61 protein-coding genes (2 of these 61 cut by a window edge) are annotated in these 56,225 nt (G+C 60.1%); 47 read left to right on the forward strand and 14 right to left on the reverse strand.

The window, feature by feature from the left end:
• Positions 1-9, reverse strand: partial view of an outer membrane protein gene (locus tag AAIH70_RS02620; protein WP_132273101.1) — the 5' end (the start) only. 639 nt of this gene lie to the left of the window's left edge; only the first 9 of its 648 coding nucleotides appear in the window; its start codon is at positions 7-9; its stop codon lies beyond the left edge, outside the window.
• A gap of 372 nt (positions 10-381) precedes the next feature.
• Here AAIH70_RS02620 and AAIH70_RS02625 point away from each other — a divergent pair, with 372 nt between their 5' ends.
• The 5 genes from AAIH70_RS02625 (at position 382) to AAIH70_RS02645 (ending at position 4,749) form a co-directional block, all read left to right on the forward strand.
• Positions 382-1,143: an SDR family oxidoreductase gene (locus AAIH70_RS02625; protein ID WP_245519105.1), complete on the forward strand. Its 762-nt coding sequence runs from the start codon at positions 382-384 to the stop codon at positions 1,141-1,143.
• Positions 1,140-3,218: an excinuclease ABC subunit UvrC gene (uvrC, locus tag AAIH70_RS02630; protein ID WP_132273099.1), complete on the forward strand. Its 2,079-nt coding sequence runs from the start codon at positions 1,140-1,142 to the stop codon at positions 3,216-3,218. The genes AAIH70_RS02625 and uvrC overlap by 4 nt, the downstream gene beginning before the upstream one ends.
• Positions 3,219-3,307: 89 nt before the next feature.
• Positions 3,308-3,892, forward strand: a complete 585-nt coding sequence (gene pgsA / locus AAIH70_RS02635; protein WP_132273098.1) for a CDP-diacylglycerol--glycerol-3-phosphate 3-phosphatidyltransferase — start codon at positions 3,308-3,310, stop codon at positions 3,890-3,892.
• The gene (moaD, locus tag AAIH70_RS02640) at positions 3,892-4,146 is read left to right on the forward strand and encodes a molybdopterin converting factor subunit 1 (protein ID WP_132273097.1); all 255 of its coding nucleotides are present in this window, start codon (positions 3,892-3,894) and stop codon (positions 4,144-4,146) included. The genes pgsA and moaD overlap by 1 nt, the downstream gene beginning before the upstream one ends.
• A gap of 138 nt (positions 4,147-4,284) precedes the next feature.
• A complete protein-coding gene (locus AAIH70_RS02645; RefSeq protein ID WP_132273096.1) occupies positions 4,285-4,749 on the forward strand; it encodes a molybdenum cofactor biosynthesis protein MoaE in 465 nt (154 codons plus the stop codon).
• Between the two features lie 6 nt (positions 4,750-4,755).
• Here AAIH70_RS02645 and AAIH70_RS02650 read toward each other — a convergent pair whose 3' ends face one another.
• The 3 genes from AAIH70_RS02650 to AAIH70_RS02660 all read right to left on the reverse strand — a co-directional run bounded on the left by AAIH70_RS02650 (position 4,756) and on the right by AAIH70_RS02660 (position 6,803).
• Entirely contained in the window at positions 4,756-5,373 is a 618-nt protein-coding gene (locus AAIH70_RS02650; protein ID WP_165931977.1) for a YceI family protein, read from the reverse strand.
• A gap of 216 nt (positions 5,374-5,589) precedes the next feature.
• Positions 5,590-6,012 (reverse strand): nucleoside-diphosphate kinase, encoded by a 423-nt coding sequence (ndk, locus tag AAIH70_RS02655; RefSeq protein WP_112728489.1) that lies wholly within the window; start codon positions 6,010-6,012, stop codon positions 5,590-5,592.
• A gap of 101 nt (positions 6,013-6,113) precedes the next feature.
• Positions 6,114-6,803 carry a glutathione S-transferase family protein gene (locus AAIH70_RS02660; protein ID WP_132273094.1) on the reverse strand — a complete coding sequence of 230 codons (690 nt, stop codon included), beginning with the start codon at positions 6,801-6,803 and terminating at the stop codon, positions 6,114-6,116.
• A 230-nt stretch (positions 6,804-7,033) separates the two neighbouring features.
• On the opposite strand from AAIH70_RS02660, the gene AAIH70_RS02665 reads away from it, so the two are divergent.
• The 6 genes from AAIH70_RS02665 to AAIH70_RS02690 all read left to right on the forward strand — a co-directional run bounded on the left by AAIH70_RS02665 (position 7,034) and on the right by AAIH70_RS02690 (position 13,887).
• Complete coding sequence (locus AAIH70_RS02665) at positions 7,034-8,089, forward strand: GGDEF domain-containing protein (RefSeq protein ID WP_132273093.1); 1,056 nt, start codon at positions 7,034-7,036, stop codon at positions 8,087-8,089.
• A 70-nt stretch (positions 8,090-8,159) separates the two neighbouring features.
• Positions 8,160-10,043 (forward strand): ribosomal protection-like ABC-F family protein, encoded by a 1,884-nt coding sequence (abc-f, locus tag AAIH70_RS02670; protein WP_132273092.1) that lies wholly within the window; start codon positions 8,160-8,162, stop codon positions 10,041-10,043.
• A gap of 87 nt (positions 10,044-10,130) precedes the next feature.
• Positions 10,131-12,173, forward strand: coding sequence for a prolyl oligopeptidase family serine peptidase (locus AAIH70_RS02675; protein WP_132273091.1), 2,043 nt, complete (start codon positions 10,131-10,133; stop codon positions 12,171-12,173).
• Between the two features lie 67 nt (positions 12,174-12,240).
• Complete coding sequence (locus AAIH70_RS02680; RefSeq protein WP_132273090.1) at positions 12,241-12,513, forward strand: type II toxin-antitoxin system VapB family antitoxin; 273 nt, start codon at positions 12,241-12,243, stop codon at positions 12,511-12,513.
• Complete coding sequence (locus tag AAIH70_RS02685) at positions 12,513-12,911, forward strand: type II toxin-antitoxin system VapC family toxin (RefSeq protein ID WP_132273089.1); 399 nt, start codon at positions 12,513-12,515, stop codon at positions 12,909-12,911. The genes AAIH70_RS02680 and AAIH70_RS02685 overlap by 1 nt, the downstream gene beginning before the upstream one ends.
• A gap of 100 nt (positions 12,912-13,011) precedes the next feature.
• Positions 13,012-13,887: a polysaccharide deacetylase family protein gene (locus AAIH70_RS02690; RefSeq protein ID WP_132273088.1), complete on the forward strand. Its 876-nt coding sequence runs from the start codon at positions 13,012-13,014 to the stop codon at positions 13,885-13,887.
• Between the two features lie 12 nt (positions 13,888-13,899).
• Here AAIH70_RS02690 and AAIH70_RS02695 read toward each other — a convergent pair whose 3' ends face one another.
• A complete protein-coding gene (locus AAIH70_RS02695; RefSeq protein ID WP_132273087.1) occupies positions 13,900-14,346 on the reverse strand; it encodes a DNA polymerase III subunit chi in 447 nt (148 codons plus the stop codon).
• Positions 14,347-14,350: 4 nt separating this feature from the next.
• Complete coding sequence (locus tag AAIH70_RS02700) at positions 14,351-15,844, reverse strand: leucyl aminopeptidase (RefSeq protein ID WP_132273086.1); 1,494 nt, start codon at positions 15,842-15,844, stop codon at positions 14,351-14,353.
• Between the two features lie 283 nt (positions 15,845-16,127).
• On the opposite strand from AAIH70_RS02700, the gene AAIH70_RS02705 reads away from it, so the two are divergent.
• The 9 genes from AAIH70_RS02705 to AAIH70_RS02745 all read left to right on the forward strand — a co-directional run bounded on the left by AAIH70_RS02705 (position 16,128) and on the right by AAIH70_RS02745 (position 25,963).
• The gene (locus AAIH70_RS02705; RefSeq protein WP_165931976.1) at positions 16,128-16,865 is read left to right on the forward strand and encodes a phosphatase PAP2 family protein; all 738 of its coding nucleotides are present in this window, start codon (positions 16,128-16,130) and stop codon (positions 16,863-16,865) included.
• An 82-nt stretch (positions 16,866-16,947) separates the two neighbouring features.
• Complete coding sequence (locus tag AAIH70_RS02710) at positions 16,948-18,120, forward strand: LptF/LptG family permease (protein ID WP_132273084.1); 1,173 nt, start codon at positions 16,948-16,950, stop codon at positions 18,118-18,120.
• Entirely contained in the window at positions 18,120-19,208 is a 1,089-nt protein-coding gene (gene lptG, locus AAIH70_RS02715; protein WP_132273713.1) for an LPS export ABC transporter permease LptG, read from the forward strand. Before AAIH70_RS02710 ends, lptG begins: the two co-directional genes overlap by 1 nt.
• Positions 19,208-21,559: an LPS-assembly protein LptD gene (locus AAIH70_RS02720; protein WP_132273083.1), complete on the forward strand. Its 2,352-nt coding sequence runs from the start codon at positions 19,208-19,210 to the stop codon at positions 21,557-21,559. The genes lptG and AAIH70_RS02720 overlap by 1 nt, the downstream gene beginning before the upstream one ends.
• A gap of 126 nt (positions 21,560-21,685) precedes the next feature.
• Complete coding sequence (locus tag AAIH70_RS02725) at positions 21,686-22,636, forward strand: peptidylprolyl isomerase (protein ID WP_132273082.1); 951 nt, start codon at positions 21,686-21,688, stop codon at positions 22,634-22,636.
• A gap of 17 nt (positions 22,637-22,653) precedes the next feature.
• A complete protein-coding gene (pdxA, locus tag AAIH70_RS02730) occupies positions 22,654-23,676 on the forward strand; it encodes a 4-hydroxythreonine-4-phosphate dehydrogenase PdxA (RefSeq protein ID WP_132273081.1) in 1,023 nt (340 codons plus the stop codon).
• Entirely contained in the window at positions 23,676-24,515 is an 840-nt protein-coding gene (gene rsmA, locus AAIH70_RS02735; RefSeq protein ID WP_132273080.1) for a 16S rRNA (adenine(1518)-N(6)/adenine(1519)-N(6))-dimethyltransferase RsmA, read from the forward strand. The genes pdxA and rsmA overlap by 1 nt, the downstream gene beginning before the upstream one ends.
• Positions 24,516-24,638: 123 nt before the next feature.
• Positions 24,639-25,091: a carboxymuconolactone decarboxylase family protein gene (locus tag AAIH70_RS02740; RefSeq protein ID WP_132273079.1), complete on the forward strand. Its 453-nt coding sequence runs from the start codon at positions 24,639-24,641 to the stop codon at positions 25,089-25,091.
• Positions 25,091-25,963: a sigma-70 family RNA polymerase sigma factor gene (locus tag AAIH70_RS02745; protein WP_132273078.1), complete on the forward strand. Its 873-nt coding sequence runs from the start codon at positions 25,091-25,093 to the stop codon at positions 25,961-25,963. The genes AAIH70_RS02740 and AAIH70_RS02745 overlap by 1 nt, the downstream gene beginning before the upstream one ends.
• 69 nt (positions 25,964-26,032) lie before the next feature.
• Here the strand turns inward: AAIH70_RS02745 and gmk are convergent, their stop codons facing one another.
• The 8 genes from gmk to AAIH70_RS02785 all read right to left on the reverse strand — a co-directional run bounded on the left by gmk (position 26,033) and on the right by AAIH70_RS02785 (position 34,063).
• Positions 26,033-26,710, reverse strand: a complete 678-nt coding sequence (gene gmk, locus AAIH70_RS02750; RefSeq protein WP_132273077.1) for a guanylate kinase — start codon at positions 26,708-26,710, stop codon at positions 26,033-26,035.
• 3 nt (positions 26,711-26,713) lie between these two features.
• The gene (locus tag AAIH70_RS02755; RefSeq protein WP_132273076.1) at positions 26,714-27,601 is read right to left on the reverse strand and encodes a YicC/YloC family endoribonuclease; all 888 of its coding nucleotides are present in this window, start codon (positions 27,599-27,601) and stop codon (positions 26,714-26,716) included.
• Positions 27,602-27,640: 39 nt separating this feature from the next.
• Positions 27,641-28,858, reverse strand: a complete 1,218-nt coding sequence (gene mltG / locus AAIH70_RS02760) for an endolytic transglycosylase MltG (RefSeq protein WP_165931975.1) — start codon at positions 28,856-28,858, stop codon at positions 27,641-27,643.
• A 112-nt stretch (positions 28,859-28,970) separates the two neighbouring features.
• Positions 28,971-30,233, reverse strand: coding sequence for a beta-ketoacyl-ACP synthase II (gene fabF / locus AAIH70_RS02765; RefSeq protein ID WP_132273075.1), 1,263 nt, complete (start codon positions 30,231-30,233; stop codon positions 28,971-28,973).
• Between the two features lie 115 nt (positions 30,234-30,348).
• Complete coding sequence (locus AAIH70_RS02770; RefSeq protein WP_003502080.1) at positions 30,349-30,585, reverse strand: acyl carrier protein; 237 nt, start codon at positions 30,583-30,585, stop codon at positions 30,349-30,351.
• 288 nt (positions 30,586-30,873) lie between these two features.
• A complete protein-coding gene (gene fabG, locus AAIH70_RS02775; RefSeq protein WP_132273074.1) occupies positions 30,874-31,611 on the reverse strand; it encodes a 3-oxoacyl-[acyl-carrier-protein] reductase in 738 nt (245 codons plus the stop codon).
• Between the two features lie 111 nt (positions 31,612-31,722).
• Positions 31,723-32,679 (reverse strand): ACP S-malonyltransferase, encoded by a 957-nt coding sequence (fabD, locus tag AAIH70_RS02780; RefSeq protein ID WP_132273073.1) that lies wholly within the window; start codon positions 32,677-32,679, stop codon positions 31,723-31,725.
• A gap of 94 nt (positions 32,680-32,773) precedes the next feature.
• Positions 32,774-34,063 carry an Nramp family divalent metal transporter gene (locus tag AAIH70_RS02785; protein ID WP_132273072.1) on the reverse strand — a complete coding sequence of 430 codons (1,290 nt, stop codon included), beginning with the start codon at positions 34,061-34,063 and terminating at the stop codon, positions 32,774-32,776.
• 205 nt (positions 34,064-34,268) lie between these two features.
• Here AAIH70_RS02785 and AAIH70_RS02790 point away from each other — a divergent pair, with 205 nt between their 5' ends.
• The 27 genes from AAIH70_RS02790 to cimA form a co-directional block, all read left to right on the forward strand.
• The gene (locus AAIH70_RS02790) at positions 34,269-35,312 is read left to right on the forward strand and encodes an aldo/keto reductase (protein WP_132273071.1); all 1,044 of its coding nucleotides are present in this window, start codon (positions 34,269-34,271) and stop codon (positions 35,310-35,312) included.
• 627 nt (positions 35,313-35,939) lie between these two features.
• Positions 35,940-36,320 carry a hypothetical protein gene (locus tag AAIH70_RS02795; RefSeq protein ID WP_132273070.1) on the forward strand — a complete coding sequence of 127 codons (381 nt, stop codon included), beginning with the start codon at positions 35,940-35,942 and terminating at the stop codon, positions 36,318-36,320.
• Between the two features lie 176 nt (positions 36,321-36,496).
• Positions 36,497-37,387 (forward strand): RTX toxin, encoded by an 891-nt coding sequence (locus AAIH70_RS02800; protein WP_132273069.1) that lies wholly within the window; start codon positions 36,497-36,499, stop codon positions 37,385-37,387.
• A gap of 324 nt (positions 37,388-37,711) precedes the next feature.
• The gene (rpsF, locus tag AAIH70_RS02805; RefSeq protein WP_112728512.1) at positions 37,712-38,155 is read left to right on the forward strand and encodes a 30S ribosomal protein S6; all 444 of its coding nucleotides are present in this window, start codon (positions 37,712-37,714) and stop codon (positions 38,153-38,155) included.
• A 23-nt stretch (positions 38,156-38,178) separates the two neighbouring features.
• Entirely contained in the window at positions 38,179-38,421 is a 243-nt protein-coding gene (rpsR, locus tag AAIH70_RS02810; RefSeq protein ID WP_132273068.1) for a 30S ribosomal protein S18, read from the forward strand.
• A 161-nt stretch (positions 38,422-38,582) separates the two neighbouring features.
• Entirely contained in the window at positions 38,583-39,593 is a 1,011-nt protein-coding gene (locus AAIH70_RS02815) for a DUF2232 domain-containing protein (RefSeq protein ID WP_430033039.1), read from the forward strand.
• 20 nt (positions 39,594-39,613) lie between these two features.
• The gene (rplI, locus tag AAIH70_RS02820) at positions 39,614-40,189 is read left to right on the forward strand and encodes a 50S ribosomal protein L9 (protein ID WP_132273066.1); all 576 of its coding nucleotides are present in this window, start codon (positions 39,614-39,616) and stop codon (positions 40,187-40,189) included.
• A gap of 279 nt (positions 40,190-40,468) precedes the next feature.
• Positions 40,469-41,965: a replicative DNA helicase gene (locus tag AAIH70_RS02825; protein ID WP_132273065.1), complete on the forward strand. Its 1,497-nt coding sequence runs from the start codon at positions 40,469-40,471 to the stop codon at positions 41,963-41,965.
• Positions 41,966-41,989: 24 nt separating this feature from the next.
• On the forward strand, positions 41,990-42,175 hold the full coding sequence (locus AAIH70_RS02830) for a hypothetical protein (protein WP_348639715.1): 186 nt from the start codon (positions 41,990-41,992) through the stop codon (positions 42,173-42,175).
• The gene (locus tag AAIH70_RS02835; RefSeq protein WP_348639714.1) at positions 42,172-42,315 is read left to right on the forward strand and encodes a toxin-antitoxin system TumE family protein; all 144 of its coding nucleotides are present in this window, start codon (positions 42,172-42,174) and stop codon (positions 42,313-42,315) included. The genes AAIH70_RS02830 and AAIH70_RS02835 overlap by 4 nt, the downstream gene beginning before the upstream one ends.
• Positions 42,312-42,674, forward strand: coding sequence for a transcriptional regulator (locus AAIH70_RS02840; RefSeq protein ID WP_132273064.1), 363 nt, complete (start codon positions 42,312-42,314; stop codon positions 42,672-42,674). Before AAIH70_RS02835 ends, AAIH70_RS02840 begins: the two co-directional genes overlap by 4 nt.
• 107 nt (positions 42,675-42,781) lie before the next feature.
• Positions 42,782-43,969 (forward strand): alanine racemase, encoded by a 1,188-nt coding sequence (alr, locus tag AAIH70_RS02845; protein WP_132273063.1) that lies wholly within the window; start codon positions 42,782-42,784, stop codon positions 43,967-43,969.
• Positions 43,970-44,032: 63 nt separating this feature from the next.
• A complete protein-coding gene (locus AAIH70_RS02850; RefSeq protein WP_132273062.1) occupies positions 44,033-44,299 on the forward strand; it encodes a type II toxin-antitoxin system ParD family antitoxin in 267 nt (88 codons plus the stop codon).
• On the forward strand, positions 44,295-44,606 hold the full coding sequence (locus AAIH70_RS02855) for a type II toxin-antitoxin system RelE/ParE family toxin (RefSeq protein ID WP_132273061.1): 312 nt from the start codon (positions 44,295-44,297) through the stop codon (positions 44,604-44,606). The genes AAIH70_RS02850 and AAIH70_RS02855 overlap by 5 nt, the downstream gene beginning before the upstream one ends.
• 9 nt (positions 44,607-44,615) lie before the next feature.
• Positions 44,616-46,019 (forward strand): DNA repair protein RadA, encoded by a 1,404-nt coding sequence (gene radA, locus AAIH70_RS02860; protein ID WP_132273060.1) that lies wholly within the window; start codon positions 44,616-44,618, stop codon positions 46,017-46,019.
• A 138-nt stretch (positions 46,020-46,157) separates the two neighbouring features.
• Positions 46,158-46,736, forward strand: coding sequence for a CvpA family protein (locus AAIH70_RS02865; protein ID WP_132273059.1), 579 nt, complete (start codon positions 46,158-46,160; stop codon positions 46,734-46,736).
• A gap of 141 nt (positions 46,737-46,877) precedes the next feature.
• The gene (gene purF, locus AAIH70_RS02870) at positions 46,878-48,368 is read left to right on the forward strand and encodes an amidophosphoribosyltransferase (RefSeq protein ID WP_132273058.1); all 1,491 of its coding nucleotides are present in this window, start codon (positions 46,878-46,880) and stop codon (positions 48,366-48,368) included.
• Between the two features lie 432 nt (positions 48,369-48,800).
• Positions 48,801-49,541 carry an SDR family NAD(P)-dependent oxidoreductase gene (locus AAIH70_RS02875; protein WP_132273057.1) on the forward strand — a complete coding sequence of 247 codons (741 nt, stop codon included), beginning with the start codon at positions 48,801-48,803 and terminating at the stop codon, positions 49,539-49,541.
• A gap of 5 nt (positions 49,542-49,546) precedes the next feature.
• Complete coding sequence (locus AAIH70_RS02880) at positions 49,547-49,960, forward strand: hypothetical protein (protein WP_132273056.1); 414 nt, start codon at positions 49,547-49,549, stop codon at positions 49,958-49,960.
• Positions 49,961-50,184: 224 nt separating this feature from the next.
• A complete protein-coding gene (gene cysS / locus AAIH70_RS02885; protein WP_132273055.1) occupies positions 50,185-51,570 on the forward strand; it encodes a cysteine--tRNA ligase in 1,386 nt (461 codons plus the stop codon).
• A 58-nt stretch (positions 51,571-51,628) separates the two neighbouring features.
• Positions 51,629-51,874: an antitoxin gene (locus AAIH70_RS02890; protein WP_132273054.1), complete on the forward strand. Its 246-nt coding sequence runs from the start codon at positions 51,629-51,631 to the stop codon at positions 51,872-51,874.
• Entirely contained in the window at positions 51,871-52,290 is a 420-nt protein-coding gene (locus AAIH70_RS02895; RefSeq protein WP_132273053.1) for a type II toxin-antitoxin system VapC family toxin, read from the forward strand. Before AAIH70_RS02890 ends, AAIH70_RS02895 begins: the two co-directional genes overlap by 4 nt.
• Complete coding sequence (locus tag AAIH70_RS02900; protein ID WP_132273052.1) at positions 52,287-52,769, forward strand: GFA family protein; 483 nt, start codon at positions 52,287-52,289, stop codon at positions 52,767-52,769. The genes AAIH70_RS02895 and AAIH70_RS02900 overlap by 4 nt, the downstream gene beginning before the upstream one ends.
• Entirely contained in the window at positions 52,766-53,290 is a 525-nt protein-coding gene (locus AAIH70_RS02905; protein WP_132273051.1) for a GFA family protein, read from the forward strand. Before AAIH70_RS02900 ends, AAIH70_RS02905 begins: the two co-directional genes overlap by 4 nt.
• On the forward strand, positions 53,287-53,778 hold the full coding sequence (locus AAIH70_RS02910) for a GFA family protein (RefSeq protein WP_132273050.1): 492 nt from the start codon (positions 53,287-53,289) through the stop codon (positions 53,776-53,778). The genes AAIH70_RS02905 and AAIH70_RS02910 overlap by 4 nt, the downstream gene beginning before the upstream one ends.
• Complete coding sequence (gene pip / locus AAIH70_RS02915; RefSeq protein ID WP_132273049.1) at positions 53,775-54,734, forward strand: prolyl aminopeptidase; 960 nt, start codon at positions 53,775-53,777, stop codon at positions 54,732-54,734. Before AAIH70_RS02910 ends, pip begins: the two co-directional genes overlap by 4 nt.
• A gap of 209 nt (positions 54,735-54,943) precedes the next feature.
• On the forward strand, positions 54,944-56,225 hold the 5' portion of the coding sequence (gene cimA / locus AAIH70_RS02920) for a citramalate synthase (protein WP_430033050.1). The gene runs 350 nt beyond the window's last position; the window shows 1,282 of its 1,632 coding nt (coding positions 1-1,282); the start codon lies at positions 54,944-54,946; the stop codon falls past the right edge of the window.

Below are 56,225 nucleotides of genomic sequence, written 5' to 3' on the forward strand. Positions count from 1 at the left end.
GGTACGCATACTTAATCTCCTTGTACTCGGGTCAGTGAACGTTGCGGAGCCCGTGTGGTTCCAAAACATTTTTCGTTCGTCGCCCGTTGGAGATGAAATTGAAGGTCAATTGCGGAGATGAAAGAGCCGAAATGTGAATTGTTTGTGGCGGCGAGGCGGCTGAAGTTTGATGTTGCTTCATCGCAACACGCACTTTGTTAACCTTACCTAAAGGTTTAAATAAGTATATTATTTTTAATCTTCAACATTACATTGCCATCTCGCAATAGAACATTGGTGCAGCGACTGCAAGCATCATTTCGATACGTCTTCCGCTTGACCCCCTCAATGTTTATATGGAGCATAAAGGCCGGATCAGCAGCAAAAAGCGTAGATTTACCCGTGAAATTTCCCAGAACCGTACTTGTGACCGGAGCAGCCCGAAGGATTGGAGCTGCGATATGCAGCGATCTGGCGGCAAACGGATTTGCCGTTGCCATTCATGCCAATGAGGCAATTGACGAGGCTGAATCGCTGGCTGCCCGATTGCGGCAGGACGGCGCAAAGGCGATTTCAATCCAGGCCGATCTTCTCGACCCTGCAGAATCAGAAAATCTCGTGCCCCGAGTCGCGGCCGAACTCGGGCCGCTTGGCCTTCTGGTCAACAATGCCTCGATCTTTCGCGAGGACAGCGCGGAAACATTCGACGCCGAAGCCTTCGAGCAGCATTTTGCCATCCATGTGAAGGCACCTTCGATCCTCTCGGCCGCCTTCCTTGCTCAATTGCCCGACAACACATCCGGCCTGATCGTCAACATCATCGACCAGCGCGTATGGGCACTGACGCCGCGTTTCTATTCCTACACGCTGTCGAAATCGGCTCTGTGGACGGCGACGCAGACGCTCGCGCAGGCCTATGGTCCACGCGTTCGGGTCAATGCGATCGGCCCCGGCCCCAGCTTCAAAAGCCCGAGACAGACAGACGAGGACTTTCAGACCCAACTCTCCGCCCTTATATTAAAGCAGGGTCCGGCACCGGAGGAATTCGGGCGGACGATTCGCTTTCTGTTCAATACGCCTTCGATCACCGGCCAGATGGTCGCGCTCGACGGCGGCCAGCATCTGGCGTGGCAAACGCCGGATGTGGCGGAGATCAATGAATGACTTCTGCAAAACTGCCCGACGGCGGTGTGCTCTATGACGAGACCGACGAAGACGAGGACGATTCCGTGCTGGACTCCCCAGCCCCGGACGGTGATGTCGCACGCCTGACGACGGCGATCGACTGGAACGAAGCCGTCAAGCACGATACCGGCCTCAAGGGCGCCGACCTGATTGCCGAATTCGTCAAACACCTGCCGAATGCGCCGGGCGTCTACCGCATGTTCAACGAGGCCGGCGACGTGATGTATGTCGGCAAGGCGCGCAGCCTGAAGAAGCGTGTCGGCAATTATGCGCAGGGGCGGCTGCATTCCAACCGCCTGACCCGCATGGTGCGCGAAACCACCCATATGGAATTCGTCACGACGCGGACGGAAACCGAGGCGCTGCTGCTCGAAGCCAACCTGATCAAGCGCCTGCGCCCACGCTTCAACGTGCTTTTGCGCGACGACAAGTCGTTTCCCTATATTCTCATCAGCGGCGACCACCGCGCCCCTGCCCTATTGAAACATCGCGGTGCGCGGGCGCGAAAAGGCCAGTATTTCGGTCCGTTCGCATCGGCGAGCGCGGTCGGCCGCACGATCAATTCGCTGCAGCGGGCGTTTCTGCTGCGCACCTGCACCGACAGCGTTTTCGAGACACGCACGCGGCCCTGTCTGCTCTACCAAATCAAACGCTGTTCCGGCCCCTGCACGCATGAGGTCAGCGATGCGGGGTATGCCGAACTGGTGAAAGAGGCATCGGACTTCCTCTCCGGCCAGAGCCAGAACGTCAAAACCGTCATCGCCCAACAGATGGCTGAGGCTTCGGACGATCTCGACTTCGAGCGCGCTGCGATCTATCGCGACCGTCTGGCGGCGCTTTCCCACGTCCAGAGCCATCAGGGCATCAACCCGGCCGGCGTCGAGGAAGCGGATATTTTTGCCATCTACCATGAGGCAGGACTGACCTGCATTCAGGTGTTTTTCTTCCGCACCGGCCAGAACTGGGGCAACCGCGCCTATTTCCCGAAGGCCGACCCGCAGATGCCGGGCTCGGAAGTGCTCAACGCCTTCCTCGCGCAGTTCTACGACGACAAGCCGGTTCCGAAGCAGATCCTGCTTTCCGAAACGGTCGAGGAACAGGAATTGCTGGCGCTCGCGTTTTCGGAAAAGGTCGGGCACAAGGTGTCTATCAACGTGCCGCAACGTGGCGAAAAACGCGATCTCGTCGATCACGTCGCTGCCAACGCGCGCGAGGCGCATGGGCGAAAACTGGCGGAAACCTCGTCGCAGACACGTCTGCTGGCCGGTCTCGCCGAAACCTTCAAGCTGCCTTACGTGCCGAGCCGCATCGAGATCTACGACAACTCCCACATCATGGGCACCAATGCCGTCGGTGGCATGGTCGTTGCGGGACCGGAAGGTTTTGTCAAAGGCCAGTACCGAAAGTTCAACATCAAATCGACCGACATTACCCCCGGCGACGACTTTGGCATGATGAAGGAAGTGATGACGCGGCGGTTTTCGCGCCTCATCAAGGAAGAAGGCATTCCCAACCGCAGCATTTCGGCGCCGACAAATGCGGAAACACCGGCCGAAACGACCAGTGACGACATCAACGATGCCGCCTTCCCGGCATGGCCCGACGTGATCCTGATCGACGGTGGCCAGGGCCAGATGACGGCGGTGCGTGCCATTCTCGATGAACTCGGCATCCGCGACGTCGTCACCGCCATCGGCGTCGCCAAGGGCGTCGACCGCGATGCCGGCCGCGAACGGTTCTTTGCCGATGGCAAAAGCGATTTCTCGCTGCCGCCGCGTGATCCGGTTCTCTATTTCGTCCAGCGCATGCGCGACGAGGCGCACCGTTTTGCCATCGGTTCGCACCGGGCACGGCGCAAGAAGGAAATGATCAAGAACCCGCTGGACGAGATTTCCGGCATCGGCCCGGGCCGCAAGCGCAAGCTTCTGCAGCACTTTGGCACGGCCAAGGCGGTTTCACGCGCGGGATTGAATGATCTGATGGCGGTCGAGGGGATTTCGGAGGCGGTGGCCAAGCAGGTCTATAACCATTTCCATGAGAACCGGTCGAACTGACGCAATCGCCTGTAAAAAAGCCGCGAAAGCCTGTTGACGCTGGCGGTTGAAAACCTCAACTAGGGGCAAACCCCAGAGACAGGTCGAAAATGGCATCGCGCGCATACAGCATTCCCAATCTTCTGACCTATGCGCGCATTATCGCCGTGCCGCTGATCGTTCTTTGCTTCTTCGTCGAGGGCAAGCTTGAAAGTTCGGATTTCGCCCGTTGGGCCGGCTTCTGGATCTTTGTCGTTGCCTCGATCACCGATTATCTCGACGGTTATCTCGCCCGTATCTGGAACCAGACGTCCAATATCGGCCGTATGCTTGACCCGATTGCCGACAAGCTGCTGGTGGCGGCCGTGCTTCTGCTGCTTGCCGCCGACCAGACGATTGCCGGCTGGTCACTCTGGGCGGCGATCACCATCCTGTGCCGCGAAATCCTCGTTTCCGGCCTGCGGGAATATCTGGCAGCGTTGAAAGTGGCTGTACCGGTGACCCAGATCGCCAAATGGAAAACGACGATCCAGATGGTATCGATCGCCTTCCTTCTGGCCGGCCCCGCCGGCGAAGCCTATCTGCCATATACGACCGAGATCGGCATCACGCTTCTTTGGATCGCTGCGATTTTGACCTTCTACACCGGCTACGACTATTTCCGCGCCGGCCTGAAACATATCGTGGAAGAATGATGGTCAAGATCGTCTATTTCGCCTGGGTGCGCGAACGCATCGACAAGCCGGAAGAAGAGATCGAGCTTCCGGCAAGCGTGGTGACGGCCGGCGATCTGCTGGCCTACCTGAAGACACTGGGCGATGGTTACGAAGCGGCGCTGGAATACCCAGACGTCATCCGTGTTGCCGTCAATCAGGAACATGTCGAGCATGACGAACCGATTGCCGGCGCGCATGAAATCGGCATCTTTCCACCGATGACGGGTGGGTGAGAAGCGACGGCTTCAGCCGGCAAAACGCTCCAGTGGAGCGTTTTGAGCTTCGAACGCCCTGAGCCAAAGCGAAGGGCCGGGATACGGTGCGGCATATTCTGCCCCAAGCACGCCGACCCAACTCCACGGAGACGACCGATGACACGCCCTACCCCCACAATCCGCGTCCAGTCCGACGACTTCGACCTGCAATCCGAAATCGACGTGCTGACCGATGGCCGCACCGATATCGGCGCCATCGTCTCCTTCGTCGGCCTGTGCCGTGGAGAGCAGAACACGCTGTCGGCGCTTGAGCTGGAACATTATCCGGGCATGGCGGAAGCCGAGATGCAGCGTATCGCCGGACTTGCGATCGAGCGCTTCGACCTCATGGGCCTGACCGCCGTACACCGTTACGGCAAGATCGCGCCGGGGGAAAACATCGTGCTCGTCATCGCCGCCTCGCCGCATCGGCAGGCCGCCTTCGACGGCGCGAATTTCGTCATGGATTTCCTGAAAACATCGGCGCCGTTCTGGAAAAAGGAACATGGCGTCGACGGCCAGCCCCGCGACTGGGTGGCGGCAAAAGATGCCGATGACAGTGCGCGGGACAAGTGGAGCTGAGCAGGCTTATTTCTGGCCGCTATCGGCCGGCTGAAACTCGGTTTCGATGATGACGGTCACGTCTTCACCGATCGACTTGATGCTCGGGGCCAGCCCCCATTCGCTGCGCTTCAGCGTGGCGACGGCGGAAAATCCGATCTTGGGCTTTTTCGTACCCGGCTGCTCGGCCATCGAGCCGTTGAAGGTCACGTCGAGCGTCGTTTTACGGGTCTGCCCGCGAAATGTGAGATCGCCGATCACTTCGCCACGGTTATCGCCGGTGATGGTGACGGATGTCGATACGAAGCTGATTGGCTGAGCATTCAGGAACCGCTCGGTCTTGCCGATTTCCTCGTCGAAATTTTCCTTTTCCGGGAACGGATATTCGGTGCGCACCGATAGCGGATCGATGGTTGCCGTGACCTTGGAGGCACTGGGGTTTTCGGCGTTCCATTCCAGATCCGCCGTCATGCGCGTGAAACGGGCGGTATAGTTGGAAAGGCGAAGACGCTTTACCTTCCAGAAGACGCTCGAATGGGCGGGGTCGGACACGTAATGGCCAGACGGTGCAGGTGCCGGGTTTTCAGCCGCAAATGCGGGCGAGGACAGAAGAGCGGCGAGTGCGAGAAGGCGGAAATATTTCAAGACGGCAGATCCTGTAATGGGCGCGTTTGGATGGCCTCTGTTTCATGCTGCGATGCAGCAAGACCATAACCGCATGTGCCGCACGGCAGACAAGAAAACAAGCGGCCGGATGCCGGCAACCGTACGCAACGGCGTTTCCATCCCAGTCCCGAAACACAAAAAAAGCCGGCGCTTGCGCACCGGCTTTTCCATCAGTTCAAAACGTCAATCCGGCAATCAGCCGACGATTTCGGTTTCAGCGAACCAGTAGGCGATTTCCTGGGCAGCGGTTTCCGGAGCGTCCGAACCGTGAACCGAGTTTTCACCGATCGACAGGGCGAACTGCTTGCGGATCGTGCCTTCGTCAGCGTTGGCCGGGTTGGTCGCGCCCATGATTTCGCGGTTCTTCAGGATGGCGCCTTCGCCTTCCAGAACCTGAACGATGGTCGGGCCAGACGTCATGCCTTCAACCAGTTCGCCAAAGAACGGGCGTTCCTTGTGAACAGCGTAAAAGCCTTCGGCTTCGCGGGTCGACATCCATACGCGCTTGGAGGCGATGATGCGCAGGCCGTTGTCTTCGAATACCTTGGTGATGGCGCCGGTCAGGTTGCGCTTCGTTGCGTCCGGCTTGATCATCGAGAAGGTGCGTTCAATCGCCATGTCTCTATCCTTTGTTTTGCGGAAAAGTGGGCGGTGTTTACCCGCCCCAAGCGCCGGAAACAAGGGGGTTCGCGTCATTGTTCATCTGGCGGGCGCCAAATTCATGCGGCTGTCACACGCCGGCCCAGCTCTTGATGAAGGTCAAGGCAGCGCTCGAACCAGTCTCGAACAGGATCGTCGCTGTTGAAAACATCGGCTCCGGTGGTAATGCGCAGCCATTGCAGTGCGCCGAACAGGATGTAATCGGCAAACAGCGGGCCTCCGCCGCCGAGGAAAGGCTGATAGCTCAGCATCTGCCGCAACGGCTCGAGCTTTGGCGCGAAGGCGGCGATGGCGGCTTCACGGCCGGTGCGCATCTCTTCCAGCGTGCGACCGAGAAATGTTTCGCGCGTGCGCCGGAAATAGCGCTGGTCTTCGTCCTCCAGCATGTCGTGAATATCGGACACGGCAATCGCGGTGACCGCCGGATGGATGGTCGATTGCGAAAAACGTTCGACGAAGCGCGACAGTGCCTTACCGCCCTCGCCGCCGAACAGGCTGGGGCGATCGGGATACGCCTCTTCCAGATAAAGGGCGATATCGAAACTGTCTGCCACCAGCACCTCACCATCACGCAGGATCGGCACCGTTTTGGAAAAGCCGTTTTCCAATGCCGGAATGGCGGTGAAAGGTGTCGGTCTTTCTACGAAATCCAGTCCTTTGTGGGACAGCGCCATCAGCACTTTCCACGAATGTGGCGAAAACGGCCGGCCCTCGTCCTTGCCGCGCAACGTGTAGAGAATGCGGGTCATGCTGGTTCCCTCTTTTGGTCTGCGGGCATGGAAGCGCAGTCGAAGGCCAAAATCCAATCAGGATTATTCATGGCAGGCATTCGTACATGTATGCCGGTGGAATTTACCGCGGCCCGTCCATGCCCTGTTAACCCTCGATCGAACTGGCGGACGCTTTTTCAGCAGATGTTAAAACTCGTGCATTTTAATGGCGCCTACACGCAAAAGGACACAGGGACCGAGAGACAGGCATGTCGGCAGAGGCAGCAAAGACAGCACCGAAGAACAGGGTTTTGCTGGCGGTGAGCCAGCAGATGGCCCGGCTGGACGTGGCCGGCCTGCCGCGCAATTACGAACTGTTTCACGAGGCGATCACCGGTGGCGACGCCGCTCTGACACGTGAAGTGATGGCGCTCAATCCGTCTCCGACGCAGATGCTGCTTGACGAGATCGGCCTTCGCCACCGCCTGCCCTCCTTCATGGGCCTCTCCGCCAATGTGACCCGCAAACACGATATCGAGCTGATCGCCGGACTGTCGGAAAAGGTCGCGCGCGGCGTCTCGCAGAAACAGACGTTTGCACGCGCGCTGGAATCCGTGGCGCGCAGCCTGCGCAGCGATGGAACCGGCAATGTGTCCGACGTGCTGTCCGAGATCGAATACCTGACCAACTCGATCAGCGAGGCGATGACCGCCGAAACCGAACTGACTTCCGCCCTGAAGACCAGCGCCGAGAAGCTGGCGGCCAGCGAAAGGGCAACGTCCTCGGCCCGCGAAGCGAGCTTGCGTGACAGGCTGACGTCCCTGCCGAACCACATTGCCCTCTCCGAAAGGCTGGAAGGGCTTTATTCGGCAACTGCGGAAGGCCGGCGCACCGCGCTTTTCCTCGTCTCTCTCAACCGTCTGTTCGATGCCACACAGGTGCCGAACGACACGGTGGGCAATCGTGTCCTCAAAAAATCAGCCTCGATCTTCCGCAACACCATCAAGAAGAACGATTTTGTCGCCCGCATCGGCCCGCGCGAATTCGCCTTCCTGTTCGACAATGTAGGCCAGGAAAATGTCGGCGCAATTGCCGACCGTCTGAACAATTCGATCATCAACGGGCTGCAGCTCATTCCAGAGGAAAACCGTCCGGCGACACTGCCGATGGAACTGTCGATCGGCGTTGCGCTGACCGACGACGCCCATTCGCCGCAGGAATTGCGCAGCCGCGCCGCCGTTGCATTGGACAGCGCGCTGTCAAATCCGCGCCAGCCGGTGGTGATCGGTGGCGGCAAGGCCGTGGCACGCACGGCACGGGCTTAAAATCACTTTGTCCTGAAGGCTTGGACATGACGTCTTGTCAGGGCCGACGGTTTGCGCCAAAACCGCCGCCATGATCACGATTACCGACCTTTCCGCCCGCATTGCCGGCCGCCTTCTCCTCGACCATGCCAGCGTCACGCTTCCGGCAGGCTCCAAGGCGGGCCTTGTCGGCCGTAACGGCGCCGGCAAATCGACGCTTTTCAAGATCATCACCGGCGACATGGCTTCGGAAAGCGGATCGGTATCGATCCCCAAAAATGCCCGTATCGGTCAGGTGGCGCAGGAAGCGCCGGGCACCGAGGACTCGCTGATCACGATCGTTATGGCCGCCGACAAGGAGCGCACCGCGCTTCTGGCTGAGGCCGAAACCGCGACCGACCCGAACCGCATTGCCGAAATTCAGATGCGGCTTGTCGATATCGACGCCCATTCGGCGGAAGCGCGCGCCGGCAGCATTTTGGCCGGCCTCGGCTTTAATGCCGAAGCGCAGCTGCGGCCCGCCTCGTCGTTTTCCGGTGGCTGGCGCATGCGCGTGGCGCTGGCCGCAGTTCTCTTCGCCGAGCCGGATCTGCTGCTGCTCGACGAACCGACCAACTATCTCGACCTTGAAGGCACGATGTGGCTGGAGGATTACGTGCGGCGTTATCCGCACACGGTCATCGTGATTTCCCACGATCGCGATATGCTCAACAATGCCGTCAATTCGATCGTGCATCTCGACCAGCAGAAGCTCACCTTCTATCGCGGCGGTTACGACCAGTTCGAGCGCCAGAAGGCCGAGAACGACGAATTGCAGATGAAGGCGAAGGCAAAAAGCGACGCCGCCAGAAAGCATATCCAGAGTTATATCGATCGTTTCCGCTACAAGGCCTCCAAGGCCAAGCAGGCGCAGAGCCGCATCAAGGCGTTGGAGCGCATGGGCACGGTATCGGCCGTGGTCGAAGATCACGTACAGCCGATCACCTTTCCGGAGCCGGAAAAGCAGCCGGCCTCGCCGATCGTCGCCATTTCCAAGGGTGGCGTCGGGTATACGCCCGGCCAGCCGATCCTGAAAAATATCACCCTGCGCATCGATGCCGACGATCGTATCGCGCTGCTCGGTTCCAACGGCAACGGCAAGTCCACCTTCGCCAAGCTGATTTCCGGCCGTCTGAAGATCGATGGCGGCGAGATGAAGCTGGCGCCGTCGCTGTCGATCGGATTTTTCGCGCAGCACCAGCTGGATGATCTGATCCCCAACGAATCCCCCGTCGACCACGTGCGCCGGCTGATGCCGGATGCGCCGGAAGCAAAGGTGCGCGCCCGCGTAGCGCAGATGGGTCTCGCTACGGAAAAGATGGCCACCGCCGCCAAGGACCTGTCCGGTGGTGAAAAAGCCCGCCTGCTGATGGGCCTGGCCGCCTTCCATGCGCCGAACCTGCTCATCCTTGACGAACCGACCAACCATCTCGACATCGACAGCCGCCGGGCGCTGATCGAGGCGCTGAACGATTATGACGGCGCCGTCATCCTGATCTCCCATGATCGCCACCTGATCGAGGCGACCGTCGATCGGCTGTGGCTGGTCAACGAAGGTACGGTCAAACCCTTCGAGGGCGATCTGGAAGAATATCGCGACCTGATCATCGCCGCCGGCCGCAAGAAGGACGACAAGGCGCAAGTCGCAGACGAGCAGGTGAACAAGGCAGACCAGCGCAAGGCGAATGCCGAAAAGCGCGCCTCGCTTGCGCCGCTCAAGAAAAAGATCAACGAAACCGAGGCCTTGACCGCCAAGCTTGAGAAGCTGATTGCAGCGCTTGATAAAGAGCTTGCGGATCCGGCGCTTTACGAGAAAGCACCCGCCAAGGCGGCAGCCAAGGCCAAGGAACGTGGTGAAGCGGCGGCAAAACTTTCCCATGCGGAAGAGCAATGGCTGATGCTTTCCTCGGAATATGAAGAGGGCATGGCGGGTTAAGGCATCGGTGCGTCTTATGACGTATTACAGGTTGCCCTGCCCCATCCCCATGCCTAGGTAAAGGCCTCAACACTGAGGAGGCCTTTCATGGATCTGTATCTCGAAAACGACAACGACCCGAAGACGCTGGCCTTCGTTGCCGAGCGCAACGCACAGTTCGACGAAACATTCAGGACGCCCGAGTTCGAGAAGGATCGTGATGCGCTGAAAGCGATGATCGAGCGCGAAGACCGGTTGATCGTGCCGACACGGCGCGGCCAATGGCTGTTCGACTTTCACCGTTCGAAGGACAATCCACTTGGCCTATGGCGACGCCTGCCGGTCGGTCAGGAGCCGAAGCCGGAAGCAGCATGGGAAACCGTGCTCGATTTCGATGCCTTCTGTGCCAAGGAAGGCAAACGCTGGATCTATTCGGGCGCCGTCACCTCCCCGTATGAGCCGACCCGTGTTCTGCTGATCCTGTCCGATGGCGGTTCGGATCAGGTGCGGCTGCTGGAGTTTGACACAGATACCAAGGCCTTCGTCGAAGGTGGTTTCGACACACCGGCAACGCGCGCCCACGCCAGTTGGATCGCGCCTGATGAGATCGCCTATTTCGGCTCGATCGACGAAAATTCAGCCACCCGTTCCGGCTGGCCTCGCATTGCACGCAGGTTGAAGCGTGGCGTCGAGCCGAAGGACGCGCCAATCCTGTTCGAAGCCGGCAAGGATGACATTACCGGCATGGTCGGCTTCATCGATCCGTTGCTCTGGGGTGGAAAGGCTGACGAGCGCGCGATCGAAATCTATTCGCGCATTCTCGATATCGGCAGGATCGGTATCGAGGTGCGCGATGCGGACGGCAACCTGCGCCCGCTGGACCTGCCAACAGAAATAGATATCGACCTCAACCACAGCCATGCCATCTGGCGGGCAAAGACAGACGAGCGTTATCCGACCGGCAGCCTGATCCTGCAGGAATTCTCACCTTTCGGTCCTGAACCGCTCGGCAAGGCCCGCGTGCTGTTTTCGCCGCAGGACGGGCAGTCAGTTTCGCAGTTCTCGGTTTTGAAAAGCTGGGCGGTGTTCGTGGTCAGCGACCGCATGCTGCCAAAACTTTATCTGGTCGATCTGACGAAACCGGATGCCGAGCCTAAGGAACTGGTTTTGCCGGAAGGCCTGCAGAGCATCGGTTACCGGTTGCTCGATGCCGACCTCACCCTTGGCGAGGAAATCCTCACCGTCATCGGCCAGGGGTTTCTCCTGCCCTCCACCGCCTATCGGCTGGACCTGACCGATCACGCCGCCGAGCCAGAACTTGTGCCGATCGGCGCCTCCCCCGCCTTTTTCGATGCCGAGGGCATGCAGTCGGAGCTTCTGGAAGCAATTTCGGAAGACGGCACCAGAGTGCCCTATCACATCGTGCTGCCGAAGAACTGGACCAAGGGCGAGTTGCCCATCCTGATGTATGCCTATGGCGGCTTCGAAGTGTCGCTGTCGCCGGTCTATTCCGGCGCCTATGGCCTGTGGCTTTCCGGAGGCGGCGGTTTCGTGCAGGCCTATATTCGCGGTGGCGGCGAGCTTGGGCCCGACTGGCACAAGGTCGCCAAAGGCAAGGGCCGCCACAAGGCATTCGAGGATTTTGTCGCCGTGGCGCGTGATCTGGTGAAACGCGGATATTCGAAACCCTCACGCATCGCCTGCAACGGCGGCAGCAATGGTGGTCTGCTGACCTCGGTGATGCTGACCCGCTATCCGCAAGATTTTGGTGCGGTGTGGACCTCGGTGCCGGTGATCGACATGTCGCGTTTCCATCTCTTCCCATCCGGCAAGGCGTGGATGGACGAATACGGCAATCCGGACGTGGCCGAAGATCTGGAGGCGATGCTGACCTATTCGCCGCTGCATCAGGTAAAGCCGGCGGGCGCAGTCAGCTATCCGCCGGTCTATATCGAAAGCTCGACCAATGACGACCGTGTCCACCCTTCACACGCCCGGCGTTTCGCCAGCCGATTGATCGATGAAGGACATGCTCCCTTCTTCCGCGAGTTCGGCTCGGGCGGGCACGGCGGCGCCGGTGACAGCACGGAAATGGCGACGCGACAGTCGCTCGGCCACAGCTTTTTGCGCGGCACGATCATGAAGGGCTGACTTGCCTGCAGTTGTTCGCCTCGTGGAGATACACTATCCTGAAAGTCCATCTCCACGAGGTGCTGCCATGGCCCTTCACATCACTGATCCCGAACTCGACGCGCTGGCCGAACACGCGCAGAGAATTTTGAAGGCGCCGACCAAGACGGATGCCATCCGGCAGGCGCTGGAGCGCGTGGTGGATGAGGAGGTGGCTGCGGACGCGATACCGAAGGACACCCCACAGGAAAAATCTCCGGAAGAGAGGCTGAAGGCCCTGCAGGATCGCGTAAAGGCGCTGGGCACACCCAATCCCGATTTCGACGACAAGGCTTTTCTCGACGAGATGTGGGAAATCTGATGGTCGTCGATACGTCCGCGATTATCGAAACGCTGATCGCAGGACCTGAGGCAGGCAAAATCGCCGCTCAGTTGGAGAACGCGACGCCGCCTCGCGTGACGCTGCCGACGGTCATCTACGAAGCGACGGTCGTGCTGGCCAGCAAGCGCAATATCGCAGTGGTGGACGCGGAACAGATCATCCGGGATTTCCTGAACGATTTCGACATCTCGATCGTTCCGATCACGGACAGGATCGCATCCCTCGCCATCGACGCTTTTGCCCGTTACGGCAAGGGCCGACATCCGGCAAAACTCAATTTCGGCGATTGTTTCTCCTATGCCGGAGCCAGGGCAGCCGGTCTTCCACTGCTTTATGTCGGCAATGATTTTTCGTTGACGGATTTGGCCAAAGATTGATCTCAACCTCAGGCATGCGCTCCGTAACCACCCGTTAACCATGTTCGACGAAAGATGACGACACACTGATTCCCGTGTCATCCGTCATCGAGAAGTCTTCATGCCCGTTCGCGTCCTGTGTGCCGCCGCTGCTTTCGCCTGCCTTCTTTCATCCTGCGCCGGCAAGCCGCCGTCGGAGGGTGGATCGCTGAAGAGCGCCTTTGCCGCCGGCAACGCAACCGGGCCGCTGCAGACCAAGGATGATGCCAAATCGCCCGTGGCGCTAACGCCCGCCGCCTGGGGACGGATGAGCAATCCGCGTGGCCTTGCCGGTCGCGACCTGACGGTGACCTCGCTTTCCGACATCAAGCTGCGCGACAAGGAAGTCGTGCTGACTTTCGATGATGGTCCGGTGCCGAAAAAGACCGAGCGCATTCTCGCGACGCTGGATGATTTCCATGTCAAGGCGACCTTCCTGATGGTCGGCGAGATGGCGAAAGCCTATCCGAAAATCGCCCGGCAAGTGGTGGATGCGGGCCATACGATCGGCAGCCACACGTTCCGCCATGCCGATCTGCGCAAGCTTGCCGTCGATGAGGCGATTGCCGAGATCAACCGCGGCCGCGATGCCGTGAGGGCCGCTACCCGCACCGACGCCAATTTCTTCCGCTTCCCCTATCTCTCCGACAGCGGCACGTTGCGCCACTGGGTTGCCCAGAACCGGATGGTCGTGCTCGACGTGCAGATCGATTCGAAAGACTATTTTGGCGTCTCGCCAGCCGCTGTCGCGACCCGCACGATGGCTGACCTGCGCCGCCACGGCCGTGGCATCATCCTGATGCATGACATCCACAACCGCACCGCTTCGATGCTGCCCGCATTGCTGACGCAGTTGAAAGCCGAGGGTTATAAGGTCGTTTCGTTGCGTTACGGTGGGCAACGCGGCCCGCTTCTTTCGGCTGCAGCCGCACAGGACGCAGCCTTCAACCGATCGTAAGAAGCGGTCAGGTCAGGCCTTCTTGACCCAGCGGCCTTCCTGCTGCTGCCAATAGGTGAGCGCATGGCCCTCACCTTTCAGCTGCTTCCACTGGGCGCGGGCGCCCTCCAGCTGTTCGCTGTCATAACCGTCGAACATGAAGACGACGCGTTCGTATGCATCGAGCGCCGGCGGCTCGGCGCCATCGACCACGAAGCGCACGGTGGCGCCATTGGCATTGCCGCTTTCGGCGGTGATCAGCACCGGCTGAGCCTCCGCCATCTCGGCCGCATCGGTGCCATGCGGCAGAAAACTGTCATCGCGAAAGGTCCATAAGTGCGCGTCGAGAAAATCCCGACGCGCCTCGGCTCTGGTCTGCACCACCACTTTCCAGCCGCGCTCGACACTCTTTTCCAGAAGCGACGGCAGCGCCTCTTCCAGCTTCGAATCGGTCAGGTGGTAGAACAGCACATCGGTCATGAGATCAGGCTTCGAAGTTTGTACGGACGAGCTGGTCTAGCAGACGCACGCCGTAACCCGAACCCCAGGACTGGTTGATCTCGTTCGACGGTGAACCCATGGCGGTGCCGGCGATATCGAGATGCGCCCAGGGCGTGTCACCGACGTAACGTGCCAGGAACTGGGCAGCGGTGATCGAACCGGCATGGCGGCCGCCGCTGTTCTTCATGTCGGCAAAACGCGAGTCGATGATCTTGTCGTAATCCTTCGACAGCGGCATGCGCCACAGCTTTTCCTGGCTCTCTTCGCCGGCGGCCAGAAGCTGGCCCGCGAGCTCGTCATTGTTGGAAAACAGGCCGGCATGCAGGTTGCCGAGCGCCACCAGGATCGCACCGGTCAGCGTCGCCAGATTGATCATGAAGCGCGGCTTGTAGGTTTCCTTGCAATACCAGAGCGCATCACACAGAACGAGACGACCTTCGGCATCGGTATTGATGATCTCGATCGTCTGGCCGGACATCGAGGTGACGATATCACCCGGACGCTGAGCATTGCCGTCCGGCATGTTTTCAACGAGACCGATAATGCCGATGGCGTTGACCTTGGCCTTGCGCGCGGCGAGCGTGTGCATCAGGCCGGTCACCGCGGCAGCGCCACCCATATCGCCCTTCATGTCTTCCATGCTGGCGCCCGGCTTGATGGAAATGCCGCCGGTATCGAAGGTGACGCCCTTGCCGACGAAGGCAACCGGCTGTTCCTTGGACTTTCCGCCCTTCCAGTGCATGACGGCGATGCGCGGCGGCTTGACCGAGCCTTGTGCGACGCCGAGAAGCGCGCCCATGCCGAGCTTCTTCATTTCCTTCTCGGTGAGGATGTCCACCTCGACGCCGAGCTTTTCCAGTTCCTTTGCCTTTGCGGCAAATTCCACAGGACCGAGCACGTTGGGCGGCAGGTTGACGAGTTCGCGGGCAAGGTTGACGCCATCGGCAACCGCCTGCGCGGCGACGAAGGCAGCCTTGGCGGCGGCAGGATCGGCAGTGACGATCGTCACGTTCACCGTCTTGACGGCCTTATCGTCCTCTTCGCCCTTCTTTTTCGTCTTGTAGCTGTCAAAACTGTAGGCGCGCAGCAGCATGCCGAGCGCCACGTTCGCAGCCTTCTCGCCATCCACAGCAATGCCCGGCGCATCCACATAGATTGCAACCTTCGAAGCCGTCTTCACCGAGGCCGCAGCAATGCCACCGACACGCAGCCAGTCATACGCGACCAGCCCTGCCGGCTTGCCAAGACCCAGCACTGCAATTCTGTCAAAAGGCGACCCATGCGGTGCAACGATGTCGAGAATGCTCGAATTCTTGCCGCTGAATTCGGCAACGCTTGCGGCTTTTGCATAGATGCCGGCCGGATCGGCATCGGAAGCGCCGGCTGGCGGCTGATCGCCCGCAAGTTTCAGAAGGATGGCGACACCGCCATCGGCGCGGGCCGTTTTAGCAAACGATATCTGGAATTTAGCGGGCATGTCTTCTCCGGTAGGTAATCTTCAAACAGGCAATTCGATAGGCGACCTTGCGGTCTCGAAAAGGCGTGATCATGGCCTTTTTGGCAGGTGATGCAAGAGCGCCGATTGTGTCGTTAACATAACCAATCACGACAGCGCCGTCTCAATCTTGTCATCAACCCCTACTAGCAGTTAGGATCTATACAAGCGACCACATAGCAACGACCGGGGGCACATGGAGCAAGCACCAGCGAAGAGACCGGCATTTGCCTTTTCCGCTCCAGCAAAGGTCAATAGCTCGTGGATGACCGGCGCAAAAGGCTGGTTCCTTATTCTTTCGACGCTCTGGTTCTGCCTGTTGGCCCTGTTTCACGCATTTCCGCAGATCGACGTCGAGATAGCCAAGGCTTTTTTCGACCCCTCCAGTTGCATCGCCGCCAACAAGACTGCCGACATATGCAGCTTCTTTCCGCTTGCGAACGATTCGGGCCTTCAGGGCGTGCGGCGCGTGTTTTTTTACATGCCTGCCTTCTTTGCCGTCGTTCTGATCATCGTGCTGGTCCGCAATCTGCAGCATCATGGCGCAACCTACTGCGTAGACACCACCAGACGATGCTGGATTGCGCTGATCGCGCTGATCTCCGGCCCCTACATTCTCGTCAATCTCATCCTCAAATCTATTTCCGGCCGGCCACGGCCTTATGAAACCGATATGTTCGGCGGTCAGCGACTGTTTTCCGCCGCGGGCTCTTTCGATGGCTCCTGTTACACCAACTGCTCCTTCGTTTCCGGCGAAGCTGCAGGTGCGGGTTGGGTCGCATGCCTGATCTTTATGTTGCCGGCGCGCTACAGAGCAGTTGTTGCCCCTCCTCTGCTTGCCATCACGCTGGCTTCACCAGCGTTGCGCGTTTCATTCGGAGGGCATTATTTCTCCGATGCGCTGCTTGGCTTCCTGTTGTCGGCCGTCGTCTATGCCGGTGTCACGGCGTATTTCGAAATGACACAGAACGAAAAAAAACGTATTCATTCGACAGCTTTGTGAACAAATGGTTGTCGCCATCGGCGCTCTAATCTCGTAGAGCTTGGCGACGCTGACAGGCGTATCGAGTCATCATCAGGTCGGCATGAAGCTTATCGAGTCCTATATATTGCAGCGTACGTTCCAAATGTTTCTGGCCACGCTGCTGCCAATCCTGGCGATCATCTGGACCATCCAGGTGCTGGGACGAATCAACCTCGTGACCGATACCGGCCAGTCGATGGGTTCGTTTGCGACGCTCGCATCGTTCATCCTGCCGACCATCATTCCTGTTGTCATGCCCTTCGCCCTCGTGATCGGCATCACCCAGACGCTCAATGCGATGAACAACGATTCGGAACTTGCGGTTATCGATGCCGCCGGTTCGCCGCGCACCGTGCTTTACAAACCGGTGCTGCTGCTTGCAGCCCTCGCTGCCCTGTTTTCGTTTGTCGTCACAAATTTCGTTGAGCCGCCGGCCCGCGTCAAAGCCCGCGAAATGGTCGCCGAAGCCTATGCCGATCTCTTGGGCTCGGTAATTGAAGAAAAGACCTTCCGCAGCATCGAGAAGGACCTTTACGTTCAGATCTCGGAGCGCCATTCCGGCCGCATCCTGATGGGTCTGTTCCTTGTCGATTACCGCGACCCGAATTTCGAAATGATCTATTATGCGCGCGAAGGCTCGATCGACGATGCCGGAACGACGCTGACCATGCGCAACGGTGAGGTTCACCGCAAGACGCCGGACGGCCGTGTATCGGTGATCAAGTTCCTGTCCTACGCCTTCGACCTGTCCTCCATGGCCGAATCGACCGGACGTGCGCCCGTCTACGCCGCCGACCGCAGTCTCGAATTCCTGCTGAAGCCGGATCCGACGGACAAATATTACATGGATATGCCCGGCAGCTTCCATGCCGAACTGCACCGTCGCTTTTCCGACTGGATCTATCCGATTTCCTACGCGCTGATTGCGCTGGTTATCGTTGGCGGTGCACGCTCGCATCGTCGCGCCAGAATGCACCCGATGGTGCTGGCGCTGATCATTGCCTTCACCATGCGCTGGCTCGGCTTCTCCTTGACGAACATGGCGAAGAATACGAACGCCAACATGTGGATGGTCTATGCGCCGCCTGTCCTGCCTGGTCTTTTTGCCACCTACCTTCTTGTGAGCCGCCGACAGCTGAAGCTGCCCAATTCCTGGAACGATGCAATCGGCAAGCTTTACGGCAAGCTTCAGCAACGCGTTGTCGCTATTCGCTCCAAGACGGGAGGCGCATGATGCTGTTCTCCACGCTCGGCCGTTATTTCTTCAAGCGTTACCTCATCACCGCGATGTGGTTCTTCCTTGGCGTTTCGGCGATCATCTTCCTTGCCGACTTCAGCGAGACCAACCGCCGCATGTCGGCACTCGCCAGCTATACGCTGTATGGCGCGCTCGGCATCACCGCCATGCGTGTGCCGTCCATCCTGCAGCAGACGATCCCGACCCTGTCGCTGTTCATCGGCATGACGACGCTGATCGCGCTCAATCGCCGCTCCGAACTGGTGGTGACGCGCGCAGCAGGCCTCTCGGTCTGGCAATTTGCCATGCCGTTCGTTGCCGGCGCCTTTCTGCTCGGCGTGTTTACGATCGGCGTCATCAGCCCCCTCTCCGCCTGGGGCCTGAAACAGTCGACCTCGCTCGAATCGACCTGGCGCGAAACCAGCGGCCAGGCACGCGCCTCCAACTTCCTGCCGTGGATCCGCCAGATCAGCGACGGCGAAGACACCGTCATTGGCGCCAAAAGCTTCCAGCAAGATACGCTGACTATGGTCGATGTCGTGTTGTTCCATTTCGACAAGGACGCTCGTGTCATCCTGAGACAGGACGCAGCGACGGCCAAATTGGAAGATGGTTACTGGCTTCTTAACAACGTGCTGGAAACGCGATCCGACGTGCCGCCTGCCCGTGTCGAGACCGCACAGGTTCGTACCAATATCAAACAGGAATTTCTTCAAGAGAGCCTTGAGAAGCCCGAAAACGTTGCTTTCTTTGATCTTTCCGAAAAGATCGAAGTCGCCCGCTCATTCGGTATTTCGACCAAAGGTCTCGAAACGCAATTTCACTCCCTGCTTTCATTGCCACTTCTTCTGGTAGCAATGACACTGATTGCCGCTACCGTTTCACTGAAATTTAGCCGTATGGCGCAGTCGCGCTCGGTGATTCTCGGTGGCATAGTTTGCGGCTTCGTGCTTTATGTCGTCACGGTACTCGTGAAGGCATTCGGTAGCAGCGGGGTGGTTCCTCCTTTCGTCGCTGTCTGGATCCCGGTGATCGTGGCCATGGCGTTGGGGGCAACAATTCTGCTTCATCAGGAGGATGGCTAGTGGCGGTAACAGACCGCGGGAATATCAGACGGCTTTGCACGGCCCTGCTGACAGGCGTCGCCGTGTGCGCAATCGCTATTGCTCCCCCGACTATTTCATATGCACAGACCCCTGCCCCAGAGGTCGCCGACGGCGCAAAAATGCTGCTGCGGTCGAACGAGCTTACCTATAACAAGGACGCTCAGAAGGTCACCGCCACCGGCGGCGTGCAGATTTATTACAACCGCTATCGCATGGTCGCGCAGCGGGTCGAATACGATCAGGCTACCGGCCGCGTCATGGCCAATGGCGACATCGAACTGATCGATCCGGACGGCAACCGCGTTTATGCCGAACAGCTGGATGTGACCGACGATTTCGGTCAGGGTTTCATCAACTCGCTGCGGGTGGAAACGCCCGACAATACACGCATGGCCGGCGAAAGCGCCGAACGCCTGCCGGGCGAACTGATGGTGCTGCACAACGGCGTCTATACCGCTTGTCTTCCCTGCGTCGCCAAGCCCGGCAAGGCACCGCTGTGGCAGGTCAAGGCGCAGCGCGTCATCCAGAACGGCGAGAAGAAGACGATCCGGCTCGAAAACGCCCGTTTCGAACTTTTCGGCATGCCGATCGGCTACCTGCCCTTCATCGAAGTCCCGGACCATACGGTCGAGCGCAAGTCGGGCTTTCTGTTCCCGCGCATGAGCATGGACGACAAGTTGGGTTTTGGCCTGACTGTTCCGTACTATCATGTGTTCTCGCCGAGCATGGATGCGACCCTCAGCCCGACCTATTATTCCAGTCAGGGATTGCTGGTTCAGGGTGAAGTGCGCAATCGCTTCGAGACCGGTTCGCACATCCTGCGATTCGGCTGGATCGACCAGAAGGACTCCGGCGGCTTCGACGCAAATACCGCCGACAGCAATAACGACCAACGTCTGATGGTCGCCAGCAAGGGCGAGTTCCAGATCAATCCGCGCTGGACCTTTGGCTGGAAGGCCATGCTCCAGAGCGACAACAACTTTTCCAACACCTATGATCTGAACGGCGTCAACGACGACGTCTACACGAATGAAGTCTATCTGCGCGGCCTTGGCGAGCGCAACTACTTCGACCTGAGCGCCTATTATTTCGACATTCAGGATCTGGCCGACAATTCCGATACCGAGCGCAAGCAGGCGATCGTCTATCCGTCCATGGACTACCGCTATATCGCGCCTGAGCCAGTGGCCGGCGGCGAACTTTCGGTCAACATGAACCTGACCAATATTTCGCGCCGCAAGGACGATTTCTACCTCGAACCCGGCTCCAACGTGCCGCGTTTTCGTGGTCTGGAAGGCAGCTACAGCCGCCTGACCACCGAAGTGGAATGGAAACGCACCTACAATATGGAAAATGGCCTGCTCATCACGCCGCTGGCCGCGTTACGTGGTGACATCGGTCGCCATACGGCGTCTTCGCCGACCTATTATGACGCCGCCAATCCGGGCGGGATCGCCTACAACGGCAATTTCGACGATTCCAGCTCGGCGTCTCGCTACATGGCGACGCTCGGCCTCGAAGCCCGCTATCCGATCCTGATGACGACGGCCAATAGCAGCCATGTGCTCGAGCCGATCGCCCAGCTATTCGTTCGCAATAACGAGCAGAAGGCCGGCGGTCTGCCGAACGAAGACGCGCAGAGCATGGTCTATGACGCCAGCAACCTGTTCGAACGCGACAAGTTCTCCGGCTACGACCGTATCGAAGGCGGCACGCGTGCCAATGTCGGCGTGCGTTATACCGGTTCGTTCGACAACGGCATCGGCCTGCGCGGCATCTTCGGTCAGTCCTATCATCTGGCCGGTGAAAATTCCTATGCCAGCGCCGACCTTGTGAGCGCCGGTGCCTATTCCGGCCTCGAAAGCGACACGTCTGACTATGTCGCCATGGCTGCCGTCGACCTGCCGCAGGGCCTGACCGTTGCTGCCCAGGGCCGCTTCGACAACAACAATTTCGACCTGCAGCGCACCGATGCTTCGGTCAGCTATTCGCAGCCGCGCTTTTCGGCGAGCATGATCTACACCCAGATCGAGCCGCAGCCGGATTACGGCGCAACCAAGTCAGGTGAATACCTCCAGTCAGCCGCCAGCGTTCGTGTCAACGAGAACTGGTCGATTGCCGGTACGGCGACCTGGGATCTGAAGGATGAGGAAGTCATCCGTCGTGCACTGGGCTTCACCTATGCCGACGAATGCACGATCTTCACGGTTGCCTATAACGACGAGCCCAACAGCACGACGGCAAGTGACTGGGCGATCACCGCGCGCCTGACCTTCAGGACGCTGGGTGACATCGAAATCGGCTCGACGGATCTCGACGATACCAATTGATTGATCAAACACACGATCGTGCGGCGGAGCGTCATTGTTTCGCCGCATGCGTTGTACAATCGGGTGGCTGTTGTGATATGGGGTCGCAGACGGGCCGGTGGCCCGCGTTAGCGTGAAAGGGATGGCATGATGGTCGCTGGTCGAGCTTTGCGGACAACGATGACGGCATTTGCGGTTTTGGCGGCTTCCGTCGTCATACAGCCGGCAATGACGACCGTGCAGGCAGCAAGCGAAGTTGCGGCCGTCGTCAACAAGGTGCCGATCACCTCCAATGACGTTGCGCGCCGCGCTGCCTTCCTTCGGCTCCAGCGCGCCAAGGGCGACCTGAAAAAGATGGCGCGCGAACAGCTGGTGGACGAAGTCCTGAAGCGTGAAGAGGTCGCGCGTGTCAAGATGTCTGTCAGCACCGACGATGTGGACAAGTCGTTCGCGCGTTTTGCCGCCAGCAACAAGATGTCGCCGCAGCAGATGGGACAGGTTCTCAATCAGGCTGGCGTCGGCGTAGACCATTTCAAGGCGTTTATCGCCGTGCAGATGAGCTGGCCACGCGTCGTCAATGCCCGTTTTTCCGGCGGCAGAAGCGGTCGCATGTCCAACGAAGAACTCGTCAAGCGCATGGCCGAAGGCGGCCAGAAGCCGGTGACGACCGAATATTTCCTGCAGCAGGTCATTTTCGTGGTGCCGGAAGCCAAGCGCAAGTCGATCCTCAACAAGCGCATGGCGGAAGCGAAGGCTTCGCGCTCGAAATTCCCCGGCTGCGAGGAAGCAAAGACCTTCGCCGCTTCCATGCTCGACGTTTCTGTGAAGCCGCTCGGCCGCATCATGCTGCCGGAACTGCCGGCCGACTGGAAGCCTTTGGTTGAGAAGGCCTCCGGTGGCACGACAGAGCCACGTATCACCGAAAAGGGCGTCGAGTTCCTGGCGATCTGCAACCAGCGTCAGGTATCCGACGATGTGGCTGCCGAAGTGGTGTTCCGTGCCGAAGATCTCGGCAAGGCGGAAAAGACGGGTGAAGACCCGAACGACAAGAAATATGTCGACGAACTGCGCAAGCAGGCGCAGATCTCATACCCCTGAAGGCAGGCCAAGACAGCATGACACAGATCGATCGCCCTCTCGCACTGACACAGGGCGATCCCGCCGGTATCGGCCCTGACCTGGCGCTTGCCGTCTGGTCTGTACGCAACCAGCATGGCCTGCACCCCTTTCTCTACATTGGCGATCCCGCTGTTCTTGCCGCCCGCGCGCGCATCATCGGCTTCGACGTGCCGATCCGCGAGACGGATGCGGCCTCTGCTTCCGGCATCTTTCAGGATGCGCTGCCCGTGCTGCCGATAGGTGTCGGCTTCGATGTTGCCGCCGGTCAGCCGCATGTGGCGACAGCCGCCTCGACGATCGCCGCCATCGAGACCGCCGTCAAATTCAGCCTTTCCGGTGAGACCGCAGCCGTGGTGACCAATCCGATCGCCAAATCGGTTCTCTATGAGTCCGGCTTCAAATTTCCCGGACATACCGAGTTTCTGGCCGAGCTCGCACGTCGTGCCACAGGACGTGAGGTTCTGCCGGTAATGATGCTCGCCGGGCCAAAACTGCGGGCCATCCCGGTGACGATCCACATCCCGGTGAAGGACATTCCCGCAGCTCTCACCCACGATCTGATCGTCGAGACCTGCCGCGTGGCCCATGCCGACCTCAGGAAACGTTTTGGCATCGCCAGCCCGCGCCTGGCCGTCGCCGGCCTCAACCCGCATGCGGGCGAGGATGGCACGATGGGTGTAGAGGACCGCGACATCATCGCGCCCGCCATCGCCGGCCTGCGGGGCGAAGGCATCAACGCCTTTGGCCCCCTGCCGGCCGATACGATGTTCCATGACGAGGCGCGCGGCCGTTACGACGTGGCGATCTGCATGTATCACGATCAGGCGCTGATCCCGGCCAAGGCGCTCGGCTTCGACGATTCGGTCAATGTCACGCTCGGCCTGCCCTTCATCCGCACCTCGCCGGACCACGGCACCGCCTTCGGACTGGCCGGCAAGGGCATTGCCCGCGAGACCAGCCTGATCGCCGCATTGAAACTTGCCAGCGAACTGGCGCAGCATTCCGGAAACGCATCCTGATGGCCACACTCGACGGCCTGCCCCCCCTTCGCGACGTCATCCAGCGTTTTGAACTGAACGCCAAGAAGGCGCTCGGCCAGAATTTTCTGTTCGACCTGAACCTGACCCAGAAGATCGCCCGCTCGGCCGGTTCTCTGGAAGGTGTCACCGTGTTCGAGGTTGGCCCCGGCCCCGGTGGCCTGACACGTGCCATTCTCGCGCTCGGCGCAAAAAAGGTAATCGCCATCGAGCGCGACAGCCGCTGCCTGCCGGCGCTTGCCGAAATCGAGAGCTATTATCCCGGTCGCCTCGAAGTGATCGAGGGCGATGCGCTGAAGACCGATTTTGCCGCGCTGGCGGCGGAGAAATCCGAGGGCGGACCGGTCAAGATCATCGCCAACCTGCCCTATAATGTCGGCACGCAATTGCTGGTGAACTGGCTGGTGCCGAACGAATGGCCGCCCTTCTGGCAGTCGCTGACACTGATGTTCCAGAAGGAAGTTGGCCAGCGCATCGTGGCGCAGGAAAACGACAACCATTACGGCCGCCTCGGGGTGCTGGCAGGATGGCGTGCGGATTCCGAACTGGTGTTCGACGTGCCGGCCTCAGCCTTCTCACCACCGCCGAAGGTGACGTCGACGGTGGTGCATCTCACCCCGAAGGCGCAGCCCCTGCCCTGCGATCTCGCCAGGCTGGAGCGCGTCACGCTTGCGGCCTTCGGTCAGCGTCGAAAAATGCTGCGACAGAGCGTCAAATCGCTGGGCGGAGAAACACTGCTCGCCAAGGCCGGCATCGACCCGCAGCGGCGAGCCGAGACGCTGTCGGTGGAAGAATTCGTGACGCTGGCGAACTGCCTGTAAGGCAACCCTCGCCGAACCGCGCCTTGCAAAAACTGCGGATTTCAGAAAAAATTCCGCCCGCATGTCACATCGGCAAAAAGCCGCTCGTCATGGTGTCGTAACCCAACAGAAGGATACGCACTCATGCCCGCCAAACTCGATGTCTTTGCCGCCGCCCCCGCTTTGATGAAGAAGTGGATGGCCGTGTCGCTCGATGCCGCCGCCAGCCTTGAGCCGACGCTCATCGAACTCGTGAAAATCCGCTCCTCCCAGATCAATGCCTGCGCCAACTGCATCAACATGCACACGGTGGAAGCCCGCGCCAAGGGCGAGACCGAACAGCGCATCTACCTGCTTTCCGCATGGCGCGAGGCTCCCTGCTATTCCGGTCGCGAACGGGCCGCGCTAGGCTGGACGGAAGCGCTGACGCGTCTTTCGCAAGGTCACAGCCATGCCGAAGCCTATACGGCACTTGCCGAGCAGTTCACGCAGGAGGAACAGGTGAAACTGACCCTGATGATCAATGTCATCAATGGCTGGAACCGGCTGGCCGTCGGGTTCGACCTGTGGATCGAACCGGCGGCACAGGCAGCCTGATGGAAACCTTCGGCCACAACCAGGCCCTGGATGACGCGGCAGCGAGTTTCGACCCGCTGCGGCCAAAGCTGGTCCGCGTAGCCTACCGCATGCTCGGTTCGGTGGCCGATGCTGAGGACATGGTTCAGGAGGCCTTCATCCGCTGGATGAGGGCCGATCGCGCCTCCGTGCTCGAGCCGGAAGCGTTTCTGCGCCGCACGGTAACGCGGCTCTGCCTCGACCAGCTGAAATCCGCACGGCATCAGCGCGAGACCTATATCGGGCCGTGGCTGCCCGATCCCATCATGCAGGATGAGGAAGAACCGGAGGACGTGAGCCTGCCGCTGATGCTGGCACTGGAACGCCTCTCCCCGCTGGAGCGCGCCGCCTTCCTGCTGCATGACGTTTTCGGGTTGGCCTTCGAGGAAGTGGCCACCACAATCGAGCGCGATACGGCGGCCTGCCGTCAACTGGCAGCGCGCGCCAGAACCCATGTCAGGGAAACGCGAAGCCGCTTTCAGGTGGACAAGGTGCGCGGCCTGGAGCTGGCGCAAGCCTTCTTCACCGCCTCACGCACCGGCGACATGAAAACGCTTGGTGCGATGCTGGCGGCGGATGTCAGCCTTCATTCGGATGGCGGCGGCAAGCGTTATGCGGCACTGAGGCCTGTATTCGGCTTCGAGGATGTCTTCACGCTTCACCGCAACCTTTCGGCCCTGTTCGAAAAACACGGTTCGACCCTCATCCGCACCGGTCTTATCAACGGCCTGCCGGGCTTTGTCACCCGAGAGGCTGATGGCGAGCTACAGACGACGGCGCTCGACATCAGTGACGGCAAGATCACCGCGATCTATGTGATGCGCAACCCGGACAAGCTGCGGCATCTGAATTGAAAAAAAGACCCGAAACCGCATCCGGTCTCGGGTCTTTTCAATCCGTCGGGAGATGTTGCTATCTGCGCCTCAGAGCGCCGGCTCTTCCGTCAGCAGATTGCCGACAAAATCGAACAGGCCGTGGCGGCGGTCGCGACGGACGCGTTCGGCGTTGACGATGCAGTTGACGTTGCGGAATGCCTCGTCGAGATCGTCGTTGACGATGACGTAATCGTATTCGCGCCAGTGCTCGATCTCCGAACGGGAGTTCAGCAGGCGCGTGCGGATAACCTCTTCACTGTCTTCGGCGCGGCGATGCAGGCGCGACTGCAGCTCGGTCATGGTCGGCGGCAGCACGAAGATGGAAACCACGTCGGCGGACATCTTTTCCTGCAGCTGGCGGGCACCCTGCCAGTCGATGTCGAACAGCATGTCGCGGCCTTCGGACATCGCCGTTTCCACCGGCTCGCGTGGCGTGCCGTAGAAATTGCCGTGCACTTCCGCCCATTCCAGCAGGCTGTCGCTATCGCGCAGGCGCTCGAATTCACGCACGCTGATGAAGTGGTAGTGCTTTCCGGCGATCTCGCTGGGGCGACGCTGGCGCGTCGTCACGCTGACGGAGATTTCCAGGCTCGGATCGGATTCCAGCAGGTTACGGGCGATGGTGGATTTGCCTGCGCCCGAGGGCGAGGACAGAACCAGCATCAGGCCACGTCGGGCGATCTTGGCAGGGTTGTTCACTTTAGCGCTCGAAGGGGCCGGGCTCATCTATCACTCCAGATTCTGAACCTGTTCGCGGAACTGGTCGATCACGACCTTCAACTCGATGCCGGCGGCCGTCACGGCTGCCGAATTCGATTTCGAACAGATGGTATTCGATTCCCGGTTAAATTCCTGTGCAAGGAAATCCAGGCGACGGCCCACGGGACCGCCTTTTGTCAGCAATTCGGTGGCGGCAACGACATGCGCAGCCAGCCTGTCGATCTCTTCGCGCAGATCGGCCCTGGTGGCAAGGATGGCAGCTTCCGCATACAGCCTTTCGCGGTCGAGCGAGGATGCGCCGTCCATCAACGCCGCCACCTGAAGGGCAAGCTTGCGGGCAATCTCGTCCGGGCTGCGGGATGGATCTGCTTCCACGGTCTTCGTCAGGGCCGCGATGGTGTGGACATGATCCTGCAGCACGGCACCGAGCGATGCGCCCTCGCTGACGCGCATCTCGGTCAGCGCATTGAGCGCGACGTCGAGGCCGGCCATGATTTCGCGGTCGAGCGCTTGCGTCGCGTCAGCTCCCTCTTCCGCCTCGCGGATATCGACGAGGCCGCGGATCGACATCAGCGTGTCGAGCCGCAGTGGCGACGGATCGACCAGATCGCCGAGTTCGGCGCGCAGGCCCAGAATTGCGTTAAGCGCATCGCGGTTCAGCACCGCCTCCACCTTCGCCTCGGCGACGGTAATCGACAGGTTGGCCTGGATATTGCCACGGCTGAAACGAGCCGGCACGGCAGCCCGCACCGGCACTTCCAGACGCTCGAAACCCGACGGAAGACGCAGGCGCAAATCCAGCCCCTTGCCGTTTACCGAGCGCAGTTCCCAGGCCCAGCGGGTGCGACCGCTGGTGCCTTCACTGCGTGCGAAACCCGTCATCGACTGGAGGCTCATGCCGCTTTCTGCCTTTCCTGAAACGCCATCCTGCTGGCGTTAATTGCTTCTCGGCGCTCTTTCGGCGTCGGCGCCATCGGGCTGGCCATCGACGATTTCGTCGGAAGGCGTGCTGTTGGAGCGCTGTGCCTGGACCTGTCGCCAGCGACGGACATTGGCGTTGTGATCGTCCAGCGTCTGAGCAAACACATGACCGCCGGTGCCATCGGCAACGAAATACAGATCCTTGGTGCGCCACGGATTGGCGACAGCCTCAAGAGCAGCACGGCCCGGATTGGCGATCGGCGTCGGCGGCAGGCCCTTGATGTGGTAGGTATTGTAGGGCGTTTCCTTGTCGATATCCGAACGGTAGATCGGACGATCGGCCGGACGGCCGGCACCACCGAACAGGCCATAAAGAATGGTCGGGTCGGATTGCAGGCGCATGCCGCGGTTGAGGCGGTTGATGAACACCGAGGCGACATGGGCGCGCTCGTCATCCTTGCCGGTTTCCTTTTCGACGATCGAGGCGAGCGTCACGAATTCCTGCTTGGTCTTGACCGGCAGGTCGGTGTCGCGTTTTTCCCAGACCTGGTCGATCAGGCGTTCCTGGGCGGCGCGCATCTGCGCCATGATTTCGTTACGCTTGGTGCCGCGTGAAAACTTGTAGGTATCCGGGCGCAACGAACCTTCCGGCGGCTGTTCCTGCGGAAGCTCGCCTTCGAGGATCGGATCCTCCAGCAGACGCTTCATCATCTGCTGCACGGTCAGGCCTTCCGGCATCGACACGGAATAAAGAATGGACTTGCCGGATTCCAGCAGTTCCATGACTTCCTTCATCGAGGCGCCGGCCTTGATCTCGTATTCACCGGCCTTCAGTGTCTTGCCGCCTTCCAGATAGGTGGGCGTGACATAACGAAAGATGCGGGCGTCAGAAATGATGCTGTTGCGCTCGAGGCTGTCGGCAATCGCCGACACGCCTGCGCCATCACGCACGATGAAATGCGTGTTGGTTTGCAGCGGACCCGGATCGGAATAGGTGGTCATGACATAATAGAAGCCGCCGGCACCAACGATGCAGGCCGCGACCGCCATGGTCATGACGAAGTTGAGGAAGATCACCAGCTGGCTGCGCGCCTTCTTCGATCGCTTCGGCGGATCGGGCACGCGTTCAGGCTTCAGCGCCTCGTTGGGCGACTTCGGAATGATCGGGCCGTTTCCAGTGCCATACGCTCCGCGACCGGAGGGCATTTCGCTGCTATGGTTGGTGTCGCTCACCGGCACTCCCTTCTGAGTTCAGAAACATTGCCGGTGTGACCCGGCAATGCGGCAAAAACAGGTTCAGAAGGCAAGCCCAGAGCAAGGACCCGCCTCGTTAACAGCCTTGTTATCAGGCCTCGTAGCGCTTCAATACCAGCGACGCATTGGTGCCGCCGAAACCGAAGGAGTTGGACAGCGCCACGTTGATATCACGCTTGCGCGCCTTGTGCGGCACCAGATCGATCTTCGTCTCGACATCGGGATTGTCGAGGTTGAGCGTCGGCGGCGCGATGTTGTCGCGGATCGCCAGCGCCGAAAAGATCGCCTCGATCGCACCGGCGGCACCGAGAAGATGGCCGGTTGCCGACTTGGTGGATGACATGGAAATCTTCGACGCACTGTCGCCGACCAGACGCTCGACGGCGCCGAGTTCGATCGTGTCGGCCATGGTCGAGGTGCCGTGGGCGTTGATGTAGTCGATATCGGACGCGCCAAGACCGGCGCGCTTCAGCGCCATGGTCATGCAGCGGAAAGCGCCGTCGCCATCTTCCGAAGGCGCAGTGATGTGGAAAGCATCACCCGACATGCCGTAACCGACAACTTCGGCATAGATCTTTGCACCACGCGCCTTGGCGTGTTCAAGTTCTTCCAGAACAACGATGCCGGCGCCCTCACCCATGACGAAACCGTCACGGTCGCGGTCATACGGGCGCGAGGCGCGCTGCGGATCGTCGTTATATTCGGTCGACAGCGCCTTGCAGGCGGCAAAGCCGGCCAGCGAGATGCGGCAGATCGGGGATTCGGCACCACCGGCAACCATCACCTCGGCATCGCCGAAGGCAATCATGCGGGCAGCATCGCCGATCGCATGTGCGCCGGTCGAGCAGGCCGTGACGACAGCATGGTTGGGGCCGCGCAGCTTGTGCTTGATCGAAACCTGTCCGGAGACGAGGTTGATCAGGCGTCCCGGAATGAAGAATGGTGAGATGCGGCGCGGGCCCTTGTCGCGCAGCGTATAGCCGGCTTCGACAATGCCTTCGAGACCGCCGATACCCGAGCCGATCAGAACGCCGGTGGCGATCTGGTCTTCGTCGGTCTGCGGGTGCCAGCCGGCATCAGCGAGCGCCATGTCGGCGGCTGCAACGCCATAAACGATAAATGGATCGACCTTGCGCTGATCCTTGGGTTCCATCCAGTCGTCGGCATTGTAGGTGCCGTTGGAACCGTCACCGACCGGAATGCGGCAGGCGATCTTTGCGGGCAGGTCTTCGACTTCGAATTCTGTAACGAGGCGTGCCCCGTTCTGACCGTTCAAAATGGCGGACCAGCTAACTTCTGTTCCGCAACCAAGAGGAGATACCATGCCGGTACCGGTGATAACGACACGCCTCATGCCAGCGCCCCACCCTATTCATTTTTCTAGTCGATAATACTGAAACGGCCCGAACATGCCGGGCCGCCATGGGAGATAGCCGTTACCGGCTTCTCCCGAATATAACGTTATCGGATCAGGCCTGGGCCTTCTCGATGAACTTCACAGCGTCGCCGACGGTGAGGATCGAGTCAGCAGCGTCGTCCGGGATTTCAACGCCGAACTCTTCTTCGAAAGCCATGACCAGTTCGACGGTGTCGAGCGAGTCCGCGCCCAGATCGTCGATGAAGCTTGCGCCTTCGACAACCTTGTCGGCATCAACGCCGAGATGATCAATAACAATTTTCTTTACGCGTTCTGCGATATCGCTCATGTCGGTTTCCTCGACCTTTATCTTATCGGAGCCATCAAGGCATCCGCACCCTGTTGAAACCCGAGGCCGCCGCCGGATAGGACAGCGCCGAGGGCAAACCCGCTTTCCCGCTTGAGGCTTCACCGGACGCGATTAAAGTTCCGCGTGGCCGCCTTCAATACGGGACGACTGATCACAGTCAATGGCCCGCTTAACACGGTTTCCGCCCGCCGCAAAGCCAGAATCTCAACGGGATGTTACCCGTATACAGGCAATTGCAGCATTGGACGGACGCCGCCCGCGAACCGATTAGATCATTGCCATGCCACCGTTGACGTGCAGCGTCTGGCCGGTGACGTAACCTGCCTCGTTGGAAGCGAGGTAAAGAACGGCAGCAGCGATGTCCGATCCTGCGCCCATGCGCTTCATCGGGATGGCGCCCATGATGGCGTCCTTCTGCTTGTCGTTCAGCTTGCCGGTCATGGCGCTTTCGATGAAGCCCGGAGCCACGCAGTTGACCGTGACGTTGCGCGTGGCGATTTCCTGCGCCAGCGACTTGGAAAAGCCGATCATGCCGGCCTTGGAAGCGCAATAATTTGCCTGACCCGGATTGCCGGTGACACCGACGATCGAGGTGATGTTGATGATACGGCCATGGCGGCGGCGCATCATCGGATGCGTCAGTTCGCGCGTCAGGCGGAAGACGGAGGTAAGGTTCACTTCCAGAACCGCATCCCAGTCCTCGTCGGACATGCGCACGAACAGGCCATCCTTGGTGATGCCGGCATTGTTGACGAGGATATCGACGCCGCCGAGAACCTCTTCAGCCTTTTCGCCGAGCGCCTTGACTTCAGCGCGGTCGGAAAGGTTGGCAGGAAAGATGTGGACGCGCTCGCCGAGATCGGCAGCCAGGGCTTCCAGCTTTTCGACGCGGGTGCCGTGCAGGCCGACGATGGCGCCCTGTGCATGCAGCATGCGGGCGATTTCTTCACCGAGGCCACCGGTCGCGCCGGTCACGAGGGCCTTGCGGCCGGTCAGATCAAACATTGTTCGTTCCTCTTTTGAGAGCGAATAGAGAATGGCGAATAGCGAGTAGAAAGCGGCATCAGCGAGGCGAAAAACCATTCGCTATTCGCTACTCCCTACTAGCTCGCAATATCAGCCGAGAATGGCGGCGATGGCCGCGTCGATATCGGCCGGTGCATTCACGGCAACGCCGGAAATATTCTTGTCGATGCGGCGGGCAAGGCCGGTGAGCACTTTTCCCGAACCGACTTCATACAGTGTGGTGATGCCGTTGGCGCCGAACCACTCGACCGTCTCACGCCAGCGCACCTGACCGGTGACCTGGGTAACGAGCAGGTTGGCGATCTCGTCGGCATCGTAGACCGGGGCGGCGCGCACATTGGCGATGACCGGGACGACCGGGTTGTGCTTTTCCACCTTGTCGAGCGCGTGGCGCATGGCGATTGCCGCCGGCGCCATCAGGTCGCTGTGGAAGGGTGCGGAGACCGGAAGCATGATGGCGCGCTTAGCGCCCTTTTCTGTTGCCAGAGCCGCCGCCTTTTCGACGGCTGCCTTGGAACCGGAAATGACCAGCTGGCCACCGCCATTATCGTTGGCGATCTGGCAGATTCCGATTTCACGGGCGGCAACGCAGATGGCTTCGACATCACCATGCTCGAGGCCGATGATCGCCGCCATGGCGCCTTCGCCGACAGGAACTGCCGACTGCATGGCATCGCCACGGATGCGTAGAAGACGGGCAGTATCGGCCAGCGAGAAAGTGCCGGCGGCACAGAGTGCGGAATATTCGCCGAGCGAGTGGCCGGCGACAAAAGCGACATGGCTCTTCAGATCGAGGCCACGCGCTTCGAGAACGCGAAGAGCCGCGATCGAAACCGCCATCAGCGCGGGCTGCGCATTGGCGGTCAGCGTCAGCGTGTCTTCCGGGCCATTCCACATGATCTCGGACAGCTTCTGGCCAAGCGCGTCATCGACTTCCTGGAAAACCGCGCGGGCTTCCGGAAAGGCGTCGGCAAGATCCTTGCCCATGCCGACGGCCTGGCTGCCCTGGCCGGGAAATGTGAATGCGATGCTCGCAGAGGTGCTCATTGGGGTCGTTTCCTTTCCCTGAATTTGCCTCTCCATTCACATTCCGGCCTTGCAAGTCAAGGGTTTCGGGGTTTTCACAACCCGTTACCCCCTGTTAACCGCCCGAAACGAGACCGATAACCTCATTGACGCACAGCACCACGAACAGCAGCGCGGATGCACCGAGCAGGCCGTTAGACAGCCAGCCGTTGCGCCATTCTTTTGGCACGCGGGAGGAATTCAGCAGCCAGATGAGGGTGATGGCGAGGAACGGCATGAAGAAGGCACCGAGCGCGCCATAGATGATGACGAGCGTGAACGGGCGACCGAACCACAAAAGCGCCATCGGCGGAATGGTGAGCCAGAACAGGTAGAACTTGAAGGCCGGCGTCTTTTCCAGACCTTCACGCGAACCGCTCTCGCCGCCACGCACTGTGCGGACGAAATCGGCAAACAGCAGCGACACGCCGTGCCAGACGCCGAGAATGGAGGAGATGGTGGTGGCGAAGAAGCCGAACAGGAATGCCTTGGCCACGAACGGACCGAAACGATCCTGCAGAACCTTGTCGAGATCGAGCAGACCGCGATCGCCGGTCGAAAGAGCGATCTGCGCGGTATAGAGCAGTTCGGCACCGACGATCAGCATGGCGACGACAAAAATGCCGGTCATGATATAGGCGACGCGGTTGTCGAGGCGCATGACGCCCATCCAGGCCGGCGTGCGCCAGCCCTTGGCATTCACCCAGTAACCGTAGGAGGCCATGGTGATGGTGCCGCCGACGCCGCCGATCAGGCCGAGCGTATAGATTGCCGAGCCTTCCGGAATGGTGGGAATGAGGCCTGTCAGAGCCGCACCGACATCCGGCACGACGAGAATGGCGATACCGACGACGATGATGAACATGATGGCGATGAAGAGCTTCATCACATTCTCGAAGACTTCATAGCGGTTGAAGGCCACGAAGGCCGCGCAGACGAGGCCGGACATCATCGCCCAGGCCCAAAGCGGCAGGAATGGGAAAAGGGCTGCAAGCGGCAGCGCCGTCGCGCTCATGGCGGTTGCGCCATACACAAAGCCCCAGATCATGATGTAGATGCCAAAATACCAGCTCGTCCATTTGCCGAGCGACTTCCAGCCGTCCAGCATGGTGGAGCCGGTGGCGAGGTGATAGCGCGCCGAGCCTTCGGCGAGCGCAATCTTGACGATACAGCCGATCACCGCGGCCCATAACAATGCGTAGCCGAAACGCGAGCCGGCAATCAGCGTGGCAACCAGATCGCCTGCACCGACGCCGGTGACGGCGACCACGATGCCCGGGCCGATGAGTTTCCAGCGCCCGGTCTTTGGTGGATCACCCGCATCCGGGAAACCGCGTTCGTCAAATTGCACACCGTTATCGGCCATGCATTCCTCCGCAAATTTATTCTACACACGCTCGGTTTTCAGAGCCGAGACGCGCCACTTTGGGATGAATTAGAACTTTTTCTGCATTTTCGACCCCGGCGACATAAAGTTTTCGCGATCTCGCCGCGAAACGGCTGCATTCTTCCCTTGCGTGACCGCAAATCCCGCTTAAGTTCGAGCCCTTCAAAGACGGGACGATTTTTCCATGAAATTCAACAAACTCGGCCGGACGGACATTTCCGTTTCGGAAATCTGCCTCGGCACCATGACCTGGGGTACGCAGAACACGGAAGCGGAAGCCCATGAGCAGATGGATTACGCCGTCTCTAAGGGCGTCAACTTTTTCGACACCGCCGAACTTTATCCGACCACGCCGGTCAGCGGCGACACCTATGGCCGCACCGAAGAACATATCGGCACATGGCTGAAAAACCGCGGCAAGCGCGACGATATCGTTCTCGCCACCAAGATCGCCGGCGGCGGTCGCCCGCATATCCGTGACGGTCGCCCGATCAAGCCGGAGACCATTCGCGAAGCGGTCGACGCCAGCCTGCGCCGTTTGCAGACCGATTATATCGATCTCTACCAGATCCACTGGCCGAACCGCCCGCATTACCATTTTCGCGGCGCATGGGATTTCAATGCCTTCGAGCAGGACCGCGAACAGTCGGTGACCGGCATCACTCAGAAGCTGGAAACGCTGGATGAACTGGTGAAGGCCGGAAAGATCCGCACGATCGGCCTTTCCAACGAAACCGCGTGGGGCACGATGCAATATCTGCGTCAGTCGGAAGAAAAAGATTTTCCGCGCGTCGTCTCGATCCAGAACGAGTACAACCTGCTGTACCGCACCTTCGATCTCGACATGGCGGAAGTGTCGCGTCACGGCGATGTCGGTCTGCTGGCCTACTCGCCGCTGGCCGCCGGCCTTCTCTCCGGCAAATATCTGGCCGGCGCCCGCCCGACGGGTTCACGCGCGACGATCAACGAAAATCTTGGCGGACGCCTGCAGCCGCATCAGGAACCGGCCGTCGCGGCCTATGTCGAGATCGCCAGAAAACATGGCCTCGATCCGGCACAGATGGCGCTGGCCTTCTGCCTGACGCGCCCGTTCATGGCCTCGGTCATCATCGGCGCGACCACGATGGATCAGCTGAAGTCCGATATCGGCGCTGCCGACATCACGCTGTCGGACGCGGTGCTGGCTGATATCGCCAAAGCTCATCGGCAGTATCCGGCGCCGATCTGAGGCGGGACACACAGTTTTGTCTATTGGCGGCACGCGGGCGACTGCGTGCCGTTTTGCGTTCAAACACCCCGACGACGCCGTCGCAGTTTCCGCCACCCGATAAAAAACAGTATGATAAATCCGAGAGACAGAAGCGGCGCCACAAGGAACGCCGCGGCATAGCCGCAGCTGCCTTCGAAACAGCTTCCAAGCATGCCGGCCTGTGCGGCAAGCGATGCCACGAGCAAGGCCAGAAAGCAGCAGATCAGAATACCGCAAAACGCAATGACAAGACGGATAAGAGTTTTCATCGGTGGCGATGTAGCAAGGTAGCGGAACGGATCGCAAGCGCGGATACATTCACTGATTCGCCCCCCGCTCCACTTAAGGAATCACTAATTTTCGTCACGGTCTGTGGATGACCACCCCGATCTGTCTCGTCATGAGCCACAAACGGCGCCTGTGGTCTGTCCGGTAATATTCCGTTTACGAACGGAGCACGCGTTTTGTGCACCGCACTTTCCGCTCGTCCAAGCCGGCGCTAGCTTTTCCGTCAATCAGTCACAAACCAGCTGCCGATGGCCGCATTCGTTGCGTCCAATACCCTTTTGTTTGCAATCTGCAGCCCGAACCGCGGAAGAGAAAAACATGACGATCAACGCCATCAGTTCCCTCCAGCGCGCTCTTTATACCGGTAATGATGCGGCCCTGCTCGTCACCCCGGCCATGGGCTCGTCGGCCACGACCATGCCCAGCCAGTCACTAATCCCCGAAAGCCAGCTGGAGGCCGGTTTTCAAAACGACACCCGCAATCCCGGCCAGTCGCCGCTTGCCAAGATCGTCGAAATTCTCGATCTGATGCGCCCCTTGAAAAAGGACAGCATCGAAGATGTGGCGCAGAACCCGGTGCATGATGATAGCGTAAAGGCGGTTTCCGCCTTTCTCGATGGCCTTGAGGAGAATGAGATTTTCTCGCAACCGGTTGCATCTCGCCCGTCCGACCTGCAGCGCCTTTACCGGCAGTTCTGACGGACTTCCTCAGACGCGGGCCGTCTGTTCACACCTCATTTACCGATTTCGAAGCCCGCGATAGCTCGACAGCCGATGCAAGCATAGGATGCCGATAACAGGTCCGGCATGACGATGGACCCGGCCCCGCCGCAGGCGCAATGACGACGCCGGCGACAATCCCGACCGGATGAACCATGGTCAGCATCAACGCGTTTTACCGCAGTTCCAATGCCGGACAGTATGTCAGCCAGCTGTTCAGCAACAGCCGCGTCTCATCTCCAGCCCCCACCTGGAACAGTGGCCGTTCCGTCAGCACCTATGAACCGGGCGAAAGCGCAACGGAAAAGGCGATTTCCCGCATCATAGAGATCCTGACACTGGGCGGCACCGAAAGCGATGATCAGGCCAGCGTCTCCGAGAGCTTTGGTTACATCACCCAAGCGCGCGGCACCAAAGGTGACGACACGCTGACATTTGCCGGACGCGGTGTCTCCAACGTGGAGGCTGGAACCGGGAACGACAGCATCATCGTCAAGACAGCGACCACATCCCTGATCGATGGTGGCGATGGCGATGACCAGATCAAGCTGGCAGCCCGTTTCCTCAATGACATCACCGGCGGCATGGGCGACGACAAGATCGAGATTTCCGCCACGACGGCTCTGTCCGTCGATGGGGGCGACGGCAATGACACGCTGAAGGTCGCGGCCGATACCGTGCTTGGCCTGACCGGCGGTGACGGAGACGACAGTATTCTAGTCGAAGGCACACGCCTCTCCGCATCTGGCGGCACTGGCAACGATACCGTCACCTTCAACATCAGGCGCGGCGGCTCTGCCGAATACCTGTTCGCAAGGGGAGACGGCACGGATACGATCGCCAGCAACGGTGCACTGACCATCGTGCTGACCGGCTACACTTCCGCCCAACTCTCCGTCATGACCAGCAACAACAGGATGGTTGTCACGTTTGATGGCTCAGATGACAAACTGACGCTCGACTTCACGGGGGGAGCCCTTGAGGCTGCCCAGCCGACTTTCGGTTTTTCCACGGAAAATGGCGCTCTGGCACTTTGGGTAAGATAAACGGATAACAGACGAGAACCGGCGCAAGGCGCAACAACCCGCCAGCAGTCCACTCACCTTTTGCGTGCCAGCCCTTGCTATCCCGCCAGAAATCCGTATAAGCCGCCGTGTTCGACACATCCGGTCTTCTGGCTGGTGGCTGTACGGAGGGCGGGTTCCAGATCAGGAACCGCACGGACCGAAGGGTCCAAGCCTCCCGTGTCTCCGCTCTCGACCGTCTCGAAACAACAACTTTTCTTGCCGGGCTTTTGCCCCCAGGAGCAGTCGTTGAGGCTTAGCCGCCGAGGTCCGGATGAACTAAAACGCAAGAAAAGGCAAAGTTACATGGCTCTTTACGAACACGTATTCCTTGCCCGACAGGATATGTCCGCACAGCAGGTCGACGCCCTCGTAGAACAGTACAAGGGTGTCCTCGAAGCTAACGGCGGCAAGGTCGGGCGCGTAGAAAACTGGGGCTTGAAGTCCCTGACCTACCGCATGAAGAAGAACCGCAAGGCTCATTACGCTCTGATGGACATCGATGCTCCGGCTGCTGCCGTGCACGAAATGGAACGTCAGATGCGCATCAACGAAGACGTTCTTCGCTACATGACGATCGCCGTCGAGAAGCACGAAGAAGGTCCGTCTGCCATGATGCAGAAGCGCGACCGTGACGACCGTCCGCGTCGTGACGGCGACGACCGTGGCCCGCGCCGCGAGTTCGGCGATCGCCCGCCGCGTCGCGATGGCGACTTCCAGCGCGCGCCGCGTCCGGCTCGTGAAGCTTAATCGGCTAGAAGGGATCATACACAATGGCTGAAACTTCTCCGGCTCGCCGCCCGTTCCATCGTCGTCGCAAGACCTGCCCGTTCTCGGGTGCAAACGCGCCGAAGATCGACTACAAGGACGTTCGTCTGCTGCAGCGCTACATTTCTGAGCGCGGCAAGATCGTTCCTTCGCGTATCACCGCAGTTTCCCAGAAGAAGCAGCGCGAACTGGCCCAGGCCATCAAGCGCGCTCGTTTCCTCGGCCTGCTGCCGTACGTTGTTGCTTAATTGAACTACCGACCCTCTGGTCCCAAACCAGAGGGTCGTTTCCCTTCCGCGTTGGGCGCGGATCGGATCGAACTGCCGGCCAAAAAGGCCAAAAACCCATGTTGGGGATTTCAAGGCTACAAGCCCTCCCCTAACTGCTCGATACGCAGGACAGCGACACAGTGAACGCACAGACGAAAAACGTATTGCCGACCGGCATTCTCGCCGGCATCGCCGCGACCCTGCTGGTGCTGGGTGCGAATGCGCAGCCGTCGTTTGCGTTTGCCCTTTATGCATCCTCCGCACTTCCCGTCCTGATCGCCGGTCTTGGCTGGGGCAATCTTGCCGCCATCATCGCGATCGTGACCTCGGGCCTGCTCGGCTCCGTACTGGCTTCTCCTTACTTTGCGCTGGCCATCGGCATCTTCACGCTGATCCCGGCCGGCTGGCTGTCGCATCTGGCCAATCTGGCGCGCCCCGCTTCCGAACTCGGCGGCCCGGACAACCTGATGGCATGGTATCCGCTGTCGGATATCCTCATGCACCTTTGCGGCCTGGTAACGGTCGCCATGATCATCCTCGACGTGATGATCGGCTACGGCCCGGAACTGACCAATTCGCTGGTCGATGCCATGAGCGCCGCGCTGAACGACCCGAATTCCGAATTTGCCGGCGACGCTCAGGCGCTGGCACAGATGCAGCAGAGCCTTGCCCAGACCAAGTCGATCATCGTTCTGATGCTGCCGATGGTTCAGGGCGCCGTCTGGGTGATGATGCTGTTCGCCGCCTTCTATTTCGCGGTGCGCATCGTTTCCCGTTCCGGCCGCGCGCTGCGTCCGCGTGAAGACATGCCCTCGGCACTGCGCATGAACCGCCACGCCATCTTCGCCTTCCTCGCCGGCATCCTGATGATGTTTGCCGGTGGCGTGCCGGCGATGATCGGCGCCACGATCTGCGGCGCTTTCGGCGCCGGCTTTCTGATGGCCGGTTTTGCGTCGCTGCATTTCCGCAGCCTCGGCAAGGACTGGCGCATTCCGGCGCTGACCCTTTGCTACCTCTCCTCGATGATGATGCTGCCGGCCTTTGCCGTGCTCATCCTCGGGCTTTTCGATACCCGCCGCACGATCGCACTGACACCGGTGCGGGCTGCGGATGGCAAACAGACACCTACCGATATCAACGAACAGAACTGACACCTGAAAGGATTAAGACAATGGACGTCATTCTTCTTGAACGCATCGCCAAGCTCGGCCAGATGGGCGAGACCGTAAAGGTCAAGGACGGCTTTGCCCGTAACTACCTGCTGCCGCTCGGCAAGGCGCTGCGCGCCAACGAAGGCAACAAGAAGCGCTTCGAAGCCGAACGCGCAACCCTTGAAGCCCGTAACCTCGAGCGCAAGGGCGAAGCCCAGGCCGTTGCCGACACGCTCGCCGGCAAGATCTTCCTCGTCGTCCGTTCGGCCGGCGAAACCGGTCAGCTCTACGGTTCTGTTGCTGCCCGCGACATCATCGAAGTCCTGGCTGCTGAAGGCTACAACATCGGCCGCAACCAGGTTGACCTGAACACCCCGATCAAGGCCATTGGCCTGCACAAGGTTGTTCTGCACCTCCACGCTGAAGTCGAAATCGAAATCGAACTCAACGTTGCCCGTTCGGCCGAAGAAGCCGAGCGCCAGTCCAAGGGCGAAAGCCTCACCTCGGCCGACGCCATCTACGGCGTTGACGAAGATGCCCTGCGTCCGGAAGATTTCTTCGATCCGGAAGCCGACCAGGACGGCGACGACGAGTAATCGTCTTTTCGCAGAGTTTTCTGCAGACAGCGCCCGGGCTTCACCGCCCGGGCGTTTTTTTGTGCCATTTTCGTGTAGACTCAACATTTACGGCAGCCGAGTCGCATCCGCCGCACAGTCAACCGGATTTGCCACTTTGCTGCGTTTTTTCTTGAGGCTGTGAACTGCTGTGGGAAAGCTGTTTCCTGCCGCTGAGCCGTTTCGAAACGGGCGCGCAGCTCTTAAAAGATAATCTTAAGCAGTGCTGACCACTGAACGCCAAGACGGATAAAAAGACCGATGAACGAAGTCCCGCGCAAACTCGCCAATGCCCAGCCCGCGGAGCCGCATTACCGCGAAGCTCCGAACAATATCGAGGCGGAACAGGCCCTGCTCGGCGCGATCCTCGTCAACAACGACGCCTATTACCGCGTCTCGGATTTTCTCAAACCCCCGCATCTGCACGAACCGCTGCATCGCAAGATCTTCGAGGTTGCCGGCGACATCATCCGCATGGGCAAGACCGCGACGCCGGTAACGCTGAAAAACTTCCTGCCCGCCGACCAGAAGGTCGGCGACATGACGGTGGCGCAATATCTCGCCCGTCTTGCCGCCGAAGCCGTATCGATCATCAACGCCGAAGACTATGGCCGCGCCATCTATGACCTCGCGCTGCGCCGCGCGCTGATCACCATCGGCGAGGACATGGTCAACATCGCTTATGACGCGCCGCTCGACATGCCGCCGCAGGCGCAGATCGAAGACACCGAGCGTCGTCTGTTCGAGCTTGCAGAGACAGGTCGTTACGACGGCGGTTTCCAGTCGTTCAACGACGCGGTGGCACTCGCCATCGACATGGCCGGTCAGGCCTATGAGCGTGACGGCCACCTTTCGGGCATTTCCACCGGCATCATGTCGCTCGACGGCAAGATGGGCGGCCTGCAGCGTTCCGACTTGATCGTGCTGGCCGGACGTCCGGGCATGGGTAAGACGTCGCTTGCCACCAACATCGCCTACAATATCGCTGCGTCCTATGAACCGGAAGTGCAGCCGGATGGCTCCTTCAAGGCCAAGAACGGCGGCGTCGTCGGTTTCTATTCGCTGGAAATGTCGTCCGAACAGCTGGCCACCCGTATCATTTCCGAGCAGACCGAAGTGTCGTCTTCAAAAATCCGTCGTGGTGACATTACCGAGGCCGATTTCGAAAAGCTGGTCGCCTGCTCCCAGATGATGCAGAAGGTTCCGCTGTTCATCGACCAGACCGGTGGTATCTCGATCGCCCAGCTGTCGGCCCGCGCCCGACGCCTGAAGCGTCAGCGCGGCCTTGATTGCCTGGTGGTCGACTATATCCAGCTGATGACCGGCTCCGGCAAATCCGGTGAAAACCGCGTGCAGGAAATCACCCAGATCACCACCGGCCTGAAATCGCTCGGCAAGGAACTGAACGTGCCGATCATCGCGCTGTCGCAGCTGTCGCGTGGGGTGGAAAGCCGTGAAGACAAACGTCCACAGCTCTCCGACCTTCGCGAATCCGGCTCGATCGAGCAGGACGCCGACGTCGTGCTCTTCGTGTTCCGTGAGGAATATTATGTGAAGAACATGGAACCGCGCGACATTTCCGATCCAAAATATCCAGAATGGGAAACCCTGATGGACAAGGTCAAGGGCACGGCCGACGTGATCATCGCCAAGCAGCGTCACGGACCGACCGGCACGGTAAAGCTCGCCTTCCAGTCGGAATTCACCCGCTTTACGGATCTGGCCGAGCCGAGCTTTACGCAATACGAGGAGCCGTGATCCAGCGGATCATTCAGGCCTCCTTTGACAACCCGCCTTCATGTTGGCATTCTCGCCAACATGAAGGCGGAACTGCTTTATCGATCCAAAAGCATTTTGTCCGATGGCGCCATTGTCGAAATGGTGATCTGGAAGGTTCCGCGCCCCGTTATCGGTAGCCTGCACGCTTATAAATACAGCCTCTTCTATGGATATGACGGCTTCGTGTGATCGGTTACGACAACGAGAGAGGCAAAGGCGATCACAAGCATTTCGATCAAGACGAAATGCCTTACGCCTTTTCTACGGTTCACCAGATGTTGGCGGATTTCCTTGCTGACATTCGTGCAATGAGGAAAACGGAGCGATGACGACAGCCAAAATCCGTATTCAGCGAGATGATGATGCGACGCTGACAGCAGCGGCGGACGGTTTTGCTGCCGCTTGGAAAACCGGCCAGCAACAGGATCATACCTTCAGCTTTTCATCACCGGAGCAGCTTTTCACCGTGCTGACACCGAAGCGCTGGACGTTGATCGAAACACTCCAACGGCTTGGCCCCAGCACCTACCGGGCACTTTCTTCAGAGCTGGGGCGCGATGTGAAACGCGTTCACGAAGATACCGTCACGTTGATCGAATGGGGCTTCGTTGTGGTCAACGGTGACGGTCGCATTCATGTGCCTTATGATCTCATCAATGCGGATTTCGATCTGCGCAGCGTCGCCTGATGCCATCAGATCCATCTCTGTACCATAATCCCACCAAGCGACTTTCCTCCCAGCCGCTAAGCCTATAGGGTCGCCGCACAATCGACCTATCGCATGAGTGCCTCCCCATGACCGAGATCACCGACCTCCCCGAAAATGAAGAGTTCGACAGCGAAAACGTCTATGACGCGTTCGACGTGGCGCCGGTGCGCCTTACCGTCGATCTCGGTGCGCTCGCTGATAACTGGCGTGACATGGCGCGCCGTTCCGGCAATGCCCGCACCGCAGCCGTCGTCAAGGCGGATGCTTACGGCCTCGGTCTGGAAGACTGTGGCACCGCGCTTTACGAGGCTGGTGCACGTGATTTCTTTGTGGCCGTGCCGCAGGAAGGCGCAACGCTGCGCACCTATGCGCCGGATGCCCGTATCTATGTGCTCTCAGGTATCTGGCCGGGTCAGGAAGACGTGTTTTTCGACCATGACCTGGTGCCGGTTCTGGCTTCGGAAGACCAGCTTGCCTTCTGGATGTCGGTCATTGCCGATCGCGACGATCACCCCTGCGCGCTGCAGATCGATACCGGCTTCAACCGTCTCGGCCTGCCGCTTGAAGATGCGCTGGCGCTTGTCGAAGACGTGTCGCGTCCGGCCAGCTTTTCGCCGGTGCTTGTGATGTCGCACCTGCATAGCGGCGACAATCCGTCCTCGCCGATGAGCCGCGTGCAGCTTGAGGCTTTCCAACAGGTTGCCGAGGCTTTCGAAGGCATCGAGGCAAGCCTTTCCGCCTCTGCCGGCATTTTCCTCGGTTCCGAATATCATTTTGATCTCACCCGCCCCGGCATTGCCGTCTACGGCGGTGAAGCGGTCAATGGCATGCAGCCGCTCAAGCCCGTCGCCAAGGCAGAAGCCCGCATCATCCAGATCCGCGAAGCCGCCGCCGGCTCGACCGTCAGCTACGGCGCCACGCACCAGCTGTCGCGCAACAGCCGCCTTGCCGTGGTGTCCGCCGGTTATGCCGATGGATATCTGCGCTCGCTCTCCGGCTCCGGCGTGCCGCTGCGCGCCGGCGGAACGCCCGGCGCCTTCGGTTTTGTCGGCAATACCCGCGTGCCGGTTATCGGTCGCGTCACCATGGACATGACGATCTTCGACATCACCGACGTGCCGGAAGGCGATGTCCGTGTCGGCGATTATGTCGAACTGTTCGGCCCCAACGTGCCGCTTGACGATACCGCCCGCGCCGGCGGGACGATCGGCTACGAACTGCTGACCAGCCTCGGACTGCGCCACGAGCGCCGCTATATCGACGCCAACGACTGATCTCTTTTTCACCTCTTGGAAGCCAATCGGGACCGTGCTAGAAGAGAACAAAAGGAGATCGAAATGACCGAGATCCATCTCAGTGATAAGCAGAAGGCGTTCATCGAAGAGCAGGTGAATGCTGGCAGGTTCAAGAATGCTGACGAGGTGATCGCAGCCGCGCTCGAAACCTTGAGGCAAGCGGACGAAAACCTTCGCAAGCTGATCCAGGAAGGGTTGGATGATATGGATGCCGGGCGGGTTCATCGTTACGAGGACGAGGACGAGTTCATGGCGGATATCAAGCGCCTTTCCGCCTCTCGCCAGCTGAAAACGGGGACAGGCTATTAGAACGAGGGTCGCAGTCTGGACAACAAAGGCCCGCGCCGATGTGGTCGAAGATCACGACCATATTGCGTTTTACAATCCTGTGGCCGCTACGGCTTTCGCCCGCGAAATCTTTGCTAAGATGCGATCAGCCGCCAGTCTTGGCCTGACAGGCGTAGATCGCTCTGAATATGGAGAGGGCCTTCGTAGCTTGGCATTCCGCGAGCGCATCATCTTCTTCCACATCTCGGAAACGGAACTGACGGTTGTTCGTGTACTGCACGGCCATCAAGATATTTCGTCCGCAGACTTTATGAATATCAGAGACTGACGCTTCCCCATGGTAAAACCCAAAACCCAATTCGTGTGCCAGAACTGCGGCACGGTGCATAATCGCTGGGCCGGCAAGTGCGAAGGCTGCGGCGAGTGGAATACCATCGTCGAGGAAGATCCGATGGGGGGCATCGGCTCCGGCCCCGGTAAGGTGCCGAAAAAGGGCCGCGCCGTCACGCTCACCACGCTGTCTGGCGAGACCGAGGAAGCTCCGCGCGTCCAGACCGGCATTTCCGAACTCGACCGCGCCACCGGCGGCGGTTTCGTGCGCGGCTCGGTCGTGCTGGTCGGCGGCGATCCGGGCATCGGCAAATCCACGCTTCTGATGCAGGCCGCCGCCGCCCTCTCCCGTCGCAAGCAGCGCATCATCTATGTCTCGGGCGAAGAGGCGGTGGCACAGGTGCGTTTGCGCGCCCAGCGTCTGGGTGCCGCCGATACCGACGTGCTGCTCGCTGCCGAAACCAATGTGGAAGATATTCTCGCCACGATTTCCGAGGGCAAGCGTCCAGACCTCGTCATTATCGATTCCATCCAGACGCTGTGGAGCGATACGGCCGATAGTGCGCCGGGCACCGTCACACAGGTGCGCACCGGCGTGCAGGCGATGATCCGGTTTGCCAAGCAGACCGGTGCTGCCATGGTTCTCGTCGGCCATGTCACCAAGGAAGGCCAGATCGCCGGCCCGCGCGTGGTCGAGCACATGGTCGATGCCGTTCTCTATTTCGAAGGCGACCGCGGCCACCATTACCGCGTGCTGCGAACAGTGAAGAACCGCTTTGGCCCGACCGACGAGATAGGCGTCTTCGAAATGTCGGACAAGGGACTGCGTGAAGTCACCAACCCGTCCGAACTGTTTCTGGGGGAACGCAATGCCAAATCGCCCGGCGCTGCCGTTTTTGCCGGCATGGAAGGCACGCGCCCGGTTCTCGTCGAGGTGCAGGCGCTGGTGGCGCCGACCTCGCTCGGCACGCCGCGTCGTGCCGTGGTCGGCTGGGACTCATCCCGCCTCGCCATGATCCTCGCCGTGCTCGAAGCCCATTGCGGCGTGCGGCTCGGCCAGCACGATGTCTATCTCAACGTTGCCGGCGGTTACCGCATTTCCGAACCGGCGGCCGATCTTGCCATCGCTTCGGCGCTGGTCTCCTCGCTTGCCAGCGCCCCCCTGCCCGCAGATTGCGTCTTCTTCGGCGAAATCAGCCTGTCGGGCGCCGTGCGCCCGGTATCGCAGACGGCGCAACGCCTGAAGGAGGCCGAAAAGCTCGGTTTCGCCGGCGCCATGCTGCCCGCCACCTCGGCCGAACTGCCCAAGGCCGGCAATGCCCGCTGGACCAAGATCGAGGATCTGCCTGATCTCGTCTCGCGTATTGCCGGATCTGCAAAGAAATTGGGGAAACAGAGCGATGAGGATTGATCTTCCGTAAGCGAGACGACTGATGTAAGAGGGCAGCCAAAGGACGTCAGTGTCTTTTCGGCACACGTCATGACGGGCGACCAGATCGCCTTTCGCGTTCCGGCCCCGTCGCCGGTTAAGTTCTGGAGTAGGTAGTTTATGCCCATCACGATTTTCGACGGTATCGTCATCGGCGTCACGCTGTTTTCGGCCGTGCTTGCCATGGTCCGCGGCTTTTCGCGCGAAGTGCTGTCGATTGCCAGCTGGGTCGGCTCGGTTGCCGCCGCCTATTATCTTTACCCGCTGATCCTGCCCTATGCGAAGAACTATACGGCCGATGACCGTATCGCGCTTGCCGCCTCCGTCGGCATCGTCTTTCTGATCGCGCTGATCATCATCACCTTCATCACCACCAAGATCGCCGATTTCATCATCGACAGCCGCATCGGTGCGCTGGACCGCACGCTCGGCTTTCTGTTCGGCGCGGCGCGCGGCGTGCTTCTTCTGGTTGTCGCACTCGCCTTCTGGAACTGGCTGGTCGGCTCGCAGGCACAGCCGGACTGGGTGAAGAATGCCAAGTCGAAGCCGTTCATGGATTCGCTGGTTGTGCGCCTCGTGGCAGCGCTGCCGGAGAATGTCGAGGCCAAGGCCCGTGCCCGCCTGAGCGGTGAGCCTGAACAGGGTGAGACCGGTCAGGAACAGGCGCCGTCCGACGAAGCGCCGTCAACAAATAATTGACGATATGTTGCGCTTGATACGCAGCAAACCGTCACCATTTGTGCTATCAAGCACCTGAACAGAGCAAGGCCGGACAGCGGGAAAGAGATTTGACCGCCCGGCCTATTCGTTTTTCCTATACGAAAGTAAAGGCCAGCAGAGATGAGTCAGCCGGTTCCGCAAGGCATTATCGATGATTTGGATGGCGACACGCTGCATGAAGAATGCGGCGTGTTCGGCATTCTGGGGCACCCGGACGCGGCGACGCTGACGGCACTCGGCCTGCACGCGCTGCAGCACCGTGGCCAGGAAGCAGCCGGTATCGTCACGTTCGACGGCCTGCGTTTCCATTCGGAACGCCGCATGGGCCTCGTGGGCGACCATTATACGGACCCGGCAACGCTGGCAAAACTGCCCGGCGACATCTCGATCGGCCACGTGCGTTACTCCACCACCGGCGAAGTGGCGCTGCGCAACGTGCAGCCGCTGTTTGCAGAACTGGAAGTCGGCGGCATCGCCATTGCCCATAACGGCAATTTCACCAACGGCCTGACGCTGCGTCGCCAGCTGATCGCCGGTGGCGCCATCTGTCAGTCGACCTCGGATACCGAAGTCGTCCTGCACCTCATCGCCCGTTCGCGTTACTCCTCCACTGCCGACCGCTTCATCGATGCGGTTCGCCAGATGGAAGGTGGCTATTCGATGCTGGCCATGACCCGCACCAAGCTGATCGCCGCCCGCGACCCCACCGGCATTCGTCCACTGGTGATGGGCGAACTCGATGGCAAGCCGGTGTTCTGCTCGGAAACCTGCGCGCTCGATATCATCGGTGCAAAATACGTGCGTGACGTCGAAAACGGCGAAGTCATCATCTGCGAAACGCAGCCGGATGGAACGGTGTCCATCGACGCCCGCAAGGCCGGCAATGGCCAGCCGGAACGCCTCTGCTTGTTCGAATACGTCTATTTCGCCCGTCCCGACTCGGTCGTCGGTGGTCGTTCGGTTTATGTTGCCCGCAAGAACATGGGCATCAATCTTGCCAAGGAAGCCCCGGTCGAAGCCGACGTTGTCGTGCCGGTACCGGATGGCGGCACGCCGGCAGCGCTGGGTTATGCGCAGGAAAGCGGTATTCCGTTCGAATACGGCATCATCCGTAACCACTATGTCGGCCGCACCTTTATCGAGCCGACGCAGCAGATCCGTGCGCTCGGCGTCAAACTGAAGCATTCCGCCAACCGCGCGATGATCGCCGGCAAGCGCGTCGTGCTGGTTGACGACTCGGTCGTGCGCGGCACCACCTCGCTGAAGATCGTACAGATGATCCGCGATGCCGGCGCCAAGGAAGTGCATCTGCGCGTCGCCAGCCCGATGATCTATTACCCGGACTTCTACGGCATCGACACGCCGGATCGCGATAAGCTTCTCGCCAACCAGTATGAAGACCTGGAAGCGATGTGCAAATATATCGGCTGCGATAGCCTGCAGTTCCTGTCGATCAACGGCCTGTACCGCGCCGTTGGCGGCGAGGACCGCAACGATGCGCGTCCGCAGTTCACCGATCATTATTTCACCGGCGACTACCCGACCCGCCTTCTCGACAAGGATGGCGAGGCTGTCGGCCGCAAGGTCTCGCTGCTGGCCAGCAACGGCTGAGCCTGAGAAAACAGTTTGAGAGGGGGCGTCCGTCGCAAGGTGGGCGCCCCTTTCATTTCTGCACGCGGTGGATAACTCCTGAGGACAATCCGCCGCACCCGTATCGGCGGCGATGTTGATTGGCATCAAAAGCCGGCACCGCAATGTTGGGCATGCTCTCCCCTGCAACGGAGACCATGTGCCGTGTCACTCTTTATGCCAGTTTTCAGCCGCCCAGCCGGCAACAGTGTTCATGCGCGCGCCTGCGTACCCTCGCGTCGTCATGGCGATGGCCGGGTGACGGAGCCGCGTTATCCGGGCTGCGCGCAGGGTCTTGCGCATACAGGGCGGCTGTGACAATCACGATATCCGAGAGGTCGCGCGGCATGCCCGCGAAACAATGCCTCTGGGATAGCGAGCCTGAAAAAGGCCGCAGCATTAGGGGGCCAAGATATGACGATCGACCTGAAGGACAGGATTGCGCTGGTGACCGGCGCTTCGCGCGGCATCGGTTATTTCACCGCACTGGAACTGGCCAAGGCCGGCGCACATGTGATCGCCTGCGCCCGCACGGTCGGCGGACTGGAAGAACTCGATGACGCCATCAAGGCGGTCGGCGGCTCGGCCACGCTGGTCCCCTTCGACATCACCGACATGGCGGCGATCGACAAGCTCGGCGCCTCTATTTTCGAACGTTGGGGCAAGCTCGACATTCTGGTCGCCAATGCCGGCATTCTCGGTGTGATTTCGCCGATCGCCCATGTCGAGGCCAAGGTTTTCGAACGTGTGATGAACACCAACGTCACCTCGATGTGGCGGCTGATCCGCTCGCTGGAACCGCTGCTGGTCAAATCCGATGCTGGCCGCGCGCTGCTCCTCTCCTCCGGTGTCGCCACCAATCCGCGCGCCTTCTGGGGCGCCTATGCAATGTCGAAAGCCGCCGTCGAAACCATGGGCCGTATCTGGGCCGAGGAAATGGCGCATACCAACCTGAAGATCAATCTCGTCAACCCCGGCGCCACCCGCACAGCAATGCGCGCGCAGGCCGTGCCCGGCGAAGACCCGGAAACACTGCCGCATCCCTCCGAGATCGCGGAGAAGATACTGCCGCTGACCTCGCCGGAATTGATGGAGAGCGGAAAGCTGTTCGTGGTGCGGGAAAACCGGTTCGTGGAGTATCGGTTGCCGGAATGAAGGCAGTGGCCGAAAAACTCGTCTGGACGGATGCGGATTTTGCGGACATGGGGTGGCACGACGCGCAACTCTACTCGATAAGCTTTCCTGACGATAATCATCAAATCCGGCTGGATATCGACTATATTTTCAACTGGCATTGGCAAAATAATCACTGCCTGGGTTGGGACGTCGCACCTTGCGATATCATTTTCCAAAGTGTCAGCGATTTGCGCATCGATATCGACATGCGCAACAATTTTCCACTTTGCATCAACGATATACGTCGCAGCAACAAGCGTGCGACAGGAACTTTCACCAGTTGGGACTATGCGGTCGAACTCGATCTTGGCGTCATAAAATTCGTGGCAACCGGTTACACCCAAACACTCAGACAGCAGCCTATATTTTCAAATAGCCAAAGTCTGACGCACCGGTAGGCCCTCGAAAAGGCCTTGACGATACACGTACCTCCCCTTGACCAAACCCCGCCCCCGCGCCATAACCGACGCCATGAAAACGACGATTTCCATTTGTGGGAACATTATCCGCTAGCGTTCGCGCTGGTCCGGCCGTTTTCGTCTCTCGAAAAGCCTTGAAGACAAACGCTCCGGTCCGGTACCGGCCGCGGCATGCGCTTTGAGCACCTTGGGAGAATTTTTCGATGAGCGCCACGCTCAAGCTATACAATACCTTGATCCGCGAGAAATCGGCCTTCCAGCCGATCGATGCCGACAACGTGCGCGTTTATGTCTGCGGCCCGACGGTTTATGATTTCGCCCATATCGGCAATGCCCGCCCGGTCATCGTCTTCGATGTTCTGTTCCGGCTGCTGCGGCATGTCTATGGCGACACCCATGTCACCTATGCCCGCAACATCACCGACGTCGACGACAAGATCAACGCACGTGCCCTGCGCGACTTTCCGCACTTGGCCCTCAACGACGCCATCCATGCGGTGACCGAAAAGACGGCTAAGCAGTTCCACGAGGATGTTGCCGCTCTCGGCTGCCTTGAGCCGACTGTCGAGCCGCGCGCCACCGACAATATCGAGCAGATGATCGCCATCATCGAAAAGCTGATCGGCAATGGTCACGCCTATGTGGCCGAGGGCGAAGTGCTGTTCGATACCAAATCGATGAGCGATTACGGCCAGCTTTCCAAACGCCCGCTCGACGAGCAGCAGGCCGGCATCCGCATCACCGTCGATGCCCACAAGAAAAACCCCGGCGATTTCGTGCTTTGGAAGCTTTCCTCCGACAACGAACCCGGCTGGGAAAGCCCGTGGGGTCGCGGCCGTCCGGGCTGGCATATCGAATGCTCGGCCATGAGCAGCCGCTATCTCGGCGAGGTATTCGACATCCATGGCGGCGGGCTGGACCTGATCTTCCCGCACCACGAAAACGAGATCGCCCAGTCACGCTGCGCGCATGGCACCGAGGTCATGGCGAACGTCTGGATGCATAACGGCTTCGTTCAGGTCGAAGGCCGCAAGATGTCGAAATCAGACGGCAACTTTGTCACCATCCACCAGTTGCTGTCCACCGACGATTTTGGCGGCAAGCAGTGGCCGGGCGACGTGCTGCGGCTGGCCATGCTGATGACCCATTACCGCGAGCCGATCGATTTTTCGATCAAGCGGCTGGAGGAAGCCGAGCGCCTGATCGCCAAATGGCCGGCGGCCGATGTTTCCAATGCAGACCCCTGCCCGGTCGTCATCGATGCGCTGTCCGACGACCTCAATACGGTGGCCGCCGTGCAGCGCCTGCATGCGCTGGCGCAGGAAGCCAATGTGGATGCGACGCTTCTGCCGATGTTCGCGGCGAGTGCAGCACTTCTCGGCGTACTGCCGAAAAAGACAGAGGTGGACGAGGCGCTTGCCGGTGCCGTTGATGCGGTTGTCGCCATGCGGCTGGAAATGCTGAAGGCGAAGAACTTTGCCGAGGCTGACCGGATCCGCGACGAGTTGTCGGCCAAGGGCATCCAGCTGAAGGACGGCAAGGATGCGGCAACCGGAGAACGGGTGACGACCTGGGAGGTCAAGCGGTAGGCTTGCAGCCCAGGGGCGAGCCGCCCTATGCTGCAACCGAGACAGCGAGGAGGAAGGCATGGGTGCTGAACGTCACGTAAAATTCTTCCGCAATGGCGGCGCCCAAGCGGTCGTCATCCCGGCCGAATTCGAAATGGCCGGCGAGGAGGCCGTCATGCGCAAGGAGGGCGACCGGCTGGTGATCGAGCCGGTCACCGAGCCCAAGGGAAGCCTGATTGCGTGGTTGCGTTCGCAGCCGCCGTGGGAAGGTGATTTCCCTGAACTGGACATCGATGAGCCGCCGCCGCGCGATGTCGATCTATGAGCCGGTTCGTTCGCATGCTCGATACGAACATTCTTTCGGACGCGATCCGCAACCCCTTCGGTGCGGTTGCCGAGGCGATAGACAGCGCGGTCAACGATAGCCTTTGTGTCAGCGCCATCGTGGCATCGGAGTTGCGTTTTGGTGCGGCACGACGGGGATCGGATCGGCTCACCCATCTTGTCGAAAATTCCTTGGCGCGCATCGCCATCCTTGGCTACGACGATCGGGCCTCGCATCATTTCGCTGACATCCGTAGCGCGCTCGAAAAACGCGGCACGCCAATCGGCACCACCGACCTCTTCATCGCCGCCCACGCCCGTTCACTGGACCTCACCCTCGTCACCAACAATGTCCGCGAGTTTACCCGCGTCGATGGTTTGAAGATCGAGAATTGGCTGGAGGGATCCGCGTCATGACCATGCTCCACACCGGCGGCTGCCAATGCGGTGCCGTTCGATACCGGGCGGAAGGCGAGATCGGTTTTCCGCATGTCTGCCATTGCCGCATGTGCCAGAAGGCGGCGGGCAATTACTTCATGCCCCTTGGCGGCGTGATGCATGACAATTTCACCCTCACGCGTGGCGAGCCCACATGGTTCCAGTCTTCCGACACGGCGCGCCGCGGCTTTTGCGGCCGTTGCGGCACGCCATTGTTTTACGATGGAGGTAGCGATCATATCAGCATCACTCTCGGTTCGCTGGATGAACCGGAAAGCGTGAAACCGGCGCTGCAGACCAATCTCGCGCGAAAAATGCCGTGGTTCGGTGATCTGCATAGTCTCGATCACGACGGCAGTTTCGACATGTCACCGGAAGATGAAGCGGCGATTGACGCCAGCAGCCGGCAGCACCCCGATCGCGACACCGACCTCTGGCCGATGGAGAAAGGTAATTGACCTATCACGTCCATACCGGTGGCTGCCAATGCGGGGCGCTGCGTTTCCGCATCGACGGCAAGCCCAGCCAGTCCTCCATCTGTCACTGCCGCATGTGCCAGAAGGCGTTTGGCGCCTATTATGCGCCGCTGGTGTCCACCCGTGGTGCCACCTTCGTCTGGACACGCGGTGCGCCAAAATATTTCCAGTCGTCCAACCACGTGCAGCGCGGTTTTTGCGACAATTGCGGCACGCCGCTGACCTATGAGGCGATGGGCGGCATTGCCGTTTCCGCCGGTGCGCTGGATGATCCCTCCAGCCTGCCGCCCTCGATGCAATATGGCCTGGAAGGCAAGCTTCCCTTCGTCGAACACCTGCACGCCCTGCCCGGCCACCGCACGGAAGACGACATCGCCGACGCGCCGTTTCTGGCCGATCTCGTTTCCAACCAGCATCCCGATCACGACACAGAAGACTGGCAGCCAATCCCGGCCCGATCCGCCCCTGCAGCGGATGCCGGCAAGAAGGAGGACGATGCATGACTGAAACAACAGGAACAGACGCCGTGAAAACGGGCGGATGCCAATGCGGCGGCGTGCGCTTCAAAATCCACGGCGCTCTCGGCCGCGCCTCGATCTGCCATTGCCGCATGTGCCAAAAAGCCTTTGGCGGCTTTTTCGGACCGCTGGTTTCCGCGCCTGAAGGCGGCGTCGAATGGACCCGTGGCGAGCCAAAATATTTTCAGTCGTCCGTCAATATCGACCGGGGTTTTTGCGAAAACTGCGGCACGCCCTTGACCTATCGCACGCCGTCCAGCCTCGAGATTGCCATTGGCGCCTTCGACGAGCGCGACGATCTCGCACCGACCGTGCAGGTCAATCACGCTTTTCGCCTGCCCTGGGTGGAAACGATCTTTGAGGCGCCCATACACGGCGATGCCGGATATTACGCCCGTCAGGAGCAGATCATCTCCTTCCAACACCCCGACCACGACACCGAAAACTGGCCCGAAAGGGGACTGCACCTGTGACCGAAGTATTGCGCACGTTTTATCCCGAGATCGAACCTTATGAGAGCGGCCATCTCGATGTCGGCGATGGCCATGTGATCTATTGGGAACGCGTCGGCACCAAAGGCGCCAAGCCGGTCGTGTTCCTGCATGGTGGCCCCGGCGGCGGCTGCACGCCGGCACAACGCCGTCTGTTCGACCCGGCGCTTTACGACATCCTCCTGTTCGACCAGCGCGGTTGCGGCCGCTCGACACCGCATGCCGGCCTCGACGCCAACACGACATGGCATCTCGTTGCCGATATCGAGCGGCTGCGGCAACTGGCGGGCGTCGACAAGTGGCAGGTTTTTGGCGGCTCCTGGGGCTCGACGCTGGCGCTGGCCTATGCCGAAACCCATCCAGAGCGGGTGAGCGAGCTTGTTCTGCGCGGCATCTATACGCTGACCAAGGCGGAAATGGACTGGTATTACCAGTTCGGCGTCTCGGAAATGTTTCCCGACAAATGGGAGGCTTTTATCGCGCCCATTCCGGAAAACGAACGCCATGAAATGTTGGCCGCCTATCACCGCCGGCTGACCGGCACGGACAAGGCCGAGCAACTGACAGCCGCCAAGGCCTGGAGCACATGGGAAGGCTCGACCATCACGCTTCTGCCCGACGCAGCGCTGACGGCCGGCTTCGGCGAGGATTTTTTTGCCATCGCATTTGCGCGGCTGGAAACGCATTATTTCATGCATGCCGGCTGGCTTGAGGAAGGTCAGCTGTTGCGCGATGCCACCAAGCTTAAAGGCATTCCGGGCGCCATCGTGCATGGCCGCTACGACATGCCCTGCTCGCTGAAATATGCCTGGCAGTTGTCGAAGGTGTGGACCGATGCGGATTTCCACATTGTCGAGGGCGCAGGCCATGCGGTTTCGGAACCGGGCATTACCGACCAGTTGATCCGCGCGACCGACCGGTTCGCGGGGAAGGATTGAAGCGCATCCCGTAACCTTGTGGCAGCCCCTCATCCGGCTGCCGCCACCTTCTCCCCGTCAAACGGGGAGAAGGGATACGCCGCACCATGTCCGTCCCTCGCAACAAGGCACATGGGGCACGTCCCCTCTCCCCGCACGCGGGGAGAGGGTTAGGGTGGGGGGCAACCTTTGCCCCAAATGCCAATACATCTGCTCTGGGAGGAGCAACAATGACCCGCGCCCCGATCACCAGCGACCGCATCCACCTGTTCGACACCACCCTGCGTGACGGCCAGCAGACGCCCGGCGTCGATTTTTCCGTCGAGGACAAGATCGCGATTTCCGCCATGCTGGATGAATTCGGTTTCGATTACGTCGAAGGCGGATATCCCGGCGCCAACCCGACCGACACCGCCTTCTTTACAGAGAAGCGCACAACCAAGGCCAAATTCGTCGCCTTCGGCATGACCAAGCGCGCCGGCATTTCCGCCTCCAACGATCCCGGCCTCGCCACCCTGTTGCAGGCCAAGAGCGATGCCATCTGTTTCGTCGCCAAAAGCTGGGATTATCATGTCGCGGTGGCGCTCGGCTGTACCAACGAAGAGAATCTCTCCTCCATCCGCGACAGCGTCGAAGCCGCCAATGTGGTGGGCAAGGAACCGCTGGTCGATTGCGAGCATTTTTTCGACGGCTACAAGGCCAACCCGGACTATGCGCTGGCCTGCGCCCGCACCGCCTACGATGCCGGCGCACGCTGGATCGTGCTCTGCGATACCAATGGCGGCACGCAGCCGAACGAGGTGCGCGACATCGTTGCCGCCGTCATCGCGTCGGGCATTCCGGGCGCCTCGCTCGGCATCCATGCCCATGACGATACCGGTCAGGCCGTCGCCAATTCGCTGGCCGCCGTCGAGGCCGGCTGTCGCCAAGTACAGGGCACGCTGAACGGTATCGGCGAGCGTTGCGGCAATGCCAACCTGATCACCCTGATCGCCACGCTCTGTCTCAAGGAGGCCTATGCCTCCCGCTTTGAAACCGCCATCGACCCGGAGCGCCTGTCCGGCCTGACGCATCTGTCGCACTCCTTCGACGAGCTTCTGAACCGCTCACCCAATCATCAGGCGCCTTATGTCGGCGCCTCGGCCTTTGCCACCAAGGCCGGCATCCATGCATCGGCGCTTTTGAAAGATCCACGCACCTACGAACACGTGCCGCCGGAAAGTGTGGGCAATTTCCGCAAGGTCATGGTGTCGGATCAGGGCGGAAAATCGAACTTTCTCAATGCGCTGAAGCGGCGCGGCATCACGGTCGCCAAAGACGATGCAAAGCTCGACCAGCTGATCTCGATCGTCAAGGAACGCGAGGCATCGGGTTATGCCTATGAAGGCGCAGACGCCAGTTTCGAGCTTCTGGCGCGGCGCACGCTCGGCACCATTCCGGAGTTCTTTGCCGTCGATGGTTTTCGCGTGATGGTCGAGCGCCGCTTCGACAGTTTTGGGCGGGTAAAAACCG

Source organism: Neorhizobium sp. BT27B, from assembly GCF_050455485.1.
GTDB lineage: Bacteria > Pseudomonadota > Alphaproteobacteria > Rhizobiales > Rhizobiaceae > Neorhizobium.

Coding starts and splice junctions, on each gene's coding strand:
- uvrC (WP_132273099.1), top strand. CDS start 1,140: ATGACTTCTGCAAAACTGCCCGACGGCGGTGTGCTCTATGACGAGACC.
- pgsA (WP_132273098.1), top strand. CDS start 3,308: ATGGCATCGCGCGCATACAGCATTCCCAATCTTCTGACCTATGCGCGC.
- moaD (WP_132273097.1), top strand. CDS start 3,892: ATGGTCAAGATCGTCTATTTCGCCTGGGTGCGCGAACGCATCGACAAG.
- AAIH70_RS02645 (WP_132273096.1), top strand. CDS start 4,285: ATGACACGCCCTACCCCCACAATCCGCGTCCAGTCCGACGACTTCGAC.
- ndk (WP_112728489.1), bottom strand. CDS start 6,012: ATGGCGATTGAACGCACCTTCTCGATGATCAAGCCGGACGCAACGAAG.
- AAIH70_RS02660 (WP_132273094.1), bottom strand. CDS start 6,803: ATGACCCGCATTCTCTACACGTTGCGCGGCAAGGACGAGGGCCGGCCG.
- AAIH70_RS02665 (WP_132273093.1), top strand. CDS start 7,034: ATGTCGGCAGAGGCAGCAAAGACAGCACCGAAGAACAGGGTTTTGCTG.
- abc-f (WP_132273092.1), top strand. CDS start 8,160: ATGATCACGATTACCGACCTTTCCGCCCGCATTGCCGGCCGCCTTCTC.
- AAIH70_RS02675 (WP_132273091.1), top strand. CDS start 10,131: ATGGATCTGTATCTCGAAAACGACAACGACCCGAAGACGCTGGCCTTC.
- AAIH70_RS02680 (WP_132273090.1), top strand. CDS start 12,241: ATGGCCCTTCACATCACTGATCCCGAACTCGACGCGCTGGCCGAACAC.
- AAIH70_RS02685 (WP_132273089.1), top strand. CDS start 12,513: ATGGTCGTCGATACGTCCGCGATTATCGAAACGCTGATCGCAGGACCT.
- AAIH70_RS02690 (WP_132273088.1), top strand. CDS start 13,012: ATGCCCGTTCGCGTCCTGTGTGCCGCCGCTGCTTTCGCCTGCCTTCTT.
- AAIH70_RS02695 (WP_132273087.1), bottom strand. CDS start 14,346: ATGACCGATGTGCTGTTCTACCACCTGACCGATTCGAAGCTGGAAGAG.
- AAIH70_RS02700 (WP_132273086.1), bottom strand. CDS start 15,844: ATGCCCGCTAAATTCCAGATATCGTTTGCTAAAACGGCCCGCGCCGAT.
- AAIH70_RS02705 (WP_165931976.1), top strand. CDS start 16,128: ATGACCGGCGCAAAAGGCTGGTTCCTTATTCTTTCGACGCTCTGGTTC.
- AAIH70_RS02710 (WP_132273084.1), top strand. CDS start 16,948: ATGAAGCTTATCGAGTCCTATATATTGCAGCGTACGTTCCAAATGTTT.
- lptG (WP_132273713.1), top strand. CDS start 18,120: ATGCTGTTCTCCACGCTCGGCCGTTATTTCTTCAAGCGTTACCTCATC.
- AAIH70_RS02725 (WP_132273082.1), top strand. CDS start 21,686: ATGATGGTCGCTGGTCGAGCTTTGCGGACAACGATGACGGCATTTGCG.
- pdxA (WP_132273081.1), top strand. CDS start 22,654: ATGACACAGATCGATCGCCCTCTCGCACTGACACAGGGCGATCCCGCC.
- rsmA (WP_132273080.1), top strand. CDS start 23,676: ATGGCCACACTCGACGGCCTGCCCCCCCTTCGCGACGTCATCCAGCGT.
- AAIH70_RS02740 (WP_132273079.1), top strand. CDS start 24,639: ATGCCCGCCAAACTCGATGTCTTTGCCGCCGCCCCCGCTTTGATGAAG.
- AAIH70_RS02745 (WP_132273078.1), top strand. CDS start 25,091: ATGGAAACCTTCGGCCACAACCAGGCCCTGGATGACGCGGCAGCGAGT.
- gmk (WP_132273077.1), bottom strand. CDS start 26,710: ATGAGCCCGGCCCCTTCGAGCGCTAAAGTGAACAACCCTGCCAAGATC.
- AAIH70_RS02755 (WP_132273076.1), bottom strand. CDS start 27,601: ATGAGCCTCCAGTCGATGACGGGTTTCGCACGCAGTGAAGGCACCAGC.
- fabF (WP_132273075.1), bottom strand. CDS start 30,233: ATGAGGCGTGTCGTTATCACCGGTACCGGCATGGTATCTCCTCTTGGT.
- AAIH70_RS02770 (WP_003502080.1), bottom strand. CDS start 30,585: ATGAGCGATATCGCAGAACGCGTAAAGAAAATTGTTATTGATCATCTC.
- fabG (WP_132273074.1), bottom strand. CDS start 31,611: ATGTTTGATCTGACCGGCCGCAAGGCCCTCGTGACCGGCGCGACCGGT.
- fabD (WP_132273073.1), bottom strand. CDS start 32,679: ATGAGCACCTCTGCGAGCATCGCATTCACATTTCCCGGCCAGGGCAGC.
- AAIH70_RS02785 (WP_132273072.1), bottom strand. CDS start 34,063: ATGGCCGATAACGGTGTGCAATTTGACGAACGCGGTTTCCCGGATGCG.
- AAIH70_RS02790 (WP_132273071.1), top strand. CDS start 34,269: ATGAAATTCAACAAACTCGGCCGGACGGACATTTCCGTTTCGGAAATC.
- AAIH70_RS02795 (WP_132273070.1), top strand. CDS start 35,940: ATGACGATCAACGCCATCAGTTCCCTCCAGCGCGCTCTTTATACCGGT.
- AAIH70_RS02800 (WP_132273069.1), top strand. CDS start 36,497: ATGGTCAGCATCAACGCGTTTTACCGCAGTTCCAATGCCGGACAGTAT.
- rpsF (WP_112728512.1), top strand. CDS start 37,712: ATGGCTCTTTACGAACACGTATTCCTTGCCCGACAGGATATGTCCGCA.
- rpsR (WP_132273068.1), top strand. CDS start 38,179: ATGGCTGAAACTTCTCCGGCTCGCCGCCCGTTCCATCGTCGTCGCAAG.
- rplI (WP_132273066.1), top strand. CDS start 39,614: ATGGACGTCATTCTTCTTGAACGCATCGCCAAGCTCGGCCAGATGGGC.
- AAIH70_RS02825 (WP_132273065.1), top strand. CDS start 40,469: ATGAACGAAGTCCCGCGCAAACTCGCCAATGCCCAGCCCGCGGAGCCG.
- AAIH70_RS02840 (WP_132273064.1), top strand. CDS start 42,312: ATGACGACAGCCAAAATCCGTATTCAGCGAGATGATGATGCGACGCTG.
- alr (WP_132273063.1), top strand. CDS start 42,782: ATGACCGAGATCACCGACCTCCCCGAAAATGAAGAGTTCGACAGCGAA.
- AAIH70_RS02850 (WP_132273062.1), top strand. CDS start 44,033: ATGACCGAGATCCATCTCAGTGATAAGCAGAAGGCGTTCATCGAAGAG.
- radA (WP_132273060.1), top strand. CDS start 44,616: ATGGTAAAACCCAAAACCCAATTCGTGTGCCAGAACTGCGGCACGGTG.
- AAIH70_RS02865 (WP_132273059.1), top strand. CDS start 46,158: ATGCCCATCACGATTTTCGACGGTATCGTCATCGGCGTCACGCTGTTT.
- purF (WP_132273058.1), top strand. CDS start 46,878: ATGAGTCAGCCGGTTCCGCAAGGCATTATCGATGATTTGGATGGCGAC.
- AAIH70_RS02875 (WP_132273057.1), top strand. CDS start 48,801: ATGACGATCGACCTGAAGGACAGGATTGCGCTGGTGACCGGCGCTTCG.
- cysS (WP_132273055.1), top strand. CDS start 50,185: ATGAGCGCCACGCTCAAGCTATACAATACCTTGATCCGCGAGAAATCG.
- AAIH70_RS02890 (WP_132273054.1), top strand. CDS start 51,629: ATGGGTGCTGAACGTCACGTAAAATTCTTCCGCAATGGCGGCGCCCAA.
- AAIH70_RS02895 (WP_132273053.1), top strand. CDS start 51,871: ATGAGCCGGTTCGTTCGCATGCTCGATACGAACATTCTTTCGGACGCG.
- AAIH70_RS02900 (WP_132273052.1), top strand. CDS start 52,287: ATGACCATGCTCCACACCGGCGGCTGCCAATGCGGTGCCGTTCGATAC.
- AAIH70_RS02910 (WP_132273050.1), top strand. CDS start 53,287: ATGACTGAAACAACAGGAACAGACGCCGTGAAAACGGGCGGATGCCAA.